The following is a 54638-nucleotide window of genomic DNA, read 5'->3' as shown; positions in this document are numbered from 1 at the left end:
TGCTTGCCGCCCGCCCGGGTGAAGTGCTGAGCGCGACCGAGCTGGCCGAATTCACCGGTCTGGAACCGCCCACCGTCAGCAAGGTGCTCAAGCCGCTGGCCCAGGCCGGCCTGGTCGAGGGCCTGCGCGGCGTCCGCGGCGGCTACCGGCTGACCCGCCCGTCCATCGAGATCTCGCTGTTCGAAGTGGTCGAAGCGATGGAAGGGCCGCTGGCCCTGACCGAATGCAGCCACGACCACCACCAGTGCGGCATGGCGCCCAAGTGCGGCGCGCGCAGCAGCTGGCGGCTGATCAACGACGTGGTTTCCGAGGCCCTGCGCGATGTCACCCTCGCCCAGATCCTGCCCCCCCTTCCCCTTGTCGATGACGAACAGCGCCGCACCATCGCTGTCGACGTCGTCTCCTGATCCGTAGGCAGCCCCCCATGGCCACCGAAACCATCGAAACCGTCGCCCACGACGACACCCCCAACCGCGAGATCCATGAGCAGCTCGGCCGCAAGTATTCGGCCGGCTTCATCACCGAGATCGAATCGGACTCCCTGCCGCCGGGCCTGGACGAGGACACCATCCGCGCCCTGTCGGCCAAGAAGGAAGAGCCCGAGTGGATGACGCAGTGGCGCCTGGACGCCTACCGCCACTTCCTGACCATGCCGATGCCGAACTGGGCCAAGCTGCAGATCGCCCCGATCGACCTGCAGGCGCTCAGCTACTACTCCGCGCCGAAGGGCCCGAAGTACGCCTCGCTGGATGACGTGCCCAAGGAACTGCTCGATACCTACGACAAGCTGGGCGTGCCGCTGCACGAGCGCGCCAAGCTGGCCGGCGTGGCGGTGGACGCGGTGTTCGACTCGGTGTCTGTCGGTACCACCTTCCGCAAGGAGCTGGCCGAGAAGGGCATCATCTTCTGTTCGATGTCCGAGGCCATCAAGGAACACCCGGAGCTGGTGCGCCAGTACCTGGGCACCGTGGTGCCGGTGGGCGACAACTACTTCGCCGCGCTCAACTCGGCGGTCTTCTCCGATGGCAGCTTCGTGTTCATTCCCAAGGGCGTGCGCTGCCCGATGGAACTGAGCACCTACTTCCGCATCAACGCCGGCCACACCGGCCAGTTCGAGCGCACCCTCATCGTGTGCGAGGACAAGGCCTACGTGTCCTACCTGGAAGGCTGCACCGCGCCGATGCGCGATGAGAACCAGCTGCACGCCGCGGTGGTCGAGCTGGTCGCGCTGGAAGATGCCGAGATCAAGTACTCCACCGTGCAGAACTGGTACCCGGGCGACGAGAACGGCGTCGGCGGCATCTACAACTTCGTCACCAAGCGTGCCGAATGCCGTGGTGCGCGCAGCAAGGTCACCTGGACCCAGGTCGAGACCGGTTCGGCCATCACCTGGAAGTACCCCTCCTGCGTGCTGCTGGGCGACGATTCGGTGGGCGAGTTCCATTCCGTGGCGCTGACCCACCACCGCCAGCAGGCCGACACCGGCACCAAGATGATCCACGTCGGCAAGCGCACCAAGAGCAAGATCGTCAGCAAGGGCATCAGCGCCGGCCGCGGCCAGAACACCTACCGCGGCCTGGTCAAGGTCGACCGCAACGCCGATGGCGCGCGCAACTACACCCAGTGCGATTCGCTGCTGATCGGCAAGCAGTGCGGTGCCCACACCTTCCCCTACATCGAGGTGAAGAACCCGGGCGCGACCGTCGAGCACGAGGCCACCACCTCCAAGATCTCCGACGACCAGCTGTTCTACTGCCGCGCCCGTGGCATCAGCCAGGAAGACGCGGTGTCGATGATCGTCGACGGCTTCTGCAAGCAGGTGTTCCGCGAACTGCCGATGGAATTCGCAGTGGAAGCCAAGAAGCTGCTGGAAGTCTCGCTGGAAGGTTCGGTCGGCTGACCCGCCTGCTGCCCTCGTTCTGATTATTCAGCCACGCATGGCGTGGCTCTACTGGATTCGTATCATGCTGAAGATCGACAACCTCCACGCCCGCATCGGCGACAAGGAAATCCTCAAGGGCCTGTCCCTGGAAGTGAAGCCTGGCCAGGTGCACGCCATCATGGGCCCCAACGGCGCCGGCAAGTCCACCCTGGGCAATGTCCTGGCCGGCCGTGACGGCTATGAAGTGACCGAAGGCAGCGTGCAGTTCGAAGGCAGCGACCTGCTCGACCAGGATCCGGAAGCGCGCGCCGCCGCCGGCCTGTTCCTGGCCTTCCAGTACCCGGTGGAAATCCCGGGCGTGAACAACACCTACTTCCTGCGCGCGGCACTGAATGCCCAGCGCAAGGCACGTGGCGAGGAAGAACTCGATTCCATGCAGTTCCTCAAGCTGGTGCGGCAGAAGCTGGCCGTGCTGCATTTGAAGGACGAACTGCTGCACCGTGGCGTCAACGAAGGCTTCTCCGGTGGCGAGAAGAAGCGCAACGAGATCTTCCAGCTGGCCGTGCTCGAGCCGAAGCTGGCGATCCTCGACGAAACCGATTCGGGCCTGGACATCGACGCGCTGAAGAGCGTGGCCGACGGCGTCAACGCGCTGCGCGCGGCCGACCGTTCGTTCCTGGTCATCACCCACTACCAGCGCCTGCTGGACTACATCAAGCCGGACGTGGTGCACGTGCTGGCCGATGGTCGCATCGTCAAGACCGGTGGCCCGGAACTGGCCCTGGAACTGGAAGCGCACGGCTACGATTTCCTCAAGGATCGCGTGGTGCGCGAGGCGGCGGTCTGATGAGCGCCCTGCTCGACTCGATGGCCCAGGCCTTCTGCGGCAGCGATGCGCGCCGCGAAGTGCTCGACACGGTGCTGCGCGATGGCCTGCCGGCCGCCCGCAGCGAAGCCTGGAAGTACACCTCGCTGCGCCAGCTGGAGCGTCGCGCTTTCGCCGTCGCGCCGCTGTCGCCGCCGGCGCTGGACGTGGCCGTGCTGGAAGACATCCCGGCACCGCGCCTGGTGTTCGTCAACGGCCGCCTCAGCGACGCGCTCAGCGACACCCACGGCCTGCCGGCCGGCGTGCAGCTGGAGCCGCTGTCCACGGCGCTGGCCGCCGGTGAGGATGCCGCGCGTTTCCTCGGCCGCCGCTACGAGCGCAGCGACGACGTGTTCGCCCGCCTCAATGCTGCGCTGGCTGATGAGGGCGTGGTGCTGCGCGTGGACGAAGGCGTGCAGGTCGAGGTGCCGCTGCAGCTGGTGTTCGCCAGCGTGGCCGGCGATACCGACCTGGCCTGGCACCACCGCCACCTGATCGAACTGCGTGCCGGTGCCAGCCTTGGCGTGGTCGAGCACCGCTTCAGCGTGGGCGATTCGGCGCACCTGGACAACACCGTGCTGCATGCCCACGTGGCCCGCGACGCCGTGCTCAAGCACGCCCGCGTGCAGGCCGGCAGCGCACGCCAGACCAGCTTCCTGCGTACCGATGCGGTGCTGGCACGCGATGCCCAGTACCACCGCGTGGACCTGGAGCTGGGCGCTGCACTCAGCCGCCACGAACTGAACGTGCGCCTGGAAGGCGACAACGCCCAGCTGACCGCCAATGGCGTGCTGCTCGGCAATGGTCGCCGCCATGTCGATACCCGCCTGGGCATCGATCACATCGCCCGCGATACCAGCAGCGAGCTGCTGTGGCGCGGCGTGGCGGCCAACCGCAGCCGCGTGGTGTTCCATGGCGGCATCCAGATCCGCGAAGGCGCCGACGGTACCGACGCGAACCTGTCCAACAAGAACCTGCTGCTGTCGGCCGACGCCGAGATCGACACCCAGCCGGTGCTGGTGATCGACGCCGACGAAGTTAAGGCCGCCCACGGTGCCACCGTCGGCCAGCTCGATGCCAATGCGCTGTTCTACCTGCGCTCGCGCGGCCTGCCGCAGCCGCAGGCACAGGCGCTGCTGAGCGCCGCGTTCTGCCACGAGCCGCTGAAGGTGCTGCCCGAAGCGCTGCGCGAACAGCTGGCGCGCCGCCTGGACAAGGCCCTGGCCGAGGCAGGCGTGGCATGAACCTGTCCACGCCGCGCCCGATCGAATCCCCCGCCGGCACCCCCGACTGGGACCGCGTCCGCCTCGACTTCCCGCTGCTGATGCGCGAAGTGCACGGCAAGCCGCTGGTGTATTTCGACAACGCCAACACCGGCCAGAAGCCGGTGCAGGTGATCGGCGCGGTGGACGAGTTCTACCGCCGCTACAACGCCAACGTCAGCCGTGCCGTGCACGCGCTGGGCACCGAGGCCACCGACGCCTACGAGGGTGCGCGCAACAAGCTGGCCCGCTTCCTCAACGTGCGCAGCAACGAGCTGGTGCTGTGCAGCGGCACCACCTTCGCCATCAACCTGGTGGCGTACTCGTGGGCGCTGCCGCGGCTGAAGGCCGGTGATGTCATTCTGGTCTCGCGCATGGAACACCATGCCAACATCGTGCCGTGGCAGCTGGTCGCCCAGCGCACCGGTGCAACCATCCGCGTGGCCGAGATCACCCCCGATGGCGCGCTGGACCTGGATGCACTGCGCCGCGCGATGACCCCCGAGGTCAAGCTGCTGGCCGTGGCCCACGTCTCCAACGTGCTGGGCACGGTCAACCCGGTGCGCGAGATCTGCCGTGAAGCGCGCAAGCGCGGCATCATCACCGTGGTCGATGGTTCGCAGGCCGTGCCGCACCGCAAGGTCGACGTGGCTGCGATCGGCTGCGACTTCTACGCCCTCACCGGCCACAAGATGTGCGGCCCGACCGGCACCGGCGTGCTGTGGGCACGCCGCGAGCACCTCGACGCGATGCCGCCGTTCCTCGGCGGTGGCGAGATGATCAAGGAAGTCAGCTTCGACGGCACCGTGTTCAACGATGCCCCGCACAAGTTCGAAGCCGGCACCCCGAACATCGCCGGCTTCATCGGCCTGGGCGTGGCCGTGGATTACCTTCAGGGCCTGGGCCTGGAGCACGTGGAAGCGCGTGAGGCCGAGCTGCTGGCGCACTTCACCGAAGAGCTGCGCAAGGTCGATGGCCTGCGCATCCTCGGCGAAGCACCGGAAAAGGCCGCTGTGGTGTCCTTCCTGATCGACGGCGCGCACGCGCACGACCTGGCCACCCTGCTGGACCTGGAAGGCGTGGCCGTGCGTTCAGGCCAGCACTGCGCACACCCGCTGCTGCAGTATTACGGCGTCGCCGCCACCTGCCGTGCCTCACTGGCGTTCTACAACACGCACGCCGAGATCGAGCGCTTCATGGCTGCGCTGACCAAGGTACGCAAGCTGCTGGGCTGAGGCTCTGGCAGCTTGACGGAAGCAGAACGCCACGGGAGACCGTGGCGTTTTTCGTTGGTTCCGCTGCGTTACATGCGCGATGGCCCGCGCTCGCGGCGCGCCCGGGTGAACCCGGAGAATTCCACTGCATAGCCGCCACCGTTGTCTAACAGCACGGTGTGCCGGTAGCGCCCCGGTTCGACCACCGATACCTCATGCACCAGCACATCGACGCCGGGGTCGTCACTGCACAGCGTTTCCTGCAGGAGATAGCCCACCACGCCCGAGTACATCATCAGCATTTCGCCTTCGAACTGCTGATCAAGCAGGACCACCTCGATGCTGACCGTCGCCCCTTCGGCACCGTCAACAGCCGACTTTTCAACCCGGAACGCGCTCATGCGCGCGTCGTGCAGGGAATCGCGGCCGCGCAGCGCGTAGTTGCTGAAATCGAGCGCGAACTCGCGAAGTGTCTCGGGCAAGTCCGCCGCTGCCCCTGCCAGGTAGTCGAAGTAGGCATCGAAATGCCACCCCTGCGCATCCTGGCGAATCCAGTTCATTGCGATCATGGTGTCCCGCATGTCCTCCGGCCTGGCCATGCCGCCAGGCGCTGTGATGGCGTCATCGTCTCACATCGTTTGCAGAGGGCCTGGCCAGCACAGCGCCCCACGCCCGGTCACGCCTGCAACCGTCGTACCGACGCCACGCACAGCTGGGCCGGCCATCTGCCTAGATGCCCCTTGCCGAACATCGCATCGGGTCGCGCCGCCGACACGATCCCGGTCATTTCAACGGCCTGCTCCGTCGGCAGCGTCATCGGCGCAATGCCCTCCACCCAGATGCCGTCCGCCGCCCACCGGTCACGTACCGGCGGCCCCGGATGCAGCGCCGACATTTCCCAGCCATCGACATACGCGCCACGCACCTTCACCAAGCGGCCCTGGTAGCGGACCGGGTGCGCGCGCAGTTTCTCCAGCGCGACAGGCAGTGCACGCGTCGGGTTGAACCTGGGGCAGGCAAAGCTGTTGAACGCAGCGTCCCTGCCCGCAACGGAGGCATCCATGCGCGCCAGAAGGGTGGAGAACGCCACGACCAGACCGAGCGTCACGACCTTCGCAGCCACACCGCCTCCGCTTTGCCTGTTCATTCCTGCCTCCTGCGGGAACGCGATGAACGGGGAGCATAGCCGGTACCCGGGGACCTGAGTCCTTCTTCGTGGCAGAAGGGATCTGACCCCGCGCCATTTTGCGGGCGCCCCTGCCCCACCTAGAATGGCGGCATGAGCACCCTGACTTTCCGTGCCGCCACGCCGGCCGACATCCCCGCCCTGATCACCCTGGTCACCTCGGCCTACCGCGGCGACGCCAGCCGCGCCGGCTGGACCACCGAGGCCGACCTGCTGGACGGCGCCCGCATCGATGCCGAGGGCATCCAGGGCGACCTGGACCGCCCGCGCTCGACCATCCTGCTGGCTGAGCGCGAGGGCCGCCTCGTCGCCTGCGCCCACGTTGCCGATGTCGACGGCAAGGGCTACTTCGGCATGTTCTCGGTCGACCCGGCCCAGCAGGGCGGTGGCGTCGGCAAGCAGCTGATGGACGCGGCCGAAGCCCATGCCGCGCGCGAGTGGAACGTGCCGGTCATGCAGATGACGGTGATCGACGTGCGCGACGAACTGATCGCCTTCTACGAGCGCCGCGGCTACCAGCGCACCGGCATCAAGAAGCCGTTCCCCTATGGCGACGAGCGCTTCGGCATCCCCAAGCGTGACGACCTGCGCTTTGAAATCCTGGAAAAGCCGCTGGCCGGGGCATCGGCATGAGCGAGGCCTGGACCTTCGTCTGCGCCGGCGCCGAGCTGCTGCCGGGCGAAATGAAGAGCGTGTTCGATGAAGTGACCGGCACGCCCATCGTGGTGTTCAACCTCGATGGCGAGCTGTATGCGCTGGAAGACCAGTGCACGCACGAGGAATTCGAGCTGTCCTCGGGCGAGTTCAACACCGCCGAAGGCAGCATCGAGTGCGTGCTGCACGGCGCGCGCTTCGATGTGCGTGATGGCCGCGCCCTGTGTGCCCCGGCCTACACCGCCGCGCCCAAGTTCCCGGTCAAGCGCGAACACGACGCCATCTGGACCCGCGACGACCGCGAGTGATCCGAGCGGGGGCGTGGCCGCGCCCCCGCCCCGTCCACACCGACCTTCATCCACCCATGGGGTGGATCTACTGCAGATTGGCCACCCGCGCCCTTTGTGCGCCCTCCCAGCACCCCTGCGCGCCGCCCAGCCGCCGCTGTCAAGCGCGCAGATGCGAATCATTATCGTTGGTGTTATCCTGCGCGCCTGACTCGTAACGGTTTGTAACGGACCGCACCTTGGCTTCGCCTGCACCCATCGCCGCGTTGTCCCTGCTCGCCCGTCAGGGGTGGCCGCTGCTCGTGGCCGCGCTGCTGGCGCTGTGGCTGGGCTGGTCGGCGCTGCAGGAAGGCCGCCGTGTATCCGGGGACGCAACCCTGTCCCCGTCTGCAGCGGCGCTGGATGAACACGCCAGCGGGCATGCCGGCGAATCGCCACCACCCGAGCCCTTGGCCCCGCGCATCGAATCCGGCCCAGAAGGCAGCCACGGCGACAACCCGCCCCTGCTGAACCGCCTGTGCCTTCTCGTCCCGCTGTCGGGCCCGCAGACCCTGCGCCTGCCTGTGCGCGCCGCAGCAGCGGTACGCCTGGCGGGCCGTCGTCAGCCGCCCTCGCACGCACCGCCAGCCCTGCTGAGCTGAGCCGCTGCGCCGACATCGGCGCCGCCCCCCGCGTTTCCGTACCGGATTCCCCCCGCGCCAACCGCCCTGCCGACCGCCGCGTCGACGGGGCCTTCCTGCCCCCGGCAAAGCCCATCCCATGACCTCGATCAAGAGCCGCAAGCACGCCTCCCCGCTTCGTTCACTGCCCCTGGCCACCGCCAGCCTGGCCGCCGGCCTTGGCCTGGCCTCGCTGCCCGCCGTGGCCCTGGCAGACGCCACCGACAATGCCCGTACGCTGGACAAGATCGACGTGCACGCCACCCGCGGCTACAAGGCCGACAAGGTCGCCTCGCCGAAGTTCACCCAGCGCCTGCAGGACACGCCGCAGACGATCCAGGTCATCACCAGCGACCTGTTCAACCAGCAGGGCGCCACCACCCTCACCGAAGCGCTGCGCAACAGCCCGGGCGTGGGTACTTTCTATGCCGGTGAGAACGGCAACACCACCACCGGCGATGCGCTGTTCATGCGCGGCTTCGACACCTCCAACAGCCTGTTCGTGGACGGTGTGCGCGATCTGGGCTCGATCTCGCGCGATGTCTTCAACATCGAGCAGGTGGAAGTGACCAAGGGCCCGGCCGGCACCGACAACGGCCGCTCGGCGCCGACCGGCGCGATCAACCTGGTCAGCAAGCAGGCCAACCTGCAGGATGCGACCTCGGCCAGCGTGTCCGTCGGCAGCGACCAGCAGCGCCGCGCCACCGCCGACTGGAACCAGTCGCTGGGCGCAACCAGCGCGCTGCGCATCAATGGCATGTGGCAGGACAGCGACCAGCCTGGCCGCGACCACGTGCAGAACAAGCGCTGGGGCATCGCGCCGTCGCTGGCCTTCGGCCTGGGCACCGCAACCCGCTATTACCTCAACCTGCTCTATGTGAAGCAGGACAACGTGCCCGATGGCGGCGTGCCGACCCTGGGCCTGCCCGGCTGGACGCCGCAACCGACGCTGGAAGCGCTGGCCGGCCATCCGGTGGACCCGGAAAACTTCTACGGCACCCGCGCCGACCACGACGACGTCACCGCGAAGATGGCCACGTTCCGCTTCGAGCACGACTTCAACGACAACGTGCGCCTGACCAACACCGCCCGCTGGGGCCGCACCGAACAGGACTACCTGCTCACCGCCTTCATGGGCACCGGCGTGCGCGGCGCCAACGGCCGTCCGACCGGCAACATCACCTATACCAACGCAGCGGATCTTTCGACCTACGCGATCGCGCGCAGCCTGCCGACCTTCAAGGACCAGCGCAACACCATCCTGACCGACCAGCTGAACCTGCGCGCCGACTTCAATACCGGCGCAGTGGGCCACGCCCTCAGTGCCGGGCTGGAGTTCACCCGGGAAGAACTGGACAGCTACGGCCAGGCCGCCACCGGTGGCAGCAGCTGGCCTGCCGCGAACCTGTACAACCCCGATTGGAACGTGGCTGGCCTGAGCTGGGCACACAACGGTGCCGACGCGCACGGCAAGACCACCACATCCTCGGCCTACGTGTTCGATACGTTGTCGTTTGGCGAGAGCTTCCTGCTGACCGCAGGCGTGCGTGCCGATCATTACAGGACCGAGTACGCCAGCGCCTCGGTGTGTGGCGGCCGTGGCGGCCCGGTGTGTGGCAGCAACCCCACCGGCACCGTACTGCGCAATCCCACGCTGGAAGCGTCCGACACCCTGCTGAACTGGAAGCTGGGTGCGCTGTACAAGGTGGGTGACACCGTCAGCATCTACGCCAACTACGCGATTTCACAGCAGCCCCCGGGCGGTGCCAACTTCCAGCTGAGCAGCTCGGCCAGCAGCGCCGACAACCCGAAGCTGGATCCGCAGAAGGCCAAGACCTTCGAGGTGGGCAGCAAGTGGGCCTTCATGGAAGATGCGCTGGCGGTGAACCTGGCGCTGTTCCAGACCGATGTGGAAAACGAAATCAACACCACCGTGCTGGACGACGCTGGCAACCCGACGCAGACCGGCAGCAAGCGGGTGAAGGGTGTTGAGCTGTCTGCCGTGGGCCGCGTGTCCGAGAACTGGTCGATCAGCGCAGGCTACAGCCACTTGAACACCGATGTGAAGGATGGTGCCAAGGTGGCCGCCGATGGCACCAACAACCTGGTCTATACCCCGGACGATACGTTCACCGGCTGGACCAGCTACGTGCTGCCGCATGGCATTACCGTGGGCGGCGGCGTCCGCTATGCCGCCGGCATGCACCGCGGTACCGACGGTGCCGTCGGCACGCCGGCGTTCACCAAGTCGTATGTGGTCTATGACGCGGTGGTGTCCTGGGCGATCAACGAGAACGTGTCGCTGCGCTTGAACGGCTACAACCTGTTCGACAAGCAGTACGTGGCCAGCATCAACAAGAGCGGCTACCGTTACACCCCGGGCGCCCCGCGCACCTTCCTGCTCAGCGCGGACGTCCGTTTCTGATGCACCTGCGCGGGGGAGCCTGACTCCCCCGCGTATCGACGAGGAACCGCCATGCTGCTGCATATACCCAACGTGCTTGCCCCGGAAGAGGTGGCACAGATGCGCCAGCGGCTGGATGCGGCCGATTGGGCCGACGGTCGCGAGACCGTCGGCGCCCAGGGCGCGCTGGTGAAGCACAACGAGCAACTGCCCGATGCCTCGCCATTGAAGGCCGAGCTCGGCCAGGGCGTACTGGCCGCGCTGCGGCGCAACCCGCTGTTCTTTGCGGCCGCGCTCCCGCTGAAGATCCTGCCGCCCCGCTTCAACCGCTACAGCGGCGGTGGCACCTACGGCTTCCACGTCGATGGCGCGGTGATGAACCTGGCCCACGGCGAACAGCTGCGCTCGGACATCTCCTGCACCCTGTTCCTGTCCGCGCCGGAGGAGTACGACGGCGGCGAGCTGGTGATCAGCGATACCTACGGCGAGCACGAAGTGAAGCTGCCCGCCGGCGACCTGATCGTGTACCCGTCCAGCAGCCTGCACCAGGTCAACCCGGTCACGCGCGGTGCGCGCGTGGCCTCGTTCTTCTGGGTGCAGAGCATGGTCCGCGACGATGTGCAGCGGCGCCTGCTGTGGGAGATGGACACTTCCATCGAACGTCTGCGGCAGACCGGCGGCGACGCTGCTGCGGTGCTGCAGCTGACCGGCGTGTACCACAACCTGCTGCGGCGCTGGAGCGAAGTCTGAGGCCGGCGCAGCGGCCCTGCGAAACTTTGGCAATCATTCTCATTTGCAACCGCTAACAGCTCTCATTACAATCACGCCCCGTTGACGCCGGATGGTCCGGCGTACGCCCAGGGGTTGCCTGCCTTGCGTCGCCCGTTCCGCCCTCGCCCGCTTCGCCTCGTGCAGTTCGGTACCGCCATGCGCGGTCATCGCCCTGCACTGGCCGGCCTGTTGGCGTGGGTCGCGATGCTGGCGTTGCTGCTGGGCACCCTGCCGCTGCTGCCGCACGGCCAGGCGGAGGCTGCCGCGCAGGCGTGGCAGCAGCCCCTCGAGGGCCGCGGTGGTGAAGTGCCGGTGGAAGAAGACGCGCCGGCCAAGCTGCGCCGTTGCGTCTGCACGCCGACCAAGGCCGCCGACAAGGCACCGCCGCCGCCGCTGCTGCTGGCCAGCCAATGGCTGCGCATTGAACTGGATCTGATTCCCCTCGCCCCGGTCCACGCCGGGGCCCGTCCGCACTGGCCGCTGGCCACGCCGGACACGCCGTGGGCCGATGCGCCCGGGCGCCGCCAGCAACGCGGCCAGGCGCCGCCGCTGGCCTGATCTCCGGCCCTTCGTGACCGCACCTGCGGTCGCGCCTGCGCGCCGCTGCCTGCTTCATCCCCTGCTGCATCCCTGCTGCCCCTGACCGGGGCTCCCCGTGCATGCCACGCATTCCGCGCTGGCATCGCACCACCCTGCATCCTTCGAGGTTACTGCCATGGCCCAGCGCCATCGTGTCCGTTCGTCCCTGTCCCGCCACCTGCTGACCAGCGCCGTGCTGGCCGCCTTCGCCAGCCCCGCCTTCGCAAACGGTGCCGCCGCAGGCGCACCGCAGACTCTGGATACCGTAGTGGTCACCGCTTCGGGCTTCGAACAGAAGATCACCGATGCCCCGGCCAGCATTTCCGTCATCACCCAGGAAGAGCTGACCACCCGCCCCTACATGACCCTGCTGGACGCGGTGCGCGATCTGGAAGGCGTGGACGTGGGCGAAACCCGCGACAAGACCGGCCAAGGCACCATCTCCATGCGTGGCATGGGTTCGGATTACACGCTGATCCTGGTCAATGGCCGCCGCCAGAACAACCACGGCGACATCTACCCAAACAACTTCGGCGGCAACCAGTTCAACCACATCCCGCCGCTGGATGCGATCGAGCGCATCGAAGTGATCCGCGGCCCGGCCTCCACCCTTTACGGCGCCGACGCGATGGGCGGCGTCATCAACATCATCACCAAGCGTTCGCTGGACCGCTGGAGCGGTTCGGCCACGCTGGGCGGCACCTTCGAAACCGACGACCAGTTCGGCGACGACCGCACCGCTGATGTGTACGTGACCGGCCCGCTGGTGCCCAACGTGCTGAACCTTTCGGCGCGCGCCAGCTGGTACGACCGCGATGCCTCCAACCCGGTGTACAGCCCGGTACTCGACCCCAGCGGCGTGGCTCACGACCGCTCGCTGGGCTTCGGTGGCGGCGGCAAGACCGTGGACAACACCAACAAGGCCGGCGGCATCAGCCTGGACTGGAACATCAGCGATGCCCAGCGCCTGACCCTGGACTACGACACCTCGCGCCAGGAGTACGACAACGCGATCAAGATCAACGATGCCGGCGAAGAGGAATACCCGGTCGGCACCGTGGACAGCATCAGCAGCATCTGGCGCAGCAGCAACTTCTGCAGCGGTGCCAGCGGCGCCAATGCCAACGCCTGCCGTAGCAACGGTGGCACGTGGTCGCGCCGCGCGGATCCGCGCGTGGGCTACAGCCCCAGCCAGGAATTCACCCGCGACGCCTGGGCGATCACCCACGAAGGCCGCTGGGGCTTCGGCAACAGCCTGGTTTCCCTTTCGCACGTGGCCACCAACAACGACGGGCGCACCATGCCCTTCACCGTGGCCGAGCGCGTGCAGCTGCTGCAGATGATCGATGCCACCGGCCCGTACGCCGGGCTGCCGCTGGCCGAACGCCGCGCACTGGCCGAGTCCACGTTCCTGCCGCGCCCGGCGCGCACGCTGGAAAGCGAGCAGTACACGCTGGATGCCAAACTGGACATCCCGTTCCAGGCGGCAGGCCAGCACGTCGCCGTGGTGGGCGCGCAGGTGATCCGCGGTGAACTGACCGACGGTGTGTTCGGTACCGAACGTGGTACGCCGGGCCTGAGCCAGGACCACAACATGTACTCGCTGTTCGCCGAGGACACCTGGACCGTGCTGGCACCGCTGGCGATCACCTACGGCCTGCGCTACGACGACCATGAAGTGTTCGGCGACCAGCTCAGCCCGCGCCTGTACGGCGTGTACACCCTCAGCGAGGCCTGGACGGTGAAGGGCGGCGTCAGCACCGGCTTCAAGACGCCCAAGACCACCCAGCTGTACGACGGCGTGATCGGTTTCGGTGGCCAGGGCACCTCGCCCATGTTCGGCAACCCGGACCTGAAGCCGGAAACCAGCACCAGCACGGAACTGGCCGTGTACTGGCAGCACCCCGCCGGGCACAGCTTCAATGCCACCGCCTTCCACAACCGCTTCGACGACAAGATCGCCTCGCAGCCCTGCGGCGCCGCGCTGACCCTGTCGTGCAGTTCCACCGGTGAATATGCCGATCTGGGCTACGCCAGCAGCACCCGCACGGTGAACATCGACGAGGTGGTGATCCAGGGTGCGGAAGTGGCCGGGCGCTGGAGCATCAGCGATCAGTTCAGCCTGCGCGCCAACTACACCTTCACCGACAGCGAGCAGAAGAGCGGCGCCGAAAAGGGCCGGCCGTTGGGCAACAGCGCGCGGCACATGGCCAACGCCACCTTTGATTGGCGTGCCAGCGACCGCTTCAACGTGTTCCTGACCGCCGAAGCGCGTTCCAAGCGCTACGGTGGCATCAGCACGGTGACCGGCCAGGAGCGCTACTACAAGGATTACACCGTGCTGCACCTGGGCGCCTCGTTCGAAGCCACCGAGTGGCTGACCGTGAATGCCCGCATCAACAACCTGCTGGACCGCGACTTCACCACCTACCAGACCTACTTCACCGATCTGGACGGCGACGGCATCTACACCGATGACACCAATGAAGTGCTGTTCGAGGACGACTACAACAACAAGGACAAGGCCCGCAGCGTCTGGGTCAGCCTTAACTTCCGCTTCTGACGCGTGTGACGGCCGCAGCCCGCCCCGCGCGGGCCTGCGGCCGGATACAAAGAGACACCTAATTGCGAGCCATTCTCATTAATGCTGTAATGGGTAGTCTTCACCCGCCCCGAAAAACACCGTGAGCCGTCCCGTGTCCTCCACCGTGCAGCAGCAACAGAGCCGTGGCTTCTGGCTGCGTACGCTGCACCAGTGGCACTGGATCAGCTCGGCGGTGTGCCTGATCGGCATGCTGCTGTTCGCGGCCACCGGCCTGACCCTGAACCACGCGGCGAAGATCGAAGCCAAACCGCAGGTGCAGAACCAGAAGCTGGAACTGCCGGCTGAGCTTCTTGGCGCGCTGGGTGACCGCGAAGACGGCAACGCGCCCATTCCGCCGCCGGCCCGGCAATGGCTGGATGCGCAGCTGGACATCGGCATCGGCGGGCGCCCGGCCGAATGGTCGCCGGAAGAAATCTACCTGTCGCTGCCGCGCCCCGGTGGCGACGCCTGGCTGAGCATCGACCGCGAAAGCGGTGCAGTGGAATACGAATCGACCTCGCGCGGCGCGGTGTCCTACCTCAACGACCTGCACAAGGGCCGCAACGCGGGCCCGGCGTGGGGCTGGTTCCTGGACCTGTTCGCGGTGGCCTGCCTGGTGTTCTGCATCACCGGCCTGTTCCTGCTGCACCTGCATGCGCGGCAGCGGCGCATGACCTGGCCGCTGGTCGGCCTGGGCCTGATGATCCCGCTGCTGATCGCCCTGCTGCTGATCCACTGACTTCCATCCGTTCCCTCCGGAGCCGCCCCATGCGCGTCACCCTCACCATCGCCCTCAGCGGCCTGCTGGCCACCTCGCCGGCCTATGCCGCCACCCTCGACATCAACGTCGAAGTGCCCAAGCTCAACGTTGCCGAATACCACCGCCCGTATGTGGCCGTCTGGCTGGAAGGCGCCGACCAGAAGGTCGCCGCCAACCTGTCGGTCTGGTACCAGCAGACCAGCAACAGTGAAGGCCATGGCACCAAGTGGTTGCCCGACCTGCGCCAGTGGTGGCGCAAGAGCGGCCGCACGCTGCAGGTGCCGGTGGATGGCGTGACCGGTCCGACCCGCCCGGCGGGCAAGCACGCGCTGTCGTTCAACGACCAGCAGCCGGCCCTGAAGCAGCTGGCCCCGGGCAGCTACACCCTGGTGGTGGAAGCGGTGCGCGAAGTCGGCGGCCGCGAACTGCTGAAGATCCCCTTCACCTGGCCGGCCACTGCCGCGCAGAACGGCAAGGCGCAGGGCGCCACCGAACTGGGCCAGGTCACCCTCGCCGTCAAACCGTAACTGCATGACCCCCGGGTCGGATCCCTTCCGCAGGAAGGGCTCTGACCCCACCACCATCCCTGGAGTCTTCCGCATGAAGCGCACGCTCGTCCTAGCCGCCGCCCTGGCCGCTGCCCTTCCGTTCTCCGCCCTGGCCCACAAGGCCTGGCTGCTGCCCTCGCAGACCGTCATCGCCGGCAACGCGCCGTGGATCACCGTCGACGGTGCGGTCTCCAACGACCTGTTCTATTTCAACCACGTGCCGCTGCGCCTGGAATCGCTGGTGATCACCGCGCCGGACGGCAGCAGTGTGCAGCCGCAGAACGCCGCCACCGGCAAGTACCGCAGCGTGTTCGACATCGAGCTGAGGCAGCAGGGCACCTACCGCATCGCCTCGGTCAATGACGGCCTGTTCGCCACCTACGAACAGAACGGCGAGCGCAAGCGCTGGCGTGGCACCGCCGCGACCTTCGGCGAACTGCCCAAGGATGCGAAAAAGCTGGAAGTGAGCCAGTCGGTGGGCCGCGTGGAAACCTTCGTCACCAACGGCGCGCCGAACGCCACCGCGCTGAAGCCGACCAACCGCGGCATCGAGCTGGTGGCCGTGGGCCATCCGAACGATCTGTTCGCTGGCGAGGAAGCCACCTTCCGCGTGCTGGTGGATGGCAAGCCGACCGCCGGCCTGGACTTCGAGATCGTGCGTGGCGCCACCCGCTACCGCAACGCGCAGGACGAGCTGAAGCTCACCAGCGATGCCAAGGGCGAGATCAAGGTGACCTGGCCCGAAGCCGGCATGTACTGGCTGGAAACCGGCACCGAAGACAACAAGACCTCGGTGAAGCAGGCCGCCAAGCGCCGCCTGAGCTACGTCGCCACCCTGGAAGTGCTGCCGCAGTAACGTGGACCGCGGTGCCGGGCCCGCCCCGGCACCGCGCCTGCAACGCCCCGCCATGACCGATCCCCTGTCCGACATCGCCCGCCTCGGCGGCACCACCATGGGCACCACCTGGAGTGTGTCGCTGGTGGCGCCACGCCAGCGCGACCTGCACCCGCTGCACGCCGGCATCCAGGCGCGCCTGGATGAGGTGGTCGCGCAGATGAGCACCTGGGACGCCGGCTCGGACCTGGCCCGCTACAACCGTGCCACCGCCGGCCAGTGGTGCCCGCTGCCCGCCGAAACCCGCCATGTGCTGGCCGCTGCGCAGGCGATTGCCGCCACCAGCGACGGCGCGTTTGATCCCACCCTGGGTCCGCTGGTCGCGCTGTGGGGCTTCGGTGCACAGGCCGGCCCACGCCGCGTGCCCGACGCCGCCACCCTGCAGGCCACGCGTGCGCGCTGTGGCTGGCAGCAGCTGCAGTGGCGCGCTGACGCCCTGCTGCAACCCGGCGGCCTGGAACTCGATCTCTCTGCGATTGCCAAAGGCTTCGGTGTCGACCACGTCGCTGCCTGGCTGCGCGCGCAGGGCATCACCGCAGCACTGATCGAAGTGGGCGGCGAACTGGCCGGCTACGGCCGCAAGCCGGATGGGCAGCCGTGGCGCGTCCTGGTGGAGTCGGCCCCGGAAGAAGACGCGCACGGCAATACGCCGCCGCGCGTGCTGGCGCTGGATGGCAAGGCCGTGGCCACATCGGGCGACCGTTGGCACCAGTACCACGCCGATGGCCAGGCCTACAGCCACAGCCTGGACCCGCGCACCGGCATGCCCGTGCGCCAGGTGGCCGCCGCAGTGACCGTGGTGGCCGACGATGCGATGCACGCCGATGCCTGGGCCACTGCGCTGACCGTGCTCGGCCGCGAACAGGGCCTGGCCCTGGCCGAGCGCGAAGGCCTGGCCGCGCGCTACCTGGAACGCGCGATCGACGGTCCACGCGAACATCTCAGCAGCGCCTTCCAGCGCCTGCTGGACGAGCAGGCCGCATGAGCCGCCGGCCAACGCGCGCCGTGCTCGGCAACCTCATCGTGATGGTGCTGCTGGCCGTGGCCGGCTACGCCCTGCTGCGCCTGCACCTGGGCGAAGCCTGGTGGCAGGGTGCCCCGCCCACGCGCCACTGGCAGGGCGCCGTGCTGGCCATCGCGCTGTATGCGCTGGCCTGCACCGCAGTGTGGTGGCGTGGGCGCCCGCGCGATGACGCCGCCAGCGGTGATGTCGCGCCGCTGCTGCTGGTGTGGTCCAGCCAGACCGGCTTCGCCCGCGAACTGGCCGAACGCAGCGCCGAGGCCCTGCGCGCCGCCAGCCTGCCGGTGCGCGTGCGTGGGCTGCATGAAGTCGACACCGCGCTGCTGGCGCAGAGCCAGCGCGCACTGTTCATCGCCAGCACCACCGGCGAAGGCGACGCCCCCGATCACGCCCTGCCCTTCCTGCGCCAGGTGATGAGCACCTCACCCTCGCTGGGCCACCTGCAGTTCGGTGTGCTCGCGCTGGGTGACCGCAGCTACGGCCATTTCTGTGCGTTCGGCCACCGGCTCGACGACTGGCTGCGCCAACACGGCGCGCACCCGATGTTCGATGCGATCGATGTCGACAACGCCGATCCGGCCGCGCTGCGCCACTGGCAGCAGCTGCTGGGACAGATCGGCGGCGGTGCCAGCGAGCTGCCTGACTGGAGCCCGGCGGAGTACCAGCCGTGGCCGCTGCTGCAGCGCGAACACCTCAACCCCGGCAGCCTCGGCGGGCCGGTGTACTGGCTGCGCCTGCAGCCACCGGCCGGCAGCGATGCGCAGTGGCAGGCCGGTGACATCGCCGAAATCGGTCCACAGCACGCTGCGCCAGCCACGCGCGCGTGGCTGCGGGAGCGCGGTTTCGATCCGGATCTGCGGCTGGACGATGGCGTGGCCCTGCTGGATCGCGTCGTGCGCTCGCACCTGCCCAGCCTCGTCGCACCGGGCGACCTGCCTGGGTTGCTGGCGTCACTGCAGCCGTTGCCGCATCGCGAGTACTCGATTGCCTCGGTGATGGCCGACGGCGCGCTGGAACTGCTGCTGCGCCGCCAGCTGCGTGCCGACGGCACGCCCGGCATCGGCAGCGGCTGGCTGTGCGACCACGCGGTGGTGCATGAGCCGGTGCAGCTGCGGCTGCGTCGCAACGCCAATTTCCATGGCGTGGCCGCCGAGGTACCGCTGCTGCTGATCGGCAACGGCACCGGCATTGCCGGCCTGCGCGCGCACCTGCACGAGCGCGCCCGCAGCGGTGCGCGCCGCACCTGGTTGCTGTTTGGCGAACGTTCGGCCGCGCACGATTTCCATTTCGGCGAGGAGCTGCAGACGCTGCTGGCCGACGGTACGCTGGCGCGGCTGGATGCGGTGTTCAGCCGCGATGGCGGCACCCACCGCTACGTGCAGGACCGGCTGCTGGCCGAAGCAGCGACGCTGCGGCAGTGGGTGGAGGAAGGCGCCACGATCCTGGTCTGCGGCAGCCTGCAGGGCATGGCCCCTGCGGTGGACGCGGTGATCGCGCAGGTGCTCGGTGCCGAGGGCAAGGAAGCACTGTTGATGGCCGGTCGTTACCGGCGCGACGTGTACTGACCCACCGATCGGGGTCGGATCCCTTTCCGCAGGAAAGGGCTCTGACCCCAACTGCATCCACGCATGGTGTGGATCTACTGCGCGGTGGGGGTGGGTGCGGACCGTTGGTCCGCACTGACGACGCCCCATCACGCCGGGCATGGCCCGGCGCTACCCGGCGGTCGTTACCCGTATCGCCAACAACTCGCCGCCGCCCTGCAACGCATGCCGTTGCCTTATCCACGCATGGCGTGGATCTACTGCAATCCTCGTTACCAGTAGATCCACGCCATGCGTGGATGACGCCCAATGACACCTCACCACGCCGGGCATGGCCCGGCGCTACCCGGGCGTCGTTACCCGTATCGCCAACAACTCACCGCCGCCCTGCAACGCATGCCGTTGCCTTTCACCGGCGGCCAACCACGCGGTATCGCCGGCCTGCATCGGCGGCAACCCACTGTCCGCACCGAATTCCGCATGCCCGGCCAGCAGGTACAGCGCCCAGGCCACGCCCGGTTCGCAGAAGAAGAACATCGACCCCACCAACGGCCGGTGCAGCAGCTCGGCCTGCAACTGCCCGCGCTTCCACATCAGGTTGAAATCGTGGGTGGTGCCATCGACCAGCTCGCCGTCCAGCGCTTCTTCGCCGGCAAAGCGCACGCGCCCGTGCGGCGGCAGCACTTCGGCCACGCGGCCATCGGCAAAACGCAGGCGCACGCCATTGCCCTGCAGCAGTACCAGCTCGCGCTCCACGCCTGGGAACGCTGAAAACGCGGCGTCCTGCTCGATCTCGGCCACCGACAGGCGCAGCGCCCAGTCATCACCCTGCGCGGGCAGGCGCAGGATCTCGCGAGTCCAGCCCAGGCCGTTGCGCCAGCGTTCGCGGCGGTAATCCAGGCTGGAGATCACCTGGCTCGGGGTGCGCAGCAGAGCATCTATGTCCATGCGCGCATTGCATCATGCCGCGCGCGATCGCGCATCACCGCGCAGCAACACCGCCCGCTTCGCCACACTGCGGCGACAGCAGCTTCGAATGCTGCAGCCATTGCGGGTCGGGATAGTAGGCGAACACCAGGGTGCCGCCACGCAGCGAATCGATCAGCGGCCGCGACACCGACAGGCGTACCGCCGGGCAGCCGAGGCTGCGGCCCAGCCGGCCCTGCAGGCGGGCCATCGTCGGGTTCACATAGGGCGCACCATGGATGACGATCGCGCGGTCACGTGCCTTGTCGTTGAAGCCCGGCTCCAGCCCGTCCAGCCGCAGCGAATAACCGTTGCCGCCCATGTAGGTTTCCTGCGCGGTGAAGGCACCGATGCTGGACATGAAACTGCCATCGCGGTTGGAGAAGTGCTCGGTGCGGTTGCCGCCACTGTTGCGGCCGTGCGCCACCCATTCCTCGAACAGCAGCCGCTGCCGCGCCAGGTCGAACACCCACAGGCGCTGCTCGGTGGACGGCCGCGAGTAATCGATGACGCCCAGCCGCTCGGCCTTGATGCCCAGTTCCGGACGCTGCAGGGCGCAGCGCAACGCCGTGGCCGCCAGCTTCAATACGTGGCGGTCAGCGTTGGGGGCCGTGCGCGCCAGCAGCGCGGTCAGGTCGTCGGTGCTGGCGGTGGCGGGCGGCGCCGCGGCGACAGCGCTGCCGGCGGCGACCAGCGCGAGCAGGCCGCAGGCGGCCTGCCAGCGCGTGCGTGAAGCAATCATGGGCACACGGTATTCACTCAGGACTTCTTCGACGTGGGCGTGGCGGGTTCGGATTCCAAGACCGGCTGCAATCCCGATTCAGCCGCGCTTGGGCGCACCGCTGGCAGCGAGGTGACCAGCAGGGTCGTGCCCGGCACCAGCACCTGGTACAGCTGGCGGGCGAAATCGGCTGGCAGCGCCATCGGCAACGACGGCGTGGCCAGCAGGTCCGGGGTGGCCTGCGCGCGGTCCTGGCCCAGCAGCGGGTAGGCGGTCCACTGGTGCAGGCGCTGCTGTGTGTCCAGCGGGCTGGGCGTATCGCTGAAGCCCTGCCCCATCACGAACAACGTGGTGCCCTGGAACGCCGGCAGCGCATCGGCCCGCAGCGGCGATTCGCCGATCATCACGCCATCGCGCAGCACGTACAGGCGCTGGTCGTGCAGGCTGACCAGGATGCCGACCTGGCCGCTGGGGGCGACCGCATCGTCCCACCAGGCCTTGGCCGGGCTGGCGCCTTCGGTTTCCGGCAGGGCCTGGCCACGCGCGTTCACCGGTGCCAGCACCGCCGGGTAGGCCAGGGTCATCGGCGCACTCTTGGCGTCGGCCACCACCACCGTGTCACCGCGCTGGGTTGCGCTGAACAGCTTCTGCGCGAACGCCTGCGGCAGGCGCACGCAGCCGTGCGAGGCCGGGTGCCCGGGCAGGCTGCCGCCATGCAGGGCAATGCCATCCCAGGTCAGCCGCTGCATGTAGGGCATCGGCGCGCTGTTGTAGAGGTTGGATTTGTGGTCCTTGTCTTTCTGCAGGATCGTGAACACGCCCGTGGGGGTTTCGTGCCCGGCCTTGCCCGAACTGATCGTGCTCAGGCCGATGGCGATGCCGTTGCGGTACACGTAGGCGCGCTGCTCATCCAGGCTGACCACCAGCACGATCGGGCCGGCCGGCGATACTTCCGGGTGCCACAGGTACTCACCGGGCTTCAGATCGGTCGGGCCACGTACCTCAGCGGTAGCGGCGGCGGTGGCGGGCGTGGCGGCCTGGGCCGCCAACGGCAGGGCCAGGGCAAGTGCGAGCATCAGGGGCAGGCGGGGCAGGCGCATCCAGCAGGTTCCAATCCGTGGGGAACCTCCAACCTACACCATTGGCGGTGCAGCGCCGTGCCAGAACGTGCCCGCGCCAGAAAGCGAAATGCCCGGCGACACAACCATGTGTCGTACCGGGCACTCGTTACGTCCTTGTCGGCCTGCTGCCACCCCCTCGCATCCTGCGCTGTGGGGGCGGCGTTGCATCCTGCACGCGGCCGCGTTCGTCCTGCTTGTATCTCAGCCCCTTCCACAGGTCTGTGATGCCACCATCCTGGTGATTGGTGCCGCATCCCTGCGACGGTCGGTGGGCACGTCCTTCCTGTCCGTGTCCGGTGAACCAGCCTCCTGCCGGTCCCGACGATCCTGCTGTCAACGCCTGGGTACGGAGCGCACCGGTACCGATCCGGGTACCGGATCCGCTGGCAACATCGTGTTGCCGACGGTGATCCGCTGTCGATTCCGTTCGACGATTGCTGTCCCTATTCCCTTCACCTGCGTCAGGTCCTCGACGCGATGAAATGGGCCGTGTCTGCGCCGGTGCTCGACGATTGCCGCTGCCTTTACGGCCCCGACCATCGTCAATCCCTGCTGCAGCGCCTGGGCATCGGCCCGGTTGATGTCAATCGGCTCGGCGGCTTGCGCCCCCACCATCCACATCCCCAGTACCAACACCCTGAACACGACTGACCAAGGCACGACGTGTATCTCCTTGTGGTTCTGGCCGTCCCTACCGGCAATCCCGTCGGTCGAAACAGTGTCCGTCACCACATGCACACAGACTATCGGTTTCCGGGATTTCTAAAAGCCAGCCAAATACCCGACGTGCTGTAGGAAAAACCCTACCCCCGGCACAGGCGTAGAATGGCCGCATCACACGCCCATGCAACCGGAGTTTCAGATGGACAGCGCCAAGCTCGGCCAATTCGTCAATGACAAGTGGGACAGCGAGATCGTCCCGCAGTTGGTCGACTACATCCGCATCCCCAACAAGTCGCCGATGTTCGACGCCAACTGGGTGCAGAACGGCTACATGGAACAGGCGGTCACCCTGATGGAAAACTGGGCCAAGGCCCAGGAACTGCCCGGCCTGAAGGTCGAGGTGGTCCGTCTGGAAGGCCGCACGCCGCTGATTTTCCTGGAAATTCCGGCCACCGGCGCCGAGACCGGCGACGACACCATCCTGCTCTACGGGCACCTGGACAAGCAGCCGGAAATGACCGGCTGGGACGAGGACCTCGGCCCGTGGATCCCGGTCCTGCGCGGCGACAAGCTGTATGGCCGCGGTGGCGCCGACGACGGTTACGCCATCTTCGGTTCGCTGGCGGCGGTGCTGGCCCTGCAGGCCCAGGGCCTGCCGCACGCCCGCTGCGTGGTGCTGATCGAAGCCTGTGAAGAATCCGGCAGCTACGACCTGCCCGCCTACGTCGACCACCTGGCCGACCGCATCGGCAAGCCGTCGCTGGTGGTGTGCCTGGATTCGGGCTGCGCCAACTACGACCAGCTGTGGTGCACCACCTCCCTGCGTGGCCTGACCGGCGGCAACTTCACCGTCAAGGTGCTCAACGAAGGCGTGCATTCCGGCGATGCTTCCGGCGTCATCCCGTCCAGCTTCCGCCTGCTGCGCCAGATCCTGTCGCGCATCGAGGACCAGGACACCGGCCGCATCCTGATCGACGGCATGAACGTGGAGATCCCGGCCGAGCGCCTGGCCCAGGCCAAGCGTGCCGCCGAAGTGGTCGATACCGAGATCTTCGAGAAGTTCCCGATGGTCGACGGCCTGCGCCCGATGAACGAGGACCTGACCGAGCTGGTGCTCAACCGCACCTGGCGCCCGGCGCTGTCGGTGACCGGCGTGGGTGGCATGCCGCCGCTGGAATCGGCCGGCAACGTGCTGCGCCCGCAGACCTCGGTGAAGCTGTCGCTGCGCCTGCCGCCGACCGCCGACGGCAAGACCTGCGGCGAACTGCTGAAGGAAGCGCTGCTGCGCGATCCGCCGAACGGCGCCCAGGTCACCCTGGACCTGGAAAAGGCCTCCACCGGCTGGAACGCCCCGGCCATGGCGCCGTGGCTGACCCAGGCCATCGACGATGCCAGCCAGGCCTTCTTCGGCAAGCCGGCCATGTACATGGGCGAAGGCGGCTCGATCCCGTTCATGGGCATGCTGGGCGAGAAGTTCCCGGGCGCGCAGTTCATGATCACCGGCGTGCTCGGCCCGCACTCCAACGCGCATGGCCCGAACGAGTTCCTGCACATCCCGATGGGCAAGAAGGTCACCGCCTGCGTGTCCAAGGTCATCAGCGAGCACTACGCCGCCAGCCTGCGCGGCGAGACCAGCGGTTCGCCGGTGGCAGCCGACAGCGGCACCCGCCACGGCGACCACGGCTGCTGCTGACCGCACACCCGTGACGGACGCAGCCTGGCCTTGCTAGGCTGCGTCCACCCCAAGCGGAACGCATGCACATGAATGGTCTGTTCGGCAGCAGCAGCTGGCTGTACATCCTGCTGGTCGGCTTCTTCGTCGGCCTGCTCGGGCGTTTCTTCATGCCCGGCAACAACCGCATGGGCTGCCTGCTGACCATCGTGCTCGGCATCGTCGGCGCATTGGTGGCCGGCTGGTTCGGCCAGTACATGGGCTGGTACGCCCCCGGCGAGCCGGCCGGTTTCCTCGGCGCCGTGGTCGGCGCAGTGGCCGTGCTGGCGCTGATGCGGCTGTTCACCCCACGCCGCTGACACCCCTCTTCTTTCTTTCCCCCTGAGCGTGGCGCGCCCGTCGCGCCCGGAACTGCCTGCATGACCGAACCTGCCTCCGATCCCCAGCGCAGCGCGCAGCGCCTGCAGTGGGCCCGCACCCAGCTGGACGACGCCAACACGGTGGTCGAGCGCGCTTCGGTCGACGCCGGCCTGCGCAGCTATTGGCGTACCACCAGCCGTGGCGGCAGCCACATCGTGATGGATGCCCCGCCCGGCCTGGAAGATCCGCAGCCGTGGTTGCGCATGCGCGGCCTGCTGCACGACCACGGCCTGCGCGTGCCCGCCCTGCTCGCCCAGGATCTCGACGCCGGCTTCCTGCTGCTGGAGGACCTCGGTGGCCCGACCCTGGCCAAGGTGCTGGACGAACGCAATGCCGATGCCTGGTTCGGCCGCGCCATCGACCAGCTGCTGCGCCTGCAGGCGATTCCGGTGCCCGATGATTTCGGCCGCTTTGGCGAAGCCCTGCTGCAGCGCGACGCCGGCCTGTTCGACGAATGGTTCCTGCAGCGCCACCTGGGCATCACCCTGGACGCCGCCGAGGCCGAAAGCCTGCAGCAGGCGCAGCGCCTGCTGATGGACAACGCGCTGGGCCAGGCCCAGTTGATGACCCATCGCGACTACATGCCGCGCAACCTGATGCCGGTCGACGATGGTCCGGCCATCCTCGATTTCCAGGACCTGGTGCGTGGCCCGATCGCCTACGACGCGGTGAGCCTGTTCAAGGACGCGTTCCTGAGCTGGCCGCTGCCGCGCGTGGACGCATGGCTGGCGCAGTACCACCAGCGCGCGCTCGACACCGGCCTGCCGGTGCCTGACCGCGCGACCTTCCTGCGCGACGCCGACTGGATGGGCATCCAGCGCCACCTGAAGTGCCTGGGCATCTTCAGCCGCCTGCGTTACCGCGACAACAAGGGCCACTATCTGGACGACGTGCCGCGCTTCATCGGCTACCTGGACGAAGTGCTGCCGCGCTACCCCGAACTGGCCACGCTGCAGCAGCTGCTGGACGTGCGCATCAAGCCGGCTGTGGCCGAACTGGCCGCACCGATGCGCGTGGTGCGCTGATGAAAGCCCTGATCTTCGCCGCCGGCCTGGGCGAGCGCATGCGCCCGCTGACCCTGCACACGCCCAAGCCGTTGTTGGCGGTGGCCGGCAAGCCGCTGATCGTCTGGCACCTGGAGCGGCTGGCCGCACTGGGCGTGCGCGAGGTGGTCATCAACACCGCATGGCTGGCCGAGCAGTTCCCGGCCACGCTGGGCGATGGCAGCCACTGGGGCCTGCAGCTGCACTTCGTGCACGAAGGCGAAACCCCGCTGGAGACCGGCGGCGGCATCCTCAACGCGCTGCCGCAGCTGGGCGATGCGCCGTTCCTGGTGGTCAACGGCGATATCTGGACCGATTTTGATTTCGCTACCCTGCCCCGCGAGCCGCAGGGCCAGGCGCACCTGGTACTGGTGGACAACCCGGCGCAGCACCCGGAGGGCGACTACCGCCTGGATGCGCAGGGCCTGCTGCACCACGACCGCGCAGGCCCATGCCTGACCTATGCCGGCATCGGCGTGTACCGCCCGTCGATCGTGGCGGACTGGCGCGCAGTGATCGGCGATGCGCCGGGCAGCGAACGCGTACCGCCGAAGTTCTCGGTGGTGCCGCTGCAGAAGCATTTCATGGCGCAGGGATTGATGACCGGGCAGCACCATCGCGGGCGCTGGACCGATGTCGGGACGGTGGATCGGCTGCGTGCGCTGGACGCGGAGTTGGCAGCGAACGGCTGAGCCCCTCGTGGCTGGACGCGTGGTCGGTAGAGTCGAGCTTGCTCGACTGCAAAGCCGTGCTTGGCCGGGCGGGATGGCTACGCGGGGGACGCCGTGAATCCATCCATGGAGGCTTGTCCGCGGCATCCATGCCGCAGACACCCCCGCGTACCCATCCCGCCCGGCCGCTGACAGTTTCCGTGCGCGTCCAGCCACGGAAAAGAAGAAGAAAAGCAAAAGCGGATCGCGTCGCTGCGCTCGCTCACTTGCTCCTGTAGAGCCGAGCCCACGCTCGGCTGCCTTTGGCCGTCCGCCCCGATGCAAGAAAGCCGAGGATAGGCTCGGCTATACAGGAAATTCATTCCCGCGTGGTGTCGACCAACGGTCGACACCCACCTCAAGCAGGACACATGTCGACCAAGGTCGACACCTACCAAGAGCGGAGCACATCACAAGGTCCAATCCCGAGGCCACCGACCAACTGTCGAAGGCGGGGTGGCTCAGGTTGCGGGGGCGTGAGCGCCATGGATGGCGCGACCGAGGCTACATGGACGTACTTGCGCCGTCCCCCGCAACCTGAGCCACCCCGCCTCCCCTCAGGAAGCCAGCACTTGATCTTGACGTTGCTCCAGCGGGTGCAGGGCAGCAGCCCTGCAAAGAAAACACACCCCTCAGTAGCGAGGACGGCCTTCTTCCAGTACCTGGCGCAGGAACGGCACCGTGATCCGCCGCTTCGCCGCCAGCGACTCCCGGTCCAGCCAGTCCAGCAGCGTGATCAACCCACCCAGCTCGCGCCCGGTGTGCGACAGCAGCCACTCGATGGCCGCCTCGTCGATCGCCAGCCCGCGCCGCAGCGCGCGCTCGCGCAACACGGCCGCGCGGCCTTCCTCGTCCAGCGGCTGCAGCAGCACGCGCACGCACTGGCCCAGCCGCGAACGCAGGTCCGGCAGCACCAGACCCAGCTCGCCCGGCGCACGCTGCGCCGTGTACAGCACCGTCACCCCCGCCGCGCGCGCGCGGTTGTGGAAGTCGAACAGCGCGATCTCGTCCTCGCGATGGCCCGCCACCGCATCCAGGCCATCCAGCGCGACCAGTTCGCGCTGCTCCAGGCCATCCAGCGCCGCCGCTACCCGGCCGACCGCACCGGCCAGCGGCACGTAGGTCGGCAGGCGCCCGGCCTGCTGCGCGCTGGAACACATCGCCAGCGCCTGGTGGGTCTTGCCCGTGCCCGCCGCACCTTCCAGGTAGACCCAGTCGTGGCTGGCACCCACCGCGATCGCACGCAGCTGCGCCAGCGCGCCATCCGGCGCGCCGATGAAGGTCTCCAGGCGCTGGTCCCGCGGGTAATGCAGGGCCAGCGGAAGTTGCGGCACACCAATCACTTCGGGTCCGGGCCGTTCTCGTAGGGGTCGAGGATGATATGGGGCGCGTCGATCACGCCATCAAGCACGATCGCCGGCTTTTCGCCGACGTACAGCTCGCTCTGGCGGTAACGCTGGTGCGCATAGCGCAGCAGCACGTTGCTGACCGCCGCCACCGGCAGCGCCAGCAGCATGCCGAGGAAACCGAACAGCTGTCCACCGGCCATCACCGCGAAGATCACCGCCACCGGGTGCAGGCCGATCTTGTCGCCGACGATGCGCGGGGTCAGCACGTAGCTCTCCAGCAGCTGGCCAACGGTGAACACCACGCCGACCAGGAGCAGCAGCTTCAGGTCGATGCCCTGTGCCTGCACCAGCGCTGCCACCACTGCCATCACGATGCCGGTGGTCGCGCCCAGGTAAGGGATGAAGCTGATCAGGCCAGCCACCAGGCCGATCAGCAGGCCCAGCTTCAGGCCGACCATCGACAGGCCGGCGGCGTAGATCACGCCCAGCGCCACCATCACCAGGAACTGGCCACGGATGAACGCGCCCAGCACCTCGTTGGATTCGCGGGCCAGGTTGGTGATCGTGCCGATGTGGTTGCGCGGGATCACCGAGGCCACGCGCTCGACCAGCTTGTCCCAGTCACGCAGGAAGTAGAACGCCAGGATCGGCAGCAGCGCCAGGTTGACCATCCAGGTCACCACGGTGAAGCCCGAGCGCGAGACATAGCCCATGAAGGTCGTGGCGAAGCCGCCGGCCTGCTGCCAGTGGCTGCGCACCCACTCGATCAGGCGGTCCGGGTCCATCCACTGCATCACTTCCAGGCCGGTCTTCTGCTCGAACCAGGGGATGCCGGTCTGCATCAGCCAGGCCTGGGCCTGCGGAACAGCGGCCATCAACGTGGTGATCTGGCGCTCGATCATCGGCACCAGCACCAGCAGCAGCGCGGTGATGACCAGCACCATGGCCACGAATACCAGCACCACGCCGGTATTGCGCGAACGGCCGGTGGCCTCGATGCGGTCGACCAGCGGGTCGCCCAGCCAGGCCAGCGCCAGGGCCAGCACGAACGGGGTCAGGATGGGGGCCAGCAGCCACACCACCCAGCCGATCAGCAGGGCGACGGCAACGTACTTCAGCCGTCGCAGGAACTGCGCGATTTCCGCTTCCGGGGCCTGGATCATCGCAGTCGGTACTCGTTGCTGACCGGGGCCGGCTGCGGTGCGCCGGTGCTGTCATCGATCGGCGCCGGCAGGGCCGGCAGGGGCGCCGAAGGCACCAGCACGCCGTTGTCGCCCAGCATGCGGTTGAAGCCGGCCAGGCCGGTGGTCATTTCCAGGTTCAGCTCCAGGCGGTCGCCCGTCGCCCGCAGCGGGGTGACGTTGCGCACCACCGGCACCTCGCGCAGGCCGACGGCCAGGCGCAGGTACTCATCGGCGCTGTTGATGCCGGTCACCACCACGCGGTAGGCACCGGCTGCACCGGTGGCCGCGCCGGCCTTGGCGTAGCGCTTGACCAGGGCATCGGCGGCGCCGTCGGCACCGGCCGCCATCGCGCGCATGGCGTTGGCGTCCTTGGTGGTCCACTTGTTCAGCTCGCGGCCGTTGTCGACGAACACCCAGTCCGCCTGCCAGCCGCCATTGGCGCGGTACAGCTTGCCGATCAGCTGCATCGGCGGCGAGTAGCGAGACGACGCGCGGGCCACCGCAGCGCTGTCCTGGCGCCAGATCGCGCCGGCCAGGGCCTGTTCGGCGGCGCCGCCACTGGGCAGGCCCAGCTTGTAGCCGCGCTCGATGGCCCGGTTCAGCAGCGGGCGCGCGGCATTGGCCTGCTGCACGCTGACCAGCCGCGGGCCACTGCCGTCGTCCACCGCCAGCCAGACCACCGGCTTCGGCCGCGGCTGCGGCCACAGCGGCAGGCCCAGGGCCGACACCAGCGCATCGACGTCATCTTCGCGGAAACGGGCCACCAGCAGGGTCCGGTAGCTGGGTGCGCCACTGGCGCCCACGCTCTGGTCCTGCTTGAAGTCATAGCTCGCCACGTAGTCCTTGGCGTTGCGCAGGGCCTGCGCGACACCGGGGCGCGACATGACGCTGCGGTCACCGGACAGCTTGCCCAGGACCACGCTCAGGGCACGGGCCAGGCCACCGTTGCGGTCGGCCTCGGCCTGGCTGTTGACGGGCACTTCGGCCTCGTAGGCACCACTGGCGGTGGCGACATCGCCCTCGGTGCGAAGGCCGCTCTGGGCCATCGTGGCCACCGGCAGGCACAGCGCAAGGAGCAGGGTGAGAATAAGGCTGCGGCGCATCAGGACATCCATTGGCTCGACGTATCCGGGGGGAATTGTTGCCCGAATACGGACTTTGCGCCAATGCGGCCTGTTAAAATCGCCCGTTCAACCCCTGCCAGCGCCGACGCCCGTGACCAACACCCCGTCTTCCGCCCCCTCCCCCCTCACCTACCGTGATGCGGGCGTCGACATCGACGCCGGCAACGAACTGGTCGAGCGGATCAAGCCCCTGGTCAAGCGCAGCTTCCGCCCGGAAGTGATGGGCGGCCTGGGCGGCTTCGGCGCCCTGTTCGACCTGTCCAACAAGTACCGCGAGCCGGTGCTGGTGTCGGGCACCGACGGCGTGGGCACCAAGCTGAAGCTGGCCCACCAGCTGAACCGCCACGATACGATCGGCATCGACCTGGTCGCCATGTGCGTCAACGACGTGCTGGTGCAGGGCGCCGAGCCGCTCTTCTTCCTGGACTATTTCGCCACCGGCAAGCTGGACATCGACACCGCCGCGGCGGTCGTGGGCGGCATCGCCAACGGCTGCACCGAGGCAGGCTGCGCGCTGATCGGCGGCGAAACCGCTGAAATGCCCGACATGTACGCCCCGGGCGAATACGACCTGGCCGGCTTCACCGTCGCTGCGGTCGAGAAGAGCGAACTGAAGGACGGCGCCAGCGTAGCCGCTGGCGACGTGCTGATCGGCATCGCCTCCTCCGGCCCCCATTCCAACGGCTACTCGCTGGTGCGCCGCATCTACGACCGCGCCGGCCAGCCGGCCGACCTGGAGCTGGAAGACGGGGTGAAGCTGGTCGATGCACTGATGGCGCCGACCCGCCTGTACGTCAAGCCGATCCTGTCGCTGCTGAAGTCGCATGGCGCGGCCATCCACGGCATGGCCCACATCACCGGTGGCGGCCTGACCGAGAACATCATCCGCGTGGTGCCCGAAGGCCTCGGCCTGGACATCCAGGCCTCGGCCTGGCCGCTGCCGCCGGTGTTCCAGTGGCTGCAGAAGGAAGGCGCCGTCGTCGACAGCGAAATGTGGCGCACCTTCAACTGCGGCATCGGCTTCGTGCTGATCGTCGCCCCGGAGCAGGTCGCTGCCGTGTCCGAAGCCGTGCAGGCGCAGGGCCTGGCTCACTGGCCGATCGGCCAGGTGGTCACCGCCAGCGGCGCCGAGCGCGTCCGCATTGCCTGATACGCACCCAGGAGCCCGCATGGACGCTACGCCCCCCCTGCCCACCGCACCGGTGCCGCCCCCGGCACCGGCCGTGCCCGTCCTGACCTCGCAGGACAACGACCACCTGCGCCTGCTGTCGATCTTCCACTACGTGGTGGCCGGGCTGGCGGCGGTGTTCGCCCTGATCTTCGTGTTCCACATCGTGATGGGCATCGCCATGCTCAACGGCACCCTGCCGATGAGCTCCAACGGCCAGCCCAGCTCGGCGCAGGAACAGCAGTTCGCGGGCTGGCTGTTCATCATCATGGGCAGCGGCGTCGTCTCGCTTGGCTTGGTGATGGCCGGCTTCATCGCCTATGCCGGGCGCTGCCTGAAGCAGCGGCGGCGCTACCTGCTGTGCCTGGTCGTGGCCGGCCTGTCGTGCCTGTTCACCCCGTTCGGCACCGTGCTGGGCGTGTTCACCCTGATCGTGCTGCTGCGGCCGCAGGTGAAAGCCGCCTTCGCCGCCAACGTCCCTACCCGAAGCTGAGCTGCCGATGGCCGTCGCCCCGCCCCCGCTGAACCGGCCACGCGGCTGGACCGACCTGCAGGTCAACAGCCACCTGCATTCGCTGAAGATCCTGTTCTACATCTACGGCGGCCTGCAGCTGGTGCTGGCCGTCCTGCTGCTGCTCGCGGCCGCCGGCGGTTATGTCAGCGAGAGCCACAGCACCGATCCCGAGGCGTCGCCGGCCCTGCTGGCCGCGCTTTTCGTCGGTGCCAGCCTGGTCTTCGCCGCGCTGGGCAGCCTCAGCCTGACCGCAGCCCGCCGCCTGTCCCAGCGCCGCCAGCGCACGCTGTGCATGGTCGCCGCCGGCGCGGCCTGCCTGGGCGGTGCGCTGGGCATCGCGCTGGGCGTCTACGCGCTGGTTGTGCTGCTGCGTGCCGAAGTCGTGGCCAGCTTCAGCGAACCGGGCAGCGCCGTCGTCGCATGACCGCCCGTATCGCCGTACTGGCTTCCGGCCGTGGCAGCAACCTGCAGGCCATCCTCGATGCGATCGCGGCCGGCCGCCTGCCGGCCGAGGTGGTGGGCGTGTTCTCCGACCGCCCCGATGCGGCCGCGCTGCAGCGGGTCGGGCCCGGACAGCGCTGGGCGCACGCGCCGAAGACCTTCAGCGACCGCGCTGCCTACGAACAGGCACTCGGCGATGCCGTCCACGCCGTGGCCCCGGACTGGATCGTCTGCGCGGGCTACATGCGCATCCTCGGTGCCGGCTTCGTGCAGCGCTTCAACGGCCGCCTGGTCAACATCCATCCGTCGCTGCTGCCGCTGCACAAAGGCCTGCACACCCACGCCCGCGCCCTGGATGCCGGCGACGCCGAGCATGGGGCCAGCGTGCACCTGGTGGTGCCGGAGCTGGATGCCGGCACCGTGCTGGCGCAGGCGCGCGTCCCGGTGCTGCCCGGCGATGACGCAACCCGCCTGGCCGATCGCGTGCTGGCGGTCGAGCATCCCCTGCTGATCGCCACCCTGCAGCTGCTGTGCGATGGCCGCCTGGCTGAACGGGAGGGCCGGCCGACACTCGACGGTCACCCCCTGTTTAGCCCATTGGCTCTAGATTCCGCCGGGAACCTGAACCGGTAACGCCCGTGCACACGCCCCGCTGACTGCGGGGCTGGCATCCTGCCACCTCCTGCGGTTCCTGCCTGCCATGAAGAACACGCCCCCGTTGCGCAAATTCCTGCTGCTGCCGTTCGCCGTGCTCGCCTGTGCCGCCTGGGCGCAGACCCCGCCGTCGGCCGAACCGGCGCCCGTGGTGGAGGCACCGGCCGAACCGCCCCTGCCCGCGCTGCCGGCCATGGCCTGGGAACCGCCGCCGCTGCAGCCGTTCAGTGCCACCTACCAGGCCTTCTACAAGGGCAAGGAGGCCGGCGACGCAACCATGCAGGTGACCCACACCGGCGGCAACCAGTGGCGGGTGGACATGCAGGTGGTCGGCCGCCGCGGCTTTGCCAGCGTGCTCGGCCTCAACCTGGAGCAGAGCACCGTGTTCGACGTGCGCAATGGCGTCTACGCGCCGTTGAGCCAGAGCACCGTGCGCAAGGGCCTGTTCCTGGGCAAGAAGGCGGTGGGCACCTACAACTGGGAAACCGGCACCGCGCAGTGGACCGGTGATGTGAAGAAGGACCGCGCCAAACCCATTCCGCTGCAGCCCGGCGACCAGAGCGCGCTGCTGCTGAACCTGTCGCTGATGCGCGATGCCCGCCCCGGCGTGGCCATGCACTACCGCTACGTTGAACTGGGCAAGGTGCGCCAGCACGATTACCAGGCGGCCGCGCAGACCGAGAACGTGGAGGTCGGCGACCTGTCCTACAACGCGCTGAAGGTGTACCGCACCAACGGCGGCAACAACGAAACCATTCTGTGGATCGCCAACGGTGTCCCCACGCCGGTGCGCATCCTGCAACGCGAAGATGGCGAGGACCGTGTCGACCTGCGCCTGATCGAATACCAAGGAGTATGAGCATGACGACCCTGACCCGCCCGCTGACCTGGATCGCCGCTGCCGCACTGTCGGTGGCCAGCCTGCCGGCCATGGCCCTGCAGCCGTTCAAGGCCGATTACCTGGCCAGCTACATGGGCATGCAGGCCAACGGCACCATGACCCTGGCCAGCGAAGGCACCGGCAAGTGGCGCTACAACCTGCAGGTGAAGAACCAGCTGGCCGACCTCAGCCAGAGCACCGTGTTCGAGGAAGTGCGTGGCCAGCTGCGCCCGCTCAGCAGCCAGGACCGCTCGGCGCTGCTGGTGAAGAAGCGCAACGTGCAGGCCAACTACAACTGGACCAGCAACCAGGCCACCTGGACCGGCGACATCAAGCCGGACCGCGCCGGCCCGGTCGCGCTGAAGGCCGGTGACATGGATGCGCTGCTGATCAACCTGGCCATCGCCCGCGACCTGGCCGCCGGCAAGCCGCTGACCTACCGCATGGTCGACGAGGGCCGCATCAAGAACATGACCTACAAGGTCGTGGGCAAGGAAGCGGTGACCGTGGGCGGCAAGAGCTACCAGGCCACCAAGGTGTCGCGCGTGGATGGCGACAAGGAGCAGATCGCCTGGATCGTGCCCGAGTTCCCGGTGCCGACCCGCATCCTGCAGCGCGAAGGCGGCCGCGATGCGCTGGACCTGACCATCAAGGCGCTGAACTGACGCGCGAGCCGGTAGTGCCGGCCGCTGGCCGGCATTCCCGCGATGCTCCGCAAGGTCCATGGGGTTGCCGGCCAGCGGCCGGCACTACCGAAAAAAACGCCCGCTTGCGCGGGCGTTTTCTTATTTCTTCTCTTCCGCTTCGGCCGGCTTGAACTCGGTACGGCAGTCCACCCGGATCTGCTGGCCACTGCTGCGCCAGACGAACGTGCGGCAATGGCGATTGCCTTCCTGGCTGTCGTTCACCGCAACGGCATGGAACGACTGGATGATCTCGTCACGGCTGACCGTGCCATCGCCATTCCAGTCCATGTCCTTCTGCTCGATGCCCTTGGTGATGGCCAGGTTGGCGTACCAGGCATAGCCCAGCCACGCCAGCACGATCAGCACCAGCGCCAGCAGCGCCTTGCGGCGGGGGCTGAAGCGGCCGCGCAGGATCATGGCACGCGCCGGATGGTGGCACCGAGCGAAGACAGCTTCTCTTCGATGTTCTCGTAGCCACGGTCGAGGTGGTAGATGCGGTCGATGGTGGTCTCACCGTCGGCCATCAGGCCGGCCAGGATCAGCGACGCCGATGCGCGCAGGTCGGTGGCCATCACCGGCGCACCGCTCAGGCGCTCGTGGCCGCGGGCAATGGCGGTGTGGCCTTCCACCTGGATGTCCGCGCCGAGGCGCAGCAGTTCGTTGACGTGCATGAAACGGTTCTCGAAGATCGTTTCGTTGATCACGCCCACGCCGTCGGCCACGCAGTTGAGCGCCATGAACTGCGCCTGCATGTCGGTCGGGAACGCCGGGTACGGCGCGGTGGTCAGGTTGACCGCCTTCGGCCGCTTGCCGTGCATGTCCAGGGTGATGCTGTCTTCGGTGGTCTCGATCGTCGCACCGGCCTCGACCAGCTTGGACAGCACCGCGTCCATGGTGTTCGGGCGCGCGCGGTTCACGGTCACCTTACCGCCGGTCATCGCCGCGGCCACCAGGAAGGTGCCGGTCTCGATGCGGTCGGGCAGCACTTCGTGGCGGCCACCGGAGAGGCGCTCGACGCCTTCGATGACCAGGCGGGCGGTGCCCAGGCCCTCGATCTTCGCGCCCAGCGCGATCAGGCAGTGCGCCAGGTCGGTCACTTCCGGTTCCATCGCGGCGTTGTCGAGGATGGTGGTGCCCTCGGCCAGCACGGCCGCCATCAGCACGTTCTCGGTGCCGGTGACGCTGACCATGTCGAAGGTGAAATGGCCACCCTTCAGGCGCTTGGCGGTGGCCTTGATGAAGCCGTTCTCGACCACGATGTCCGCACCCAGCGCCTGCAGGCCCTTGATGTGCTGGTCAACGGGGCGCGAACCGATGGCGCAGCCGCCGGGCAGCGACACTTCGGCCGCGCCGAAGCGGGCCAGCAGCGGGCCCAGCACCAGGATCGAGGCGCGCATGGTCTTGACCAGCTCGTAGGGGGCCACGTGCTGGTTGACCGGGCGCGGGTCGACCACGATCGCGCTGCCGCGCGACAGGGTGCCCTGGTCGATGGTGACCTTGGCGCCCAGTTCGCCCAGCAGCTTCACCGTGGTGACCACGTCGTGCAGGTGCGGCACGTTGGTGATCTCCACCGGCGCATCGGCCAGCAGGGTCGCGCAGAGGATGGGGAGGACGGCGTTCTTCGCGCCGGAGATGCTCACTTCACCGTGCAGCGCAGCGCCGCCGGTCACAACGATCTTGGCCATGTATTGGGAATCTTCTGCGGTTCAGCCGGCTTCGGCCGGGGTCACGGTTTTCAGCGCCAGCGCGTGGATCGCGCCGCCCATCAGGTCGCCCAGGGTGGCATAGACCATCCGGTGGCGGGCCAGCGGCATCTTGCCGGCAAAGGCCTCACAGACCACGGTCGCTTCGAAATGCACGCCATCGTCACCGCGCACGTCGGCGCGGGCGCCCGGCAGGCCGGTTTCGATCAGGTTGCGGATGGTGTCGGCGTCCAACGGGCTTTCCTAATAAAATGAACCCTCATTCTACTTCCGCTGCGTGGCGTCCGCATGGCCGAGTCCTCCCTGCCCCCCCGTTCCGTCGATCCTGCCGCCCTGGTGGCCAGCGGCCGCCGCGTGTTCGAGATCGAGCAGCAGGCGCTGCAGGCCGTCGCCAGCGGGCTGGGCGAGGCATTCCAGCAGGCCTGCCAGGCCATCCTGGGCAGCCGCGGCCGGGTGGTCGCCACCGGCATGGGCAAGTCCGGCCATGTCGCCCGCAAGATCGCCGCCACCCTGGCCTCCACCGGTACCCCGGCCTTCTACGTGCACCCGGGCGAGGCCGGCCACGGCGACCTGGGCATGATCACCGAGGACGACGTGGTGCTGGCGCTGTCCTATTCGGGCGAATCGGACGAGGTGCTGATGCTGCTGCCGGTGCTCAAGCGCCAGGGCAACGTGTTGATTTCCATGACCGGACGGCCACAGTCCAGCCTGGCCAAGGCCGCCGACGTGCACCTGGACGTGAGCGTGCCGGCCGAGGCCTGCCCGCTGGCGCTGGCGCCGACCTCCAGCACCACCGCCTCGCTGGCGATGGGCGATGCGCTGGCCGTCGCCCTGCTCGACGCGCGCGGCTTTACCGCGGACGACTTCGCCCGCTCGCACCCGGCCGGCAGCCTCGGCCGCCGCCTGCTGCTGCATATCACCGACGTGATGCACAGTGGCGAGGATCTGCCCAAGGTCGACGCCGGCGCCAGCCTCAGCCAGGCGCTGGTGGAGATGAGCCGCAAGCGGCTGGGCATGACCGCCGTGGTCGATGCCCAGGGCGTGCTGATCGGCCTGTTCACCGACGGCGACCTGCGCCGTGCGCTGGACACCGAACTGGACGTGCGCACGGCGAAGATCGCCGAGGTGATGACCCGCAACCCGCGCACCATCGGTGCCGACCAGCTGGCGGTGGAAGCCGCCCGGCTGATGGAAACCCACAAGATCAACGGCCTGATCGTGGTCGACGGCGAGGGCCGGGCGGTCGGCGCGCTGAACATTCATGACCTGTTGCGGGCCCGGGTGGTTTAACCGAGAGTCCGTAGACCCCATTCAGACTGTAAACCGCACCCGCCCCGAACGAGCCTGATGCCCTGATGCCCTGGTCCCCCCTGCCCGCCTTCCCCGCCCACCTGCATGCCACCGCGGCCCGTATCCGCCTGGCCTGTTTCGACGTGGACGGCACCCTCACCGACGGTCGGCTGTACTACGACAAGGATGGCAACGAGAGCAAGGCGTACTTCGTGCAGGATGGTCTGGGCCTGAAACTGCTGCAGCAGCACGGTATCCACCCCGTGCTCATCACCGCGCGCAACAGCCAGTCCGCGCTGCGGCGCGGCGCCGACCTGGGCATCGACACCCAGATCGCGGTGGGCGACAAGCTGGCCAGCGTGCAGGCACTGTGTGCCCAGCACGGCATCGGCCTGGACCAGGTGGCGTTCATGGGCGACGACCTGCCCGACCTGGCGCCGCTGGGCGCGGTCGGCCTGGCCGTGGCCCCGGCCAACGCGCACCCGTGGATCGCCGAACGCGTGCATTGGACCACCCGCAGCGACGGCGGCCGTGGCGCCGCCCGCGAACTGTGCGACGTGCTGCTGGCCGCGCAGGGGCATATCGATGCCGTACTGGCGAGGTTCGGCGCATGAATGCTCCGTCGCTGAACTGGCGCACCGTGCTCGGCATCGGCCTGCTGCTGGCGGCCCTTCTGAGCAGCTGGGCCGCCCTGCGCAACCGCGACAAGGGGCCGGAGCAGACCGGCCAGGACGTGGGCGTGGATTACATCCTGCACGACTTCCAGATCGTGGCGCTGGACGAACAGGGCAAGGAATCGACCACCCTGCGCGCACCGCTGCTGGAGCGCCAGCGCGGCGACCAGACCATCAACATCACCACCCCGCTGTTCGAGATGCCCGACAAGGACGGCCAGCACTGGACCCTGCGCGCGCAGACCGGTTGGCTCAGCGCCAAGGGCGACCAGATGAAGCTGCGCGGCGACGTTTCAGGCGACAGCCCGGCCGCCCCCGGCGTGGTGCCCACCACTTTCCGCACCGACCACCTGGACGTGTTCCCGAAGGAAAGCCGCGCCCGTACCGATGCCCGGGTCACCATGACCCGCCCGGGCATGGAACAGTCCGGCGTCGGGTTCGAGGTGGATTCGAAGAACAACACGTATCATTTCCTCAGCCAGTCCAAGGGCCGCTACACGCCCCAACGCTGATTCCGCCGCTGGCCCGCGACGTCGCCATGGCGACTGGCGCGAGGCCGCAGCCCCCACCCGCCGCCCGGCATGACCGGGCAGCCTCACCGGTAGAACGGACCCCGATGAAGATTCCCTTTGCTGCCCTGCTCGCCTTCGGTCTGCTGGTTCCTGCCTTCGCGCAGGCCAAGTCCACCGACCGCAACGAGCCCATGAACATCGATGCCGGCGCACAGGCCGGCAACCTCACCGGTGATGGCAAGACCACCCTCTCGCAGGGCGTGATCATCACCCAGGGCACGCTGGACCTGCGCTCGTCCGAGGCCGAGATCTACATGAAGGACGGCGAAGCCGTGCGTGCCGTGTTCACCGGCAAGCAGGCCAAGATGAAGCAGCAGCTCGATGACGGCACCTGGATGGATGCGGTGGCCGACAAGATCGACTACGACATCAAGACCGAGATCATCACCCTCACCGGCAACTACAAGGTGACCAGCGCGCGCGGTACCAATGCCGGCCAGCGCATGGTCTACAACACCCGTACCGGCGAAATGAATTCCGGTGGCGACGGCAGCCGCGTGCGTACCGTCATTCCGCCCAAGAACAAGACGCCTGCGGCGCAGCCGGCGGCCGGGAGCAAGAAGTAATGCTTGTCGCCAAGGGCCTGCGCAAGAAGTACAAGCAGCGCGAAGTCGTCAAGGACTTCGGGCTGACCCTCGATGCCGGTGAAGTGGTTGGCCTGCTCGGCCCCAACGGCGCCGGCAAGACCACCTGCTTCTACATGATAGTGGGCCTGGTGGAGGCCGATGCCGGCAGCATCGTGCTCGACGGCCAGGACATCACCGGCGACCCGATGTATACGCGCGCCAAGCAGGGCGTGGGCTACCTGCCGCAGGAACCGTCGGTGTTCCGCAAGCTGACCGTGGCCGACAACCTGCGCCTGGTGCTGGAACTGCGCGACGACCTGGATGCGGCCGGCCGCGAGCGCGAACTCAACAGCCTGCTGGACGAACTGCAGCTGGGCCACGTGTCCGAGCAGCTCGGTGCCAGCCTGTCCGGTGGTGAACGCCGCCGCTGCGAGATCGCCCGCGCACTGGCCGCCAAGCCGCGCCTGATCCTGCTGGACGAACCCTTCGCCGGCGTCGATCCGATCTCGGTCGGCGAGATCCAGCGCATCGTCACCCACCTCAAGCAGCGCGGCATCGGTGTGCTCATCACCGACCACAACGTGCGCGAAACCTTGGGAATCTGCGACCGCGCGTATATCCTCGCTGAGGGCACCGTACTGGCCCAGGGCTCGCCGGAAGCGATCCTGGACAACGCCGACGTCCGTCGCGTCTACCTTGGAGACTCCTTCAAGCTGTGACCGCGGCCGCCGGGCCCTTCCCCTCCGTTTCGGCACAGGCATGAAGACTCGGCTGCAGACATCGTTGGGACAGCAGCTGGTGCTGACACCACAGCTGCAGCAGGCGATCAAGCTGCTGCAGATGTCCACCACCGAGCTGGAGCTGGAAATCGCCCAGGCGGTGGAAAGCAATCCCCTGCTGGACTGGGCCGACAGCAACGATGATGGCGCCGGTGCGGGCAGCGATGCCGGCGATGACCACGGCGCCGACAGCGATGCACCGCCGGAGCCCGCGCAGGCCAGCGGCGACGACTGGGCCCCCGCCGAGCAGGACTGGAGCAATCCGGGCAGCAGCGGCAGTTTCGACGACGATGAAGACACCGGCAGCGCCGCCGAGCGCGTGGCCGAGGTCGAGACCCTGGCCGACCACCTGCTGTGGCAGCTGCACCTGTCGCACCTGTCGATGCGCGACCGCAGCATCGGGGCCGCGCTGATCGATGCACTGGAAGAAGACGGTTACCTGCGCGAGCCGCTGGCGACCATCGCCGAGGCCCTGCTGCCGGCCATCCACGCCGGTGAAGACGAGATCCTGACCGTGCTTCACCAGGTGCAGCGCTTCGACCCGGTGGGCGTGGCGGCCCGCTGCCTGGGCGAATGCCTGCAGCTGCAGCTGGACGTGCTGCCCACCGACACCCCCGGCCTGGCCCTGGCCCGGCAGGTCGCCGCCGGACCGCTGGAGCGCCTGCCGCGCAGCGGCGTGGCCGGCCTGGCCCAGGAACTGAAGCAGCCGCTGGCCGAGGTCGAGACCGCCGTCGCGCTGCTGCGCTCGCTCGACCCGCGCCCGGGCACCCAGATCGCGCCGCTGGCGCAGGACACCTACGTGGTGCCGGACGTGGTGGTATGGCGGCAGAACGGCCTCTGGCGCGCCGCGCTGGCCGCCCACGCCGGGCCCAAGGTGATCATCCACCGCGGCTACGAACAGATGATCCGCCGCTGCGGCGAAGCCGACGCCGGTTACCTGCGCGCCCAGCTTCAGGAGGCCCGCTGGCTGCTCAAGGGCCTGCAGGCGCGCGGCGAAACCCTGCTGCGGGTGGTGCGCAGCCTGATCCACCAGCAGGCCGGTTTCCTCGAATTCGGTGAACAGGCGCTGCGCCCGCTGACCCTGCGCGAGATCGCCGCCGAACTGGGCCTGCACGAATCCACCGTGTCGCGGGCGATCGCCCGCAAGCACGTGCGCACGCCGCGCGGCACCCTGCCGCTGCGCGCGTTCTTTGCATCGGGCATCGACACCGAAGGCGGTGGCGAAGCATCCAGTACCGCCATCCAGGCGATGATCCGCCGCCTGATCGATGACGAAAACCCACGCAAGCCGCTTTCTGACGCCAAGCTGGCTGACCTGCTCAAAACGTCGGGAATCCCAGTAGCGCGGCGCACCGTGGCGAAGTATCGTGAGGCCATGAACATCTCCGCCTCGCACGAAAGGGTCAGAATCGCTTGACGCGCCGCCGCGCCCGGCGGAGAGGTTCATTGGCACATCCGAACACAGGAGAAACCCGATGCGCATCGAAACGTTTGGCAAAGATGTCGAAGTCACCCCGGCCCTGCAGTCGTATGTTGAAGAAAAGCTGGCCCGGGTCGGAAAGCACTTCGACCAGCACTGCGAAGCGCGGGTAACCCTCAAGCTGCAGAAGACCGAACACCACGTCGACGCCAGCCTCAATATTCCCGGCCAGACCCTGCATGCCGAAGCCGGCGGCCAGACCATGTATGCCGCCATCGACGTGCTGGCGGACAAGCTCGACCGCCTGGTGATCAAGCACAAGGAGAAAAAACAGCAGCACGCACCACTGCCGGTGGGCGACAATGGCGGCTGATCGCCACCGTTCCCCGCAGACATGCCCCTGACTGACCTCCTGGCGGCCGTGCAGACCCAGCTCTGCACGGCCACCGACCGCGACAGCGTCCTGCAGGCCGCCGCCGGGTTGCTGGCCTGCCGCCAGGCCAACGCCGAACAGATCTACCTCAACCTGTGCCAGCGCGAAGCCCTGGGCAGCACGGCGATCGGTTGCGGCATCGCCATTCCCCATGGCCGGGCCCCTGCCCTGGACCGTCCCCGCGGCGCCCTGCTGCGGTTGCAGGCCCCGGTCGATTTCGGCGGCGATGAACCGGTGGACCTGGTGTTCGCCATGGCCGTCCCCGCCCACTACACCCACCAGCACCTGATGCTGCTGTCGGAACTGGCCGAGCTGTTCTCGACGCCCTCGATCCGCGACGCCCTGCGCGCGGCGGGCGATGCGCGGGCACTGCGCGAGGCCCTGGACCTTCCCCCATCGGCGAGCGCCGCATGAATACCAGCATCACCGCACGCGAACTGTTCGACCAGCAGCGCGAGCGGCTGGGGCTGCGCTGGGCCGCCGGCAAGGCCGGTGAGAAACGCGAGCTGGAAGCCGGCAATACGGTCTCCCGCCGCCCCTCGCTGGCCGGCTACCTCAACGCGATCTACCCCAACAAGGTGCAGATCCTCGGGACCGAGGAGCTGTCCTGGCTGGACGCGCTGGAACCACGCCAGCGCTGGGAAACGATCGAGAAGATCATGCAGTCGCACCCGCTGGCGCTGGTGCTGACCCGCAACCAGGCCTGCCCGGAAGACCTGCGCGCGGCCGCCGATGAATCCGGCACGCCGCTGTGGCTGTCGCCCAAGCGCGGCCACGAACTGCTCAACCACCTGTCCTACCACCTGGCGCGCACGCTGGCGCCGCGGGTGATCCTGCATGGCGTGTTCATGGAGATCTACTCCATCGGCGTGCTCATCACCGGCGAGGCCGGCTCGGGCAAGAGCGAGCTGGCGCTGGAACTGCTCAGCCGCGGCCACCGCCTGGTGGCCGACGACGCCCCCGAATTCACCCAGATCGCCCCCGACGTGCTCGACGGCACCTGCCCCGAACTGCTGCAGGACCTGCTGGAAGTGCGCGGCCTGGGCGTGCTGAACGTGCGCGAGATGTTTGGTGATACGGCGGTAAAGAAGAACAAGTACCTTCGGCTGATCGTCCACCTGACCAAGCCGATGACCGAACCCACCCCGCACGGTTACGAGCGCCTGACCGGCGATTCGGGCACCCGCCACGTGCTGGACCTGGACGTGCCGCTGATCACCCTGCCGGTGATGCCCGGCCGCAACCTGGCGGTCCTGACCGAGGCGGCCACCCGGCTGCACATTCTGCGTACCAAGGGTATCGACCCGGCGGCGATGTTCATCGCCCGCCACAGCAACCTGCTGGAACGACGAACACCCTGAGCCCCACCACCAAGAGCCTGTCCATGAGTACCGTCACCCCCACCGCCCCGACCCTGATCATCGTCAGCGGCCTGTCCGGCTCGGGTAAATCCGTCGCCCTGAAGACCTTCGAGGATCAGGACTACTACTGTTCGGACAACCTGCCGATCCAGCTGCTGCCCGATTTCGTGCGCAGCGTGCTGGAAAACCATGACGGTGGCGCGCCGCGCCGGCTGGCGGTGGGCATCGACGTACGCGGCCAGGCCGACCTGAGCCAGCTGTCCAACTGGCGCAAGCTGGCCACCGATGCCGGCGTGGAAGCGAAGGTGCTGTACTTCGAGGCGAGCGACGAGACGATGCTCAAGCGCTATGCCGACACCCGTCGCCGGCATCCGCTGAGCCAGCTGGGCCTGTCCCTGCCCGAAGCGATCGCCCGCGAGCGCGAGCTGATCGCACCGCTGCGCCGCGAGGCCGACGTGGTCATCGATACCAGCGCGTTGAACGTCCACCAGCTGCGCCGGCGCATCATCACCGAGTTCGCGATGGGGCACGCCACGCGCCTGTCGCTGCTGTTCGAATCGTTTGCCTACAAGCGCGGCGTGCCGGCCGAGGCCGACTTCGTGTTCGATGCACGCGTGCTGCCCAACCCGCACTGGGACCCGGACCTGCGCGCGCTGAGCGGCCGCGAGCCGGGCGTGCGCGATTACCTGGAAGCGCAGCCGGACGTGCAGCGCTACCTGGGCCAGCTGATGGATTTCCTCGACACCTGGCTGCCCAAGCTGGGCGATGGCACCCGCAGCTACGTGACCGTGGCCTTCGGCTGCACCGGCGGCAAGCACCGCTCGGTGTACCTGGCCGAGCGCATGGCGCGGCATGCCCGCGAGATGGGCTGGGATGACGTGGCCACGTACCACCGCGAACAGGATTGAGGGCAGCCGGGCTGCGCCCGCCTCTGACAGATTCCGTGTGCTGTTGGTAGGTGTCGACCTTGGTCGACACGATGGGGTCGGATCCCTTTTTCAACGAAAAACGGATCCGGACCCGGCAACGCTGAATACGGGACACAGTGCCCCTCTCCTGCTGCTATCGCCGATTCACCTTGACCTGTTAACGTGCAGTAATGACCTGTGGCATTCTCCTCGTAACACATCCTGGGGTCGGGACCGCCCTGCTTGACGTGGCGACCCGGCTCCTGCGGCAATTGCCGTTGAAAACCGAAGCTTTCGAAGTACCGTTCGACGCAGACCTGGATGCTCTTCTCCCGCTCGCCTCGGCTGCCTTGCGCCGGGTCGACGGTGGGGATGGCGTGCTGATCCTGACCGACCTGTACGGCGCCAGCCCCGCCAACCTTGCCGGGCAGTTGGCCCGGTTGGGGACCCCGGTTCGCCGGGTGTCGGCGCTGAGTCTGCCGATGTTGCTGCGGGTGATGAATTATCCGGAACAGGGACTGGATCAACTGCCCGCCACAGCCGCGGCGGGCACCCGTAATGGAGCGATAGTCGACGATGCTTGAACGAGAACTCACCGTGAGCAACCGCCTGGGCCTGCACGCCCGGGCCACCGCCAAGCTGGTGCAGACGCTGGCCCCATTCCGCTGCAACGTGACCATGGCCGCCAAGGGCCGTGAGATCAACGCCAAGAGCATCATGGGCGTGATGCTGCTGGCCGCCGCCCAGGGTACGCCGGTCACCATCCGCATCAACGGCGAGGATGAAGCGGCGGCGATGGACGCGGTGGTCGACCTGTTCGAGCGCCGCTTCGACGAGGACAGCTGAGCGTGCCACGCGCACGCGCCGGCCAACCTGCCACCGGCCAACGGCCGGTACAGCTGCTGGCCGGCCACGGCGCTGCACGCGGTTCGGCGATGGGACGCGCGCGGGTGCGCCTGCCGCACGCCCTGGAGGTGGCCGTACAACGCGTCGCGCCACAGCAGGTGGAGGCCGAACTGGTCCGCCTGCATCGCGCGGTGGATGCCGCCCGCGTGGAAATGCACGAACTGCGCCAGCGCCTGCACGGCGCACTGAGCCAGGACGTCGGCGAGTTCCTCGACCTGCATGCCCTGCTGCTGGACGACCCCGAGCTGCTGCACGGCCTGGACGAACTGATACGCAGTGGTCCGTACAGTGCCGGCTATGCGCTGCGCCTGCAGCGTGACCGCCTGGCCAAGGTCTTCGATGGCATGGACGATGCCTACCTGAAGAGCCGCATGGATGACCTGGACCATGTGATCGGCCGCATCCACGCCTTCCTGCAGCCGGAGCGCCCGCCCGTGGTGAAGGGCCTGGCCGGCGAGATCCTGGTCTGCGACAACATCGCCCCGTCCGAACTGGCCCAGTTGCAGTCGCAGGGCGTGGTCGGCATCGTCACCGCCGCCGGCAGCGCGCTGTCGCACAGCGCGATCCTCGCCCGCAGCCTGCACCTGCCGCTCATCGTCAACGTACAGCAGGTGCTCAGCCGCATCGTCGACGGCGACGTGCTCATCATCGATGGCGCCGACGGCAGCATCACGGTCAACCCGCAGGCCGACAACCTGCGCGACTACCGCGTGCGCCTGAAGGAACACGCGCGCGAGCAGCGTGAGCTCGGCCGCCTGCGCAGCAAGCCCAGCCGTACCCGCGACCAGGTCGACATCGCCCTGCTGGCCAATGCCGAATCGCTGGAAGACGTGACCCAGGCGCATGCGCTGGGCGCACAGGGGCTGGGCCTGTACCGCACCGAATTCCTGTTCCTGCAGCGCAACGAGCTGCCGGACGAAGAAGAACAGTTCCAGACCTACCGCGATGCCGCCCTGGGCATGAGCGGGCGACCGGTGACCATCCGCACCCTCGACCTGGGCGCGGACAAGGCCGACCGCACCGGCCTGACCCTGAGCAACGAGGAAAACCCGGCGCTGGGCCTGCGTGGCGTGCGCCTGTCGCTGGCGCGGCCGAAGGTGTCCGACACCCAGCTGCGCGCGATCCTGCGCGCCTCGGCCTACGGCAAGCTGCGCGTACTGATCCCCATGGTCAGCACCCGCGAGGAACTGCTGGCCGTGCGCCGGCGGATGCTCAAGCTGACCGAGCAGCTGCGCGGCGAAGGCCACGTGGTGGCCGAGCACGTGCCGCTGGGCGCGATGATCGAAGTGCCGGCCGCCGCACTGGCGCTGGAGAGTTTCATCGACCTGGTCGACTTCCTGTCGATCGGCACCAATGACCTGGTGCAGTACCTGCTGGCCGCCGACCGCAACAACGAGGCGCTGGGCGAGCTGTATTCGCCGCTGCACCCGGCGGTGCTTCGCCTGTTGCAGATGGTCATCGATACCGGCGCACGCCATCGCATCCCGGTGGCAGTGTGTGGCGAGATGGCCGGCGACGCGCGCATGACCCCGCTGCTGCTGGCGCTGGGCTTGACCGAGTTCAGCCTGCACCCGGGCACGTTGCTGGAAGTGCGCCGCGCGATCCGCGATGCCGACCTGGCCACCCTGCGCGCACGCGCGCCAAAGCTGCTGGCCGCGCGCGACCGGCGGGGTATCGAACGCTGGTTGGCACTGGTGGCCGAGACACCCTGACTGCCGCGCTCCGCGCTCGCCGGGCACGGCCCGGCGCTACCAACACAACGTGTCCCCATGAAAACCGCACCTCTTGCAGCGCTCCTGGTCCTTGCGGCATTCCCCTCATGGGGAAAAGATTGCCCGGCGGAGACTACGGATACGCCAGCCCATCGGCTCACATCTGGCCTTCAACGGGAGCATCCGGTCATCATCGCTGGCTGCTACCGCGGCACCCGGCACGGACTCTCCCTGCATGACTGCAGCAGCGGTTTTGGATCGGGTGTCTGGCTGGAGCTTGCAGATGGCTTGGACAAGGATCCGTACGTGGATTCATTTATGACCACTGCTTTCAGGATGCAGGCCCGGAAGGGACTGCCTCCATTGCATGTTCGAGTCAGCGGACAGCTCGAACGGAGTGACGCCTACGTGCCCGGCGGGGTGGTATTCCGTGCGACCGCGCTGCATTGCTTCGAGTCGCCCCCCGACATAAGAGCCGGCAAACACCTCCGTTGAAGTCCATGAGATTGCCGGCCAGCGGCCGGCACTACCAGCACCCGGCGGCTATGCGTTGAAACATCCGCTTGCGATAATGACGCGCTGAACACCCCTGTTGCCGCATCCTTGCCGGGATCGCGGCTTTTCTCTTCCCGCGGGAGCTGTGATGGCTGAAGCCGTACGCCACGACAAGACTGCACGCCAGCTGCGGATGCTGTCCGATGCACTGGACAGCGGCCGGCTGGGGCCAGTACGTCGGCTCGTCAACACGCTGGCGCCGGCCGAGATCGGCAACCTGCTCGAATCGCTGCCCCCGGGCAAGCGCGAAGTGGTGTGGGGGCTGGTCGATCCCGAGGACGATGGCGAGGTGCTGGTCCACGTCGGCGAGGAAGTGCGCGAGAGCCTGCTCGCGGACATGGACCCGGACGAAATCATCGCCGCGGTCGAAGACCTGGACATCGATGACCTGGCCGACCTGGTCGAGGACCTGCCCGATACGGTCATCGACGAGGTCCTCAAGTCGATGGACCGCGAGAACCGCGAGCGCCTGGAACAGGTGCTGTCGTATCCCGAGGACAGCGCCGGCCGACTGATGAACCCGGACGTGGTGACCGTGCGCGCCGACGTCAACGTCGACGTGGTGCTGCGCTACCTGCGCCTGCGCGGCGAACTGCCCGACCACACCGATCACCTGTTCGTGGTCAGCCGCCGCCACCAGTACCTGGGCCGCGTGTCGCTGGCCGCGCTGGTCACCCACGAAGACACCACGCCGATCAACCGCCTGATCGACGACGAACAGCCGGCCATCGACGTCGGCGAGAGCGACCAGGAAGTCGCCCGGCAGTTCTCCGACCATGACTGGGTGTCCGCGCCGGTGGTGGACGACAACAACATCCTGCTCGGCCGCATCACCATCGATGACGTGGTGGACATCATCCGTTCGCAGGCCGAGCACCAGGCACTGGGCGCGGCCGGCCTGGACGAGGAAGAGGATCTGTTCTCGCCGATCAAGCGTGCCGTGCGCGGCCGCGTGGTCTGGCTGGGCATCAACCTGTGCACGGCGTTCCTCGCCGCCAGCGTGATCGGCCAGTTCGAACTGACCCTGCAGAAAGTGGTGGCGCTGGCAGTGCTGATGCCGATCGTCGCCGGCGTCGGCGGCAACGCGGCGGTGCAGGTGCTGACCCTGATGGTGCGTGGCATCGCGCTGGGCCAGGTGGGCCAGAGCAATGCGCGCATCCTGCTGTGGAAGGAAGCGCGCGTGGCGCTGATCAACGGCACGCTGATCGGCCTGCTGGTCGGCCTGATTGCGTTCCTGTGGTTCCACAGCCTGCTGCTGTCGCTGGTGATCACCCTGGCGCTGATCATCAACTTCCTGGCCGCCGCACTGGCCGGCGTGCTGTTGCCGCTGCTGCTCAAGCGCATGAACGTGGACCCGGCCGTGGCCGGCACCGTGGTGGTGACTGCGGTGACCGACGTGATGGGCTTCTTCAGCTTCCTCGGCCTGGCCACCCTCATCCTGCTGCACTGATTCCCCGCACGGGGTCGAATCCCTGCACAGCAGGGCTCTGACCCCAGCTGCATGACCTTCCGGACGCCACCATGGCCACCACGATTGAAAACTACTTCCAGCCTGGCTGGCGCGACCAGATGCACACCTGTGCCGCCTGCGAATGGAAAGGCAACTCGCGCGCGATGGTGATGGAGCTGGACGAGGACGCCACCGAGTACGACTGCCCGGTGTGCGAAAACCCGCTGCTGGTGGTGCTGCACCCGGACATGGCACAGGTGCAGGCGGCGGCGGCCGAAGGCAACGCCGAGGCGCAGGAACAGCTGGACATCATCGCCAGTTTCCCGCCCCCGCAGTGACGCGCTGCACGATGCCCGGCGCACGCCGAGCGACTACCATGAAAACGCTTCCAACCCTTGGGGAAACGTCATGGTCCGTCCGTTGCTGCGCTGGCTGCCGCTGCTGTCCCTGCTGATGCTTGCCGCCTGCGCCAGCACGCCCGACAGCGCGCGCGGCCACTTCGAATCCCGTGCGGTGAAGGTGGACGGGCAGACCGCCTACTACCAGGTCTTCATTCCGGCGGTGGCGGCACGCACGCCCGGCTCGCTGCCGGTGGTGCTGTTCCTGCACGGTTCGGGTGAGCGTGGTAGCGACGGCATCAAGCAGACCCATGCCGGCCTGGGCCCCTACCTGCGCGAGCATGCGACCGACTTCCCGGCGCTGGCGGTGTTCCCGCAGGTGCCCGGCGAAGAGGAATGGAGCGGCCACAACAACCGCGTGGCACTGGCTGCGCTGGATGCGGCGATCGCCGAGTTCGGTGCCGACCCGGCGCGGCAGTACCTGACCGGCATGTCGATGGGCGGCTACGGCAGCTGGAACATCGCCCTGGACGAACCGCAGCGCTTCGCCGCGATCGTGCCGGTATGCGGCGCCGTGCTGGCCCCGCGCGCCGTGCGCCCCACCCTGTTCGTCGAACAGGTGGCGCACGAAGCTGATCCTTACGCAGCCATTGCCCAGCGCCTGCGGCAGACGCCCATCTGGATCTTCCACGGCGCGCAGGATGACGTGGTGCCCCCGGCCGATGACCGCCGCCTGCATGCCGCTTTCGAGGCCGCCGGCGCGGGCGACGTGCGCTACACCGAGTACCCCGACGGCAACCACAACGCCTGGGACGCAACCTACGCCGACCCGGCGATGTGGGCGTGGCTGTTCGCGCAGAAGCGCTGAACCCCAGACTCTGCTGGGAACCGCCTGTTGGTGGGCTGTTGGTGGGCTTCTGGTGGTGGGTGCCGACCGTTGGTCGGCACTGCTCGGCTTCGGTAGGTGCCGACCGTTGGTCGGCACTGCCCTTACCTGCATCAAGGCAATTACCCGATAGCAACAAAGAGTCGGCGCGCACACGCTGGTGTTCATGAACCGTGCACGCCTGCGCCTTGGTCGCCATTCCCGCATCGGGCAGTCCTACCTCCTGACTACCGTAACGCATGGGCGTCATCGCTACTTCGATGATCCCAATGCGGCGCAGTTGGTGATGGATGTTCTCCATCGGATCGACACTGAGGGCCTCACGCACTCACTTGCCTACGTGGTCATGCCGGACCACATCCATTGGCTCGTGGAGCTTCGTGCGTTCTCGCTGGACTACCTCATGCAGCGATTCAAATCGAGCAGCGCATTGCAGGTCAATCGCATGCTCGGCCTATCAGGACGTTTCTGGCAATCGAGCTATCACGATCATGCGATCCGCTCGGATGAATCGCTGTTTCGTCATGCCATGTACGTGGTAGCAAATCCGATCAGAGCAGGATTGACCACGCAGCTTGGCGAGTATCCCCACGCGTGGTGTCGATGGGAGATGGCCGGGTAATTACAGGCAATGGGGCATTCTGGATCGACGAGATAGTGCCGACCAACGGTCGGCACCCACCGGGCAGTTCAGTGCCAACCAACGGTTGGCACCCACCGGGGCAGTTCAGTGCCAACCAACGGTTGGCACCCACCGGGGCAGTTCAGTGCCGACCAACAGTTGGCACCCACCGGGGCAGTTCAGTGCCAACCAACGGTTGGCACCCACCGGGGCAGTTCAGTGCCGATCAACAGTTGGCGCCCACCCAGACAGGTCCCTGCCAACCAACGGTCGGCACCCACCGGGGCAGTTCAGTGCCGACCAACGGTCGGCACCCACCAGACACCCACCCAGCAGATCAGCCCAGCAGGGTTTCCAGCACGGCCATGCGCACGGCGACGCCGTTGGCGACCTGGCGCAGCACCCACGACTGCGGGCCGTCGGCCACGTCGTCGGTCACTTCCACGCCACGATTGATCGGGCCCGGGTGCAGCACCGCTGCATCCTTGCCGGCACGGGACAGGCGTTCGGCGTTCAGGCCGTACTGGGCGTGGTACTGCTCCAGCGACGGCACCAGGCCTTCTTCCATGCGCTCGCGCTGCAGGCGCAGCATCATCAGCGCGTCCACGCCTTCCAGCATCGCGTCGAAATCATCGCCGACCACGCAGCCCTTCAGGGTCTCGTCGTCGGGCAGCAGCGACTGCGGGCCGCACACGCGGATCTCGCCCACGCCCAGCGTGCGCAGTGCATGCAGGTCGGTGCGGGCCACGCGCGAGTGCTTCACGTCGCCGACGATCACGACCTTCAGCTTCGAGAAATCCGAGCCCTTGGCCTGGCGCAGGGTCAGCATGTCCAGCAGGCCCTGGGTCGGGTGCGAGCTGCGGCCGTCGCCGGCGTTGACCAGGGCGGTGCCCTCGCCTGCCGCTGCGGCCAGCGCGGCGACCGCGCCGTCATCGGGGTGGCGCACGACGAAGCCGCGCACGCCCATCGCTTCCAGGTTCTTCAGCGTGTCGCAGGCGGTCTCGCCCTTGCGCGTCGACGATGTGGAGGCATCGAAGTTCAGCACGTCCGCGCCCAGGCGCTGGGCGGCCAGCTGGAACGAGCTGCGGGTGCGGGTGGAGGGTTCGAAGAACAGCGTGCACACCGCCGAACCGGCCAGCACCTGGCGCTTGTTGCCGACGCGGCCGACGGCGGCATCGCGGATCTGCCCCGCCCGGTCGAGCAGCTGCAGCAGGGTTTCGCGCGGCAGGCCCTCAAGGGTCAGCAGGTGGCGCAGGCGTCCGGAAGCATCAAGTTGCTGGGCAGTCATGGCGGGAGTCGTGCAGTCAGGGAATGGGGGTGGCGTCGTCGGGGGACGACAGCCAGCGGTCGATGATCACCGCCGCGGCCACGGCGTCGAGGGCGGCCGCATCACGGCGGCGCTTGCGCCCTTCGGCGCGCTCGACGGCGAAGCGGCGGGCGGCCTCGACCGAGCTGGAACGCTCGTCGATCATCGCCACCGGCAGCTTGAAGCGTTCCCGCAGCTGGCGGGCGAAGCCCTGCGCGCGCTTGCGGTTGGGCTGGTCCTGGCCATCCAGGGTGAGCGGATCGCCCACCACCAGGCCGTCGGGCTTCCATTCCTTCAGCAGGCGCTCGATCGCGGTCCAGTCCGGGCCGTTGCCATGCACATCGACCACGGCCACCGCGCGCGCATGCGCCGCAAAAGCACTGCCGATGGCCACGCCGATACGGCGCGAGCCGACATCGAACCCCAGCACGGTGCCATCACGGCGGATGGCCGGCGCGGCAGGAACTGGAGCGGAGGCGGCCGGCTCAGACATGGCCGCTGTAATCGGTCAGCCGGAACAGGTCCACGCCGATGCGCGAGGCCGCACCCTGCCAGCGCTGCTCCAGTGGCAGCTGGAACACCAGTTCGGCATCGGCCGGCACGGTCAGCCAGCTGTTCTCGGACAGCTCGCTTTCCAGCTGCCCGGCGCCCCAGCCGGCACAGCCCAGGGTGACCACGGCATTGGCCGGGCCTTCACCGCGGGCCATGGCCTCGAGGATGTCGCGCGAGGTGGTCAGGTACAGGCCCTCGCCCACGCGCAGGCTGGAATCCCAGTCGCGCGCGTCGTCGTGGATGACGAAGCCGCGCTCGGGATGCACCGGGCCGCCGTTGAGCACCGTGCGCGCCTGGAGCTCGCCATCACCGGTGGTGATGTCCATCTGCGAAAGCACTTCGCCCAGCGTGTACTCGGAGGGCTGGTTGACCAGCACGCCCATCGCCCCGTTCTCGTCGTGCTGGCAGATCAGCGCGACGCTGCGGGCAAAGGTGGCGTCGATCAGCGACGGCAGCGCGACGAGCAGGTGATCGGCAAGGGAGGTAGGCGTTACAGGCATGGCGCCATTCTAGCCGGTGGGCGCCTCCGGCGCCTGCACGCCGCGCATAATGGGGCGCCCGCCCGCCAGGAGAACACCTTGTCCGGATACTGCCGCATCGCCCCGGGCCACCCGGTGCATGAGTTCTACCATGCCAATGAATACGGCTTCCCGCAGCGTGACGAGCGCGAGCTGTTCGAGCGGCTGGTGCTGGAAATCAACCAGGCCGGGCTGAGCTGGGAAACCATCCTGAAGAAGCGCGAGGGTTTCCGCGCGGCCTACGATGGCTTCGACGTGGACCGCGTGGCGGCCTATGCCGAGCAGGACATCGAGCGCCTGCTGTCCGACGCCGGCATCATCCGCAACCGGCTGAAGGTGCTGGCCGCGATCCACAACGCGCAGGTGATCCAGCAGCTGCGGGCCAGCCACGGCAGCTTCGCCGCGTGGCTGGACGCGCACCACCCGCGCAGCAAGGCCGACTGGGTGAAGCTGTTCAAGAAGACGTTCCGCTTCACCGGCGGCGAGATCACCGGCGAGTTCCTGATGAGCCTGGGCTACCTGCCCGGCGCGCATGCCGAGGACTGCCCGGTGCATGCGCAGCTGTTGAAACTGGCGCCGCCGTGGGTGCGGACGGCTGGCCGCTGACGCACATCCGCCGGGCATGGCCCGGCGCTGCCACGTGGTGGTTCCGGTAGCGCCGGGCCATGCCCGGCGAACGCGGCGTAGGGGTTTACACGCCCATGTAGCGGCCGGGGCGGTGGTTGAACATCAGCACCAGGCTGAGCACCACCGCGCCGATCGCCGAGTACATCACCTTCGACGGTGACAGCACGAAGAACGCGGCCACCATCAGGCAGGCATCGAAGGACATCTGCACCTTGCCGGCACTCCAGCCACGGGTGCGCTGCAGGTACACCGCCAGGATGCCGATGCCGCCCAGGCTGGCGCGGTGGCGGATGAAGAACAGGATGCCCAGGCCGGACAGGGCGCCGCCGACCAGCGCCGAGTACAGCGGTGCGATATGCGAGAAATCGGCCCAGCGCGGCAGGATGTCGGTCAGCACGCCGCAGGCGGTGACCGCCGCGAAGGTCTTGAGGGTGAACTCCCAGCCCATGCGGCGTACGGCCACCCAGTAGAACGGCAGGTTGACCAGCACGAACACCAGGCCGAAGTTCCAGCCCATGGCGTAGTGCAGCAGGAAGGCCGCGCCGGCCATGCCGCCGATCATCAGCCCGCCCTTGGCGAAGATGGCCAGGCCCAGCGAGGCCACCAGCATGGCCAGGACCATGCCCTGCACATCCTCGGCGACCGAGTGGCGCAGCGCTTTTTCGTCGGCGGGGGTGCCGGCGCTGTCCGGGGGCGGGGTGAGCGGACCTGCGGTGACGAGGTGGCCGTCAGCGTCGTCGCACGGCGCCGGGCCATGGGATTGGAAGGACATTCGGGTGGGGACCGCAGGTGGGGAGCGGTATTAGACACGATCCGGGTGACAGTTGCAGATGAAATCGTTCAGTTGAGTGGCCAGCGAACGGCGCCGCCCCTCGTGGCTGGGCGGGTTGGTAGCAACAGCCGCGCTTGGCCGGGCGGGGTGGGGGCGCGGGGGACGCCGTGAACCCGTCCTTGAAGTGACCCCCGGGAGTTGGACACCTGATCCGACCCCGAGGGTTACATGAATAGATATGAGGTTTGTTTCAAATT

General features: G+C 68.0%; 61 protein-coding genes (1 of these 61 running past the window's edge). 45 read left to right on the top strand and 16 right to left on the bottom strand.

All coding sequences use genetic code 11. The features are described from left to right. The 5 genes from AC3WL7_RS18685 to AC3WL7_RS18665 form a co-directional block, all read left to right on the top strand. Positions 1 to 407 carry the 3' portion of an SUF system Fe-S cluster assembly regulator gene (locus AC3WL7_RS18685; RefSeq protein ID WP_079220957.1) on the top strand. It extends 49 nt beyond the left edge of the window, so only the last 407 of its 456 coding nucleotides appear in the window; its start codon lies beyond the left edge, outside the window; its stop codon occupies positions 405 to 407. Positions 408 to 424: 17 nt separating this feature from the next. Continuing rightward, positions 425 to 1900 (top strand): Fe-S cluster assembly protein SufB, encoded by a 1476-nt coding sequence (gene sufB, locus AC3WL7_RS18680; RefSeq protein WP_079220956.1) that lies wholly within the window; start codon positions 425 to 427, stop codon positions 1898 to 1900. Positions 1901 to 1964: 64 nt separating this feature from the next. Next, positions 1965 to 2729 (top strand): Fe-S cluster assembly ATPase SufC, encoded by a 765-nt coding sequence (sufC, locus tag AC3WL7_RS18675; protein ID WP_108746119.1) that lies wholly within the window; start codon positions 1965 to 1967, stop codon positions 2727 to 2729. Then, complete coding sequence (sufD, locus tag AC3WL7_RS18670; RefSeq protein WP_492752385.1) at positions 2729 to 3991, top strand: Fe-S cluster assembly protein SufD; 1263 nt, start codon at positions 2729 to 2731, stop codon at positions 3989 to 3991. Before sufC ends, sufD begins: the two co-directional genes overlap by 1 nt. After that, the gene (locus AC3WL7_RS18665; RefSeq protein WP_492752383.1) at positions 3988 to 5244 is read left to right on the top strand and encodes a cysteine desulfurase; all 1257 of its coding nucleotides are present in this window, start codon (positions 3988 to 3990) and stop codon (positions 5242 to 5244) included. The genes sufD and AC3WL7_RS18665 overlap by 4 nt, the downstream gene beginning before the upstream one ends. A 68-nt stretch (positions 5245 to 5312) precedes the next feature. Here AC3WL7_RS18665 and AC3WL7_RS18660 read toward each other — a convergent pair whose 3' ends face one another. Both AC3WL7_RS18660 and AC3WL7_RS18655 read right to left on the bottom strand, forming a co-directional pair. Continuing rightward, positions 5313 to 5792 (bottom strand): hypothetical protein, encoded by a 480-nt coding sequence (locus tag AC3WL7_RS18660; protein ID WP_492752382.1) that lies wholly within the window; start codon positions 5790 to 5792, stop codon positions 5313 to 5315. Positions 5793 to 5899: 107 nt separating this feature from the next. Beyond that, positions 5900 to 6370, bottom strand: a complete 471-nt coding sequence (locus tag AC3WL7_RS18655) for a hypothetical protein (RefSeq protein ID WP_492752380.1) — start codon at positions 6368 to 6370, stop codon at positions 5900 to 5902. A gap of 132 nt (positions 6371 to 6502) precedes the next feature. Between AC3WL7_RS18655 and AC3WL7_RS18650 the strand changes: the two genes are divergently transcribed. The 12 genes from AC3WL7_RS18650 (at position 6503) to AC3WL7_RS18595 (ending at position 19136) form a co-directional block, all read left to right on the top strand. Further along, a complete protein-coding gene (locus AC3WL7_RS18650; RefSeq protein WP_079220948.1) occupies positions 6503 to 7042 on the top strand; it encodes a GNAT family N-acetyltransferase in 540 nt (179 codons plus the stop codon). Next, positions 7039 to 7371: a non-heme iron oxygenase ferredoxin subunit gene (locus tag AC3WL7_RS18645; protein ID WP_079220947.1), complete on the top strand. Its 333-nt coding sequence runs from the start codon at positions 7039 to 7041 to the stop codon at positions 7369 to 7371. The genes AC3WL7_RS18650 and AC3WL7_RS18645 overlap by 4 nt, the downstream gene beginning before the upstream one ends. Positions 7372 to 7589: 218 nt before the next feature. After that, on the top strand, positions 7590 to 7991 hold the full coding sequence (locus tag AC3WL7_RS18640; RefSeq protein ID WP_492752378.1) for a hypothetical protein: 402 nt from the start codon (positions 7590 to 7592) through the stop codon (positions 7989 to 7991). Positions 7992 to 8109: 118 nt separating this feature from the next. Further along, a complete protein-coding gene (locus AC3WL7_RS18635; RefSeq protein ID WP_492752376.1) occupies positions 8110 to 10434 on the top strand; it encodes a catecholate siderophore receptor Fiu in 2325 nt (774 codons plus the stop codon). Between the two features lie 51 nt (positions 10435 to 10485). Then, positions 10486 to 11163, top strand: a complete 678-nt coding sequence (locus AC3WL7_RS18630; protein ID WP_079220942.1) for a Fe2+-dependent dioxygenase — start codon at positions 10486 to 10488, stop codon at positions 11161 to 11163. A gap of 177 nt (positions 11164 to 11340) precedes the next feature. After that, a complete protein-coding gene (locus AC3WL7_RS18625; RefSeq protein ID WP_492752375.1) occupies positions 11341 to 11742 on the top strand; it encodes a hypothetical protein in 402 nt (133 codons plus the stop codon). Between the two features lie 157 nt (positions 11743 to 11899). Continuing rightward, a complete protein-coding gene (locus tag AC3WL7_RS18620; RefSeq protein WP_492752373.1) occupies positions 11900 to 14326 on the top strand; it encodes a TonB-dependent receptor domain-containing protein in 2427 nt (808 codons plus the stop codon). Between the two features lie 121 nt (positions 14327 to 14447). Then, positions 14448 to 15086, top strand: coding sequence for a PepSY-associated TM helix domain-containing protein (locus AC3WL7_RS18615; protein ID WP_492752372.1), 639 nt, complete (start codon positions 14448 to 14450; stop codon positions 15084 to 15086). A gap of 29 nt (positions 15087 to 15115) precedes the next feature. Continuing rightward, a complete protein-coding gene (locus AC3WL7_RS18610; protein WP_108760238.1) occupies positions 15116 to 15634 on the top strand; it encodes a DUF2271 domain-containing protein in 519 nt (172 codons plus the stop codon). 73 nt (positions 15635 to 15707) lie between these two features. Continuing rightward, the gene (locus tag AC3WL7_RS18605; RefSeq protein WP_492752370.1) at positions 15708 to 16511 is read left to right on the top strand and encodes a DUF4198 domain-containing protein; all 804 of its coding nucleotides are present in this window, start codon (positions 15708 to 15710) and stop codon (positions 16509 to 16511) included. A gap of 52 nt (positions 16512 to 16563) precedes the next feature. Continuing rightward, on the top strand, positions 16564 to 17535 hold the full coding sequence (locus AC3WL7_RS18600; protein WP_492752369.1) for an FAD:protein FMN transferase: 972 nt from the start codon (positions 16564 to 16566) through the stop codon (positions 17533 to 17535). Next, positions 17532 to 19136 carry a sulfite reductase subunit alpha gene (locus tag AC3WL7_RS18595; RefSeq protein WP_492752367.1) on the top strand — a complete coding sequence of 535 codons (1605 nt, stop codon included), beginning with the start codon at positions 17532 to 17534 and terminating at the stop codon, positions 19134 to 19136. Before AC3WL7_RS18600 ends, AC3WL7_RS18595 begins: the two co-directional genes overlap by 4 nt. 321 nt (positions 19137 to 19457) lie before the next feature. On the opposite strand, the gene AC3WL7_RS18590 is transcribed toward AC3WL7_RS18595, so the two are convergent. From AC3WL7_RS18590 to AC3WL7_RS18575, 4 genes are all read right to left on the bottom strand, one after another. Beyond that, a complete protein-coding gene (locus AC3WL7_RS18590) occupies positions 19458 to 20063 on the bottom strand; it encodes a HutD/Ves family protein (RefSeq protein ID WP_492752364.1) in 606 nt (201 codons plus the stop codon). Positions 20064 to 20097: 34 nt separating this feature from the next. Then, the gene (locus AC3WL7_RS18585; RefSeq protein WP_492752362.1) at positions 20098 to 20823 is read right to left on the bottom strand and encodes a murein L,D-transpeptidase catalytic domain family protein; all 726 of its coding nucleotides are present in this window, start codon (positions 20821 to 20823) and stop codon (positions 20098 to 20100) included. 17 nt (positions 20824 to 20840) lie between these two features. After that, a complete protein-coding gene (locus tag AC3WL7_RS18580; protein ID WP_313420361.1) occupies positions 20841 to 21902 on the bottom strand; it encodes a L,D-transpeptidase in 1062 nt (353 codons plus the stop codon). A 354-nt stretch (positions 21903 to 22256) separates the two neighbouring features. Continuing rightward, entirely contained in the window at positions 22257 to 22661 is a 405-nt protein-coding gene (locus tag AC3WL7_RS18575; protein WP_254057329.1) for a helix-hairpin-helix domain-containing protein, read from the bottom strand. 124 nt (positions 22662 to 22785) lie between these two features. Between AC3WL7_RS18575 and AC3WL7_RS18570 the strand changes: the two genes are divergently transcribed. The 4 genes from AC3WL7_RS18570 to murU all read left to right on the top strand — a co-directional run bounded on the left by AC3WL7_RS18570 (position 22786) and on the right by murU (position 26413). Then, entirely contained in the window at positions 22786 to 24279 is a 1494-nt protein-coding gene (locus tag AC3WL7_RS18570; protein WP_079220928.1) for a M20 family metallopeptidase, read from the top strand. Positions 24280 to 24347: 68 nt separating this feature from the next. Then, positions 24348 to 24617 carry a GlsB/YeaQ/YmgE family stress response membrane protein gene (locus AC3WL7_RS18565; protein WP_108764310.1) on the top strand — a complete coding sequence of 90 codons (270 nt, stop codon included), beginning with the start codon at positions 24348 to 24350 and terminating at the stop codon, positions 24615 to 24617. Positions 24618 to 24677: 60 nt separating this feature from the next. After that, positions 24678 to 25703: an aminoglycoside phosphotransferase family protein gene (locus tag AC3WL7_RS18560; protein ID WP_492752355.1), complete on the top strand. Its 1026-nt coding sequence runs from the start codon at positions 24678 to 24680 to the stop codon at positions 25701 to 25703. Next, on the top strand, positions 25703 to 26413 hold the full coding sequence (murU, locus tag AC3WL7_RS18555; RefSeq protein ID WP_492752352.1) for an N-acetylmuramate alpha-1-phosphate uridylyltransferase MurU: 711 nt from the start codon (positions 25703 to 25705) through the stop codon (positions 26411 to 26413). The genes AC3WL7_RS18560 and murU overlap by 1 nt, the downstream gene beginning before the upstream one ends. 650 nt (positions 26414 to 27063) lie before the next feature. Here the strand turns inward: murU and hda are convergent. The 3 genes from hda to AC3WL7_RS18540 are packed head-to-tail and all read right to left on the bottom strand — an operon-like array spanning position 27064 to position 30067. Further along, positions 27064 to 27771: a DnaA regulatory inactivator Hda gene (gene hda, locus AC3WL7_RS18550; protein WP_079225113.1), complete on the bottom strand. Its 708-nt coding sequence runs from the start codon at positions 27769 to 27771 to the stop codon at positions 27064 to 27066. Next, entirely contained in the window at positions 27771 to 28943 is a 1173-nt protein-coding gene (locus AC3WL7_RS18545; RefSeq protein ID WP_079220921.1) for an AI-2E family transporter, read from the bottom strand. Before AC3WL7_RS18545 ends, hda begins: the two co-directional genes overlap by 1 nt. Beyond that, positions 28940 to 30067, bottom strand: coding sequence for a DUF2066 domain-containing protein (locus AC3WL7_RS18540; RefSeq protein ID WP_492752350.1), 1128 nt, complete (start codon positions 30065 to 30067; stop codon positions 28940 to 28942). Before AC3WL7_RS18540 ends, AC3WL7_RS18545 begins: the two co-directional genes overlap by 4 nt. A gap of 112 nt (positions 30068 to 30179) precedes the next feature. Between AC3WL7_RS18540 and purM the strand changes: the two genes are divergently transcribed. The 6 genes from purM to AC3WL7_RS18510 all read left to right on the top strand — a co-directional run bounded on the left by purM (position 30180) and on the right by AC3WL7_RS18510 (position 34410). Continuing rightward, on the top strand, positions 30180 to 31238 hold the full coding sequence (purM, locus tag AC3WL7_RS18535) for a phosphoribosylformylglycinamidine cyclo-ligase (protein ID WP_079220917.1): 1059 nt from the start codon (positions 30180 to 30182) through the stop codon (positions 31236 to 31238). A gap of 19 nt (positions 31239 to 31257) precedes the next feature. Next, positions 31258 to 31749 carry a hypothetical protein gene (locus tag AC3WL7_RS18530; protein ID WP_492752346.1) on the top strand — a complete coding sequence of 164 codons (492 nt, stop codon included), beginning with the start codon at positions 31258 to 31260 and terminating at the stop codon, positions 31747 to 31749. Positions 31750 to 31756: 7 nt separating this feature from the next. Beyond that, complete coding sequence (locus AC3WL7_RS18525; RefSeq protein ID WP_079220915.1) at positions 31757 to 32194, top strand: hypothetical protein; 438 nt, start codon at positions 31757 to 31759, stop codon at positions 32192 to 32194. After that, complete coding sequence (purN, locus tag AC3WL7_RS18520) at positions 32191 to 32844, top strand: phosphoribosylglycinamide formyltransferase (RefSeq protein ID WP_492752343.1); 654 nt, start codon at positions 32191 to 32193, stop codon at positions 32842 to 32844. The genes AC3WL7_RS18525 and purN overlap by 4 nt, the downstream gene beginning before the upstream one ends. A 67-nt stretch (positions 32845 to 32911) precedes the next feature. Further along, positions 32912 to 33724, top strand: coding sequence for a DUF3108 domain-containing protein (locus AC3WL7_RS18515; RefSeq protein ID WP_108746101.1), 813 nt, complete (start codon positions 32912 to 32914; stop codon positions 33722 to 33724). Positions 33725 to 33726: 2 nt separating this feature from the next. Then, a complete protein-coding gene (locus AC3WL7_RS18510) occupies positions 33727 to 34410 on the top strand; it encodes a DUF3108 domain-containing protein (protein ID WP_079220909.1) in 684 nt (227 codons plus the stop codon). 120 nt (positions 34411 to 34530) lie between these two features. On the opposite strand, the gene AC3WL7_RS18505 is transcribed toward AC3WL7_RS18510, so the two are convergent. The 3 genes from AC3WL7_RS18505 to AC3WL7_RS18495 are packed head-to-tail and all read right to left on the bottom strand — an operon-like array spanning position 34531 to position 36368. After that, a complete protein-coding gene (locus tag AC3WL7_RS18505) occupies positions 34531 to 34848 on the bottom strand; it encodes an EF-hand domain-containing protein (RefSeq protein ID WP_295517596.1) in 318 nt (105 codons plus the stop codon). Then, positions 34845 to 36116 carry a UDP-N-acetylglucosamine 1-carboxyvinyltransferase gene (murA, locus tag AC3WL7_RS18500; RefSeq protein WP_079220906.1) on the bottom strand — a complete coding sequence of 424 codons (1272 nt, stop codon included), beginning with the start codon at positions 36114 to 36116 and terminating at the stop codon, positions 34845 to 34847. Before murA ends, AC3WL7_RS18505 begins: the two co-directional genes overlap by 4 nt. Before the next feature lie 21 nt (positions 36117 to 36137). Further along, positions 36138 to 36368 (bottom strand): BolA family protein, encoded by a 231-nt coding sequence (locus tag AC3WL7_RS18495; RefSeq protein ID WP_021202589.1) that lies wholly within the window; start codon positions 36366 to 36368, stop codon positions 36138 to 36140. A 54-nt stretch (positions 36369 to 36422) separates the two neighbouring features. Here AC3WL7_RS18495 and AC3WL7_RS18490 point away from each other — a divergent pair, with 54 nt between their 5' ends. The 17 genes from AC3WL7_RS18490 (at position 36423) to AC3WL7_RS18410 (ending at position 50606) form a co-directional block, all read left to right on the top strand. Beyond that, positions 36423 to 37424 (top strand): KpsF/GutQ family sugar-phosphate isomerase, encoded by a 1002-nt coding sequence (locus tag AC3WL7_RS18490; protein WP_079220905.1) that lies wholly within the window; start codon positions 36423 to 36425, stop codon positions 37422 to 37424. Positions 37425 to 37489: 65 nt separating this feature from the next. Next, positions 37490 to 38038, top strand: coding sequence for a KdsC family phosphatase (locus AC3WL7_RS18485; protein WP_108746100.1), 549 nt, complete (start codon positions 37490 to 37492; stop codon positions 38036 to 38038). Further along, positions 38035 to 38610 carry an LPS export ABC transporter periplasmic protein LptC gene (gene lptC / locus AC3WL7_RS18480; protein ID WP_079220902.1) on the top strand — a complete coding sequence of 192 codons (576 nt, stop codon included), beginning with the start codon at positions 38035 to 38037 and terminating at the stop codon, positions 38608 to 38610. The genes AC3WL7_RS18485 and lptC overlap by 4 nt, the downstream gene beginning before the upstream one ends. 104 nt (positions 38611 to 38714) lie before the next feature. Continuing rightward, positions 38715 to 39236: a lipopolysaccharide transport periplasmic protein LptA gene (lptA, locus tag AC3WL7_RS18475; protein ID WP_108760255.1), complete on the top strand. Its 522-nt coding sequence runs from the start codon at positions 38715 to 38717 to the stop codon at positions 39234 to 39236. Next, entirely contained in the window at positions 39236 to 39955 is a 720-nt protein-coding gene (gene lptB, locus AC3WL7_RS18470; RefSeq protein WP_079220900.1) for an LPS export ABC transporter ATP-binding protein, read from the top strand. The genes lptA and lptB overlap by 1 nt, the downstream gene beginning before the upstream one ends. A 40-nt stretch (positions 39956 to 39995) precedes the next feature. Continuing rightward, positions 39996 to 41432, top strand: coding sequence for an RNA polymerase factor sigma-54 (locus AC3WL7_RS18465; protein WP_492752327.1), 1437 nt, complete (start codon positions 39996 to 39998; stop codon positions 41430 to 41432). Positions 41433 to 41490: 58 nt separating this feature from the next. Beyond that, a complete protein-coding gene (gene hpf, locus AC3WL7_RS18460; protein ID WP_079220898.1) occupies positions 41491 to 41808 on the top strand; it encodes a ribosome hibernation-promoting factor, HPF/YfiA family in 318 nt (105 codons plus the stop codon). 21 nt (positions 41809 to 41829) lie between these two features. Beyond that, positions 41830 to 42282 carry a PTS sugar transporter subunit IIA gene (locus AC3WL7_RS18455; protein WP_492752323.1) on the top strand — a complete coding sequence of 151 codons (453 nt, stop codon included), beginning with the start codon at positions 41830 to 41832 and terminating at the stop codon, positions 42280 to 42282. Further along, entirely contained in the window at positions 42279 to 43229 is a 951-nt protein-coding gene (gene hprK, locus AC3WL7_RS18450; protein WP_079220896.1) for an HPr(Ser) kinase/phosphatase, read from the top strand. The genes AC3WL7_RS18455 and hprK overlap by 4 nt, the downstream gene beginning before the upstream one ends. 23 nt (positions 43230 to 43252) lie before the next feature. Further along, the gene (gene rapZ, locus AC3WL7_RS18445) at positions 43253 to 44137 is read left to right on the top strand and encodes an RNase adapter RapZ (RefSeq protein WP_079220895.1); all 885 of its coding nucleotides are present in this window, start codon (positions 43253 to 43255) and stop codon (positions 44135 to 44137) included. 191 nt (positions 44138 to 44328) lie between these two features. Further along, positions 44329 to 44721, top strand: coding sequence for a PTS sugar transporter subunit IIA (locus AC3WL7_RS18440; RefSeq protein WP_005408386.1), 393 nt, complete (start codon positions 44329 to 44331; stop codon positions 44719 to 44721). Then, positions 44714 to 44983, top strand: a complete 270-nt coding sequence (locus AC3WL7_RS18435; protein WP_079220894.1) for an HPr family phosphocarrier protein — start codon at positions 44714 to 44716, stop codon at positions 44981 to 44983. The genes AC3WL7_RS18440 and AC3WL7_RS18435 overlap by 8 nt, the downstream gene beginning before the upstream one ends. A gap of 2 nt (positions 44984 to 44985) precedes the next feature. Continuing rightward, positions 44986 to 46755 (top strand): phosphoenolpyruvate--protein phosphotransferase, encoded by a 1770-nt coding sequence (gene ptsP, locus AC3WL7_RS18430; protein WP_492752315.1) that lies wholly within the window; start codon positions 44986 to 44988, stop codon positions 46753 to 46755. 643 nt (positions 46756 to 47398) lie between these two features. Continuing rightward, a complete protein-coding gene (mgtE, locus tag AC3WL7_RS18425; RefSeq protein ID WP_079220892.1) occupies positions 47399 to 48760 on the top strand; it encodes a magnesium transporter in 1362 nt (453 codons plus the stop codon). A 71-nt stretch (positions 48761 to 48831) separates the two neighbouring features. Continuing rightward, positions 48832 to 49098: a hypothetical protein gene (locus AC3WL7_RS18420; RefSeq protein ID WP_079220891.1), complete on the top strand. Its 267-nt coding sequence runs from the start codon at positions 48832 to 48834 to the stop codon at positions 49096 to 49098. A 70-nt stretch (positions 49099 to 49168) separates the two neighbouring features. Continuing rightward, entirely contained in the window at positions 49169 to 49966 is a 798-nt protein-coding gene (locus tag AC3WL7_RS18415) for a carboxylesterase family protein (RefSeq protein WP_492752313.1), read from the top strand. A 184-nt stretch (positions 49967 to 50150) separates the two neighbouring features. Further along, positions 50151 to 50606: an REP-associated tyrosine transposase gene (locus AC3WL7_RS18410; protein ID WP_283220708.1), complete on the top strand. Its 456-nt coding sequence runs from the start codon at positions 50151 to 50153 to the stop codon at positions 50604 to 50606. Between the two features lie 337 nt (positions 50607 to 50943). Here the strand turns inward: AC3WL7_RS18410 and AC3WL7_RS18405 are convergent, their stop codons facing one another. The 3 genes from AC3WL7_RS18405 to AC3WL7_RS18395 are packed head-to-tail and all read right to left on the bottom strand — an operon-like array spanning position 50944 to position 52964. After that, a complete protein-coding gene (locus AC3WL7_RS18405; protein ID WP_492752310.1) occupies positions 50944 to 51894 on the bottom strand; it encodes an aspartate carbamoyltransferase catalytic subunit in 951 nt (316 codons plus the stop codon). A gap of 16 nt (positions 51895 to 51910) precedes the next feature. Continuing rightward, on the bottom strand, positions 51911 to 52405 hold the full coding sequence (ruvX, locus tag AC3WL7_RS18400) for a Holliday junction resolvase RuvX (RefSeq protein ID WP_492752308.1): 495 nt from the start codon (positions 52403 to 52405) through the stop codon (positions 51911 to 51913). Further along, positions 52398 to 52964, bottom strand: coding sequence for a YqgE/AlgH family protein (locus tag AC3WL7_RS18395; RefSeq protein ID WP_079220886.1), 567 nt, complete (start codon positions 52962 to 52964; stop codon positions 52398 to 52400). The genes ruvX and AC3WL7_RS18395 overlap by 8 nt, the downstream gene beginning before the upstream one ends. Before the next feature lie 78 nt (positions 52965 to 53042). Between AC3WL7_RS18395 and AC3WL7_RS18390 the strand changes: the two genes are divergently transcribed. Continuing rightward, entirely contained in the window at positions 53043 to 53588 is a 546-nt protein-coding gene (locus AC3WL7_RS18390; RefSeq protein ID WP_492752306.1) for a DNA-3-methyladenine glycosylase I, read from the top strand. Positions 53589 to 53673: 85 nt separating this feature from the next. On the opposite strand, the gene AC3WL7_RS18385 is transcribed toward AC3WL7_RS18390, so the two are convergent. Continuing rightward, entirely contained in the window at positions 53674 to 54381 is a 708-nt protein-coding gene (locus AC3WL7_RS18385) for a YitT family protein (protein WP_492752304.1), read from the bottom strand. Positions 54382 to 54638: the final 257 nt, after the last annotated feature.

Source organism: Stenotrophomonas sp. FW305-3-2-15-E-LB1 (genome assembly GCF_058787375.1).
This window is presented reverse-complemented; position numbering and strand designations above follow the sequence as displayed.

Coding starts and splice junctions, on each gene's coding strand:
- sufB (WP_079220956.1), top strand. CDS start 425: ATGGCCACCGAAACCATCGAAACCGTCGCCCACGACGACACCCCCAAC.
- sufC (WP_108746119.1), top strand. CDS start 1,965: ATGCTGAAGATCGACAACCTCCACGCCCGCATCGGCGACAAGGAAATC.
- sufD (WP_492752385.1), top strand. CDS start 2,729: ATGAGCGCCCTGCTCGACTCGATGGCCCAGGCCTTCTGCGGCAGCGAT.
- AC3WL7_RS18665 (WP_492752383.1), top strand. CDS start 3,988: ATGAACCTGTCCACGCCGCGCCCGATCGAATCCCCCGCCGGCACCCCC.
- AC3WL7_RS18660 (WP_492752382.1), bottom strand. CDS start 5,792: ATGATCGCAATGAACTGGATTCGCCAGGATGCGCAGGGGTGGCATTTC.
- AC3WL7_RS18655 (WP_492752380.1), bottom strand. CDS start 6,370: ATGAACAGGCAAAGCGGAGGCGGTGTGGCTGCGAAGGTCGTGACGCTC.
- AC3WL7_RS18650 (WP_079220948.1), top strand. CDS start 6,503: ATGAGCACCCTGACTTTCCGTGCCGCCACGCCGGCCGACATCCCCGCC.
- AC3WL7_RS18645 (WP_079220947.1), top strand. CDS start 7,039: ATGAGCGAGGCCTGGACCTTCGTCTGCGCCGGCGCCGAGCTGCTGCCG.
- AC3WL7_RS18635 (WP_492752376.1), top strand. CDS start 8,110: ATGACCTCGATCAAGAGCCGCAAGCACGCCTCCCCGCTTCGTTCACTG.
- AC3WL7_RS18630 (WP_079220942.1), top strand. CDS start 10,486: ATGCTGCTGCATATACCCAACGTGCTTGCCCCGGAAGAGGTGGCACAG.
- AC3WL7_RS18625 (WP_492752375.1), top strand. CDS start 11,341: ATGCGCGGTCATCGCCCTGCACTGGCCGGCCTGTTGGCGTGGGTCGCG.
- AC3WL7_RS18620 (WP_492752373.1), top strand. CDS start 11,900: ATGGCCCAGCGCCATCGTGTCCGTTCGTCCCTGTCCCGCCACCTGCTG.
- AC3WL7_RS18610 (WP_108760238.1), top strand. CDS start 15,116: ATGCGCGTCACCCTCACCATCGCCCTCAGCGGCCTGCTGGCCACCTCG.
- AC3WL7_RS18605 (WP_492752370.1), top strand. CDS start 15,708: ATGAAGCGCACGCTCGTCCTAGCCGCCGCCCTGGCCGCTGCCCTTCCG.
- AC3WL7_RS18600 (WP_492752369.1), top strand. CDS start 16,564: ATGACCGATCCCCTGTCCGACATCGCCCGCCTCGGCGGCACCACCATG.
- AC3WL7_RS18595 (WP_492752367.1), top strand. CDS start 17,532: ATGAGCCGCCGGCCAACGCGCGCCGTGCTCGGCAACCTCATCGTGATG.
- AC3WL7_RS18590 (WP_492752364.1), bottom strand. CDS start 20,063: ATGGACATAGATGCTCTGCTGCGCACCCCGAGCCAGGTGATCTCCAGC.
- AC3WL7_RS18585 (WP_492752362.1), bottom strand. CDS start 20,823: ATGATTGCTTCACGCACGCGCTGGCAGGCCGCCTGCGGCCTGCTCGCG.
- AC3WL7_RS18580 (WP_313420361.1), bottom strand. CDS start 21,902: ATGCGCCTGCCCCGCCTGCCCCTGATGCTCGCACTTGCCCTGGCCCTG.
- AC3WL7_RS18570 (WP_079220928.1), top strand. CDS start 22,786: ATGGACAGCGCCAAGCTCGGCCAATTCGTCAATGACAAGTGGGACAGC.
- AC3WL7_RS18565 (WP_108764310.1), top strand. CDS start 24,348: ATGAATGGTCTGTTCGGCAGCAGCAGCTGGCTGTACATCCTGCTGGTC.
- AC3WL7_RS18560 (WP_492752355.1), top strand. CDS start 24,678: ATGACCGAACCTGCCTCCGATCCCCAGCGCAGCGCGCAGCGCCTGCAG.
- murU (WP_492752352.1), top strand. CDS start 25,703: ATGAAAGCCCTGATCTTCGCCGCCGGCCTGGGCGAGCGCATGCGCCCG.
- AC3WL7_RS18545 (WP_079220921.1), bottom strand. CDS start 28,943: ATGATCCAGGCCCCGGAAGCGGAAATCGCGCAGTTCCTGCGACGGCTG.
- AC3WL7_RS18540 (WP_492752350.1), bottom strand. CDS start 30,067: ATGCGCCGCAGCCTTATTCTCACCCTGCTCCTTGCGCTGTGCCTGCCG.
- AC3WL7_RS18530 (WP_492752346.1), top strand. CDS start 31,258: ATGGACGCTACGCCCCCCCTGCCCACCGCACCGGTGCCGCCCCCGGCA.
- AC3WL7_RS18525 (WP_079220915.1), top strand. CDS start 31,757: ATGGCCGTCGCCCCGCCCCCGCTGAACCGGCCACGCGGCTGGACCGAC.
- purN (WP_492752343.1), top strand. CDS start 32,191: ATGACCGCCCGTATCGCCGTACTGGCTTCCGGCCGTGGCAGCAACCTG.
- AC3WL7_RS18515 (WP_108746101.1), top strand. CDS start 32,912: ATGAAGAACACGCCCCCGTTGCGCAAATTCCTGCTGCTGCCGTTCGCC.
- AC3WL7_RS18510 (WP_079220909.1), top strand. CDS start 33,727: ATGACGACCCTGACCCGCCCGCTGACCTGGATCGCCGCTGCCGCACTG.
- AC3WL7_RS18505 (WP_295517596.1), bottom strand. CDS start 34,848: ATGATCCTGCGCGGCCGCTTCAGCCCCCGCCGCAAGGCGCTGCTGGCG.
- murA (WP_079220906.1), bottom strand. CDS start 36,116: ATGGCCAAGATCGTTGTGACCGGCGGCGCTGCGCTGCACGGTGAAGTG.
- AC3WL7_RS18490 (WP_079220905.1), top strand. CDS start 36,423: ATGGCCGAGTCCTCCCTGCCCCCCCGTTCCGTCGATCCTGCCGCCCTG.
- AC3WL7_RS18485 (WP_108746100.1), top strand. CDS start 37,490: ATGCCCTGGTCCCCCCTGCCCGCCTTCCCCGCCCACCTGCATGCCACC.
- lptC (WP_079220902.1), top strand. CDS start 38,035: ATGAATGCTCCGTCGCTGAACTGGCGCACCGTGCTCGGCATCGGCCTG.
- lptA (WP_108760255.1), top strand. CDS start 38,715: ATGAAGATTCCCTTTGCTGCCCTGCTCGCCTTCGGTCTGCTGGTTCCT.
- lptB (WP_079220900.1), top strand. CDS start 39,236: ATGCTTGTCGCCAAGGGCCTGCGCAAGAAGTACAAGCAGCGCGAAGTC.
- AC3WL7_RS18465 (WP_492752327.1), top strand. CDS start 39,996: ATGAAGACTCGGCTGCAGACATCGTTGGGACAGCAGCTGGTGCTGACA.
- hpf (WP_079220898.1), top strand. CDS start 41,491: ATGCGCATCGAAACGTTTGGCAAAGATGTCGAAGTCACCCCGGCCCTG.
- AC3WL7_RS18455 (WP_492752323.1), top strand. CDS start 41,830: ATGCCCCTGACTGACCTCCTGGCGGCCGTGCAGACCCAGCTCTGCACG.
- hprK (WP_079220896.1), top strand. CDS start 42,279: ATGAATACCAGCATCACCGCACGCGAACTGTTCGACCAGCAGCGCGAG.
- rapZ (WP_079220895.1), top strand. CDS start 43,253: ATGAGTACCGTCACCCCCACCGCCCCGACCCTGATCATCGTCAGCGGC.
- AC3WL7_RS18440 (WP_005408386.1), top strand. CDS start 44,329: ATGACCTGTGGCATTCTCCTCGTAACACATCCTGGGGTCGGGACCGCC.
- AC3WL7_RS18435 (WP_079220894.1), top strand. CDS start 44,714: ATGCTTGAACGAGAACTCACCGTGAGCAACCGCCTGGGCCTGCACGCC.
- mgtE (WP_079220892.1), top strand. CDS start 47,399: ATGGCTGAAGCCGTACGCCACGACAAGACTGCACGCCAGCTGCGGATG.
- AC3WL7_RS18420 (WP_079220891.1), top strand. CDS start 48,832: ATGGCCACCACGATTGAAAACTACTTCCAGCCTGGCTGGCGCGACCAG.
- AC3WL7_RS18415 (WP_492752313.1), top strand. CDS start 49,169: ATGGTCCGTCCGTTGCTGCGCTGGCTGCCGCTGCTGTCCCTGCTGATG.
- AC3WL7_RS18410 (WP_283220708.1), top strand. CDS start 50,151: ATGAACCGTGCACGCCTGCGCCTTGGTCGCCATTCCCGCATCGGGCAG.
- AC3WL7_RS18405 (WP_492752310.1), bottom strand. CDS start 51,894: ATGACTGCCCAGCAACTTGATGCTTCCGGACGCCTGCGCCACCTGCTG.
- ruvX (WP_492752308.1), bottom strand. CDS start 52,405: ATGTCTGAGCCGGCCGCCTCCGCTCCAGTTCCTGCCGCGCCGGCCATC.
- AC3WL7_RS18395 (WP_079220886.1), bottom strand. CDS start 52,964: ATGCCTGTAACGCCTACCTCCCTTGCCGATCACCTGCTCGTCGCGCTG.
- AC3WL7_RS18385 (WP_492752304.1), bottom strand. CDS start 54,381: ATGTCCTTCCAATCCCATGGCCCGGCGCCGTGCGACGACGCTGACGGC.